The organism is Pseudomonas sp. 14P_5.3_Bac1 (assembly GCF_025466135.1).
Taxonomy (GTDB): domain Bacteria; phylum Pseudomonadota; class Gammaproteobacteria; order Pseudomonadales; family Pseudomonadaceae; genus Aquipseudomonas.
The window spans coordinates 169,392-227,062 of the sequence record NZ_JANLOF010000007.1 but is presented as its reverse complement, the minus strand read 5'-3'; the positions used below and the strand labels follow the sequence as shown (position 1 = coordinate 227,062).

Annotated in this window: 48 protein-coding genes and 1 pseudogene (2 of these 49 cut by a window edge); 20 read left to right on the top strand and 29 right to left on the bottom strand. The window is 61.6% G+C overall.

Translation table 11 applies throughout. The features are described 5' to 3' along the window. Positions 1 to 65, bottom strand: partial view of a hypothetical protein gene (locus tag NTD89_RS02110; RefSeq protein ID WP_262206297.1) — the 5' end (the start) only. It extends 523 nt beyond the left edge of the window; only the first 65 of its 588 coding nucleotides appear in the window; it begins with the start codon at positions 63 to 65; its stop codon lies off the left edge, out of view. Between the two features lie 85 nt (positions 66 to 150). Then, entirely contained in the window at positions 151 to 2,388 is a 2,238-nt protein-coding gene (locus NTD89_RS02105) for a TonB-dependent receptor (RefSeq protein WP_262206296.1), read from the bottom strand. Between the two features lie 217 nt (positions 2,389 to 2,605). Between NTD89_RS02105 and NTD89_RS02100 the strand changes: the two genes are divergently transcribed. From NTD89_RS02100 to NTD89_RS02085, 4 genes are all read left to right on the top strand, one after another. After that, a complete protein-coding gene (locus NTD89_RS02100; protein ID WP_262206295.1) occupies positions 2,606 to 4,963 on the top strand; it encodes a DNA polymerase II in 2,358 nt (785 codons plus the stop codon). A gap of 73 nt (positions 4,964 to 5,036) precedes the next feature. Continuing rightward, the gene (locus NTD89_RS02095; protein ID WP_262206293.1) at positions 5,037 to 5,615 is read left to right on the top strand and encodes a GNAT family N-acetyltransferase; all 579 of its coding nucleotides are present in this window, start codon (positions 5,037 to 5,039) and stop codon (positions 5,613 to 5,615) included. Between the two features lie 13 nt (positions 5,616 to 5,628). Continuing rightward, the gene (locus NTD89_RS02090; RefSeq protein ID WP_262206292.1) at positions 5,629 to 6,261 is read left to right on the top strand and encodes a glutathione S-transferase; all 633 of its coding nucleotides are present in this window, start codon (positions 5,629 to 5,631) and stop codon (positions 6,259 to 6,261) included. Between the two features lie 164 nt (positions 6,262 to 6,425). Then, complete coding sequence (locus NTD89_RS02085; RefSeq protein ID WP_106580031.1) at positions 6,426 to 7,004, top strand: DUF4174 domain-containing protein; 579 nt, start codon at positions 6,426 to 6,428, stop codon at positions 7,002 to 7,004. 108 nt (positions 7,005 to 7,112) lie between these two features. On the opposite strand, the gene NTD89_RS02080 is transcribed toward NTD89_RS02085, so the two are convergent. From NTD89_RS02080 to NTD89_RS02010, 15 genes are all read right to left on the bottom strand, one after another. After that, positions 7,113 to 8,168 (bottom strand): acyltransferase family protein, encoded by a 1,056-nt coding sequence (locus NTD89_RS02080; protein ID WP_262206291.1) that lies wholly within the window; start codon positions 8,166 to 8,168, stop codon positions 7,113 to 7,115. Positions 8,169 to 8,190: 22 nt separating this feature from the next. Beyond that, a complete protein-coding gene (gene murJ / locus NTD89_RS02075; RefSeq protein ID WP_145163268.1) occupies positions 8,191 to 9,600 on the bottom strand; it encodes a murein biosynthesis integral membrane protein MurJ in 1,410 nt (469 codons plus the stop codon). Between the two features lie 2 nt (positions 9,601 to 9,602). Then, a complete protein-coding gene (locus NTD89_RS02070; protein WP_145163270.1) occupies positions 9,603 to 11,036 on the bottom strand; it encodes an O-antigen ligase family protein in 1,434 nt (477 codons plus the stop codon). Further along, a complete protein-coding gene (locus NTD89_RS02065) occupies positions 11,033 to 12,136 on the bottom strand; it encodes a glycosyltransferase family 4 protein (protein WP_262206290.1) in 1,104 nt (367 codons plus the stop codon). The genes NTD89_RS02070 and NTD89_RS02065 overlap by 4 nt, the downstream gene beginning before the upstream one ends. Beyond that, positions 12,127 to 13,335 carry a glycosyltransferase family 4 protein gene (locus NTD89_RS02060; protein WP_262206289.1) on the bottom strand — a complete coding sequence of 403 codons (1,209 nt, stop codon included), beginning with the start codon at positions 13,333 to 13,335 and terminating at the stop codon, positions 12,127 to 12,129. Before NTD89_RS02060 ends, NTD89_RS02065 begins: the two co-directional genes overlap by 10 nt. Positions 13,336 to 13,343: 8 nt before the next feature. Then, positions 13,344 to 14,681 (bottom strand): GH39 family glycosyl hydrolase, encoded by a 1,338-nt coding sequence (locus NTD89_RS02055; protein WP_262206288.1) that lies wholly within the window; start codon positions 14,679 to 14,681, stop codon positions 13,344 to 13,346. Then, positions 14,671 to 15,861, bottom strand: coding sequence for a glycosyltransferase (locus tag NTD89_RS02050; RefSeq protein WP_145163277.1), 1,191 nt, complete (start codon positions 15,859 to 15,861; stop codon positions 14,671 to 14,673). The genes NTD89_RS02055 and NTD89_RS02050 overlap by 11 nt, the downstream gene beginning before the upstream one ends. Further along, positions 15,861 to 17,852 carry a GumC family protein gene (locus NTD89_RS02045; protein WP_262206287.1) on the bottom strand — a complete coding sequence of 664 codons (1,992 nt, stop codon included), beginning with the start codon at positions 17,850 to 17,852 and terminating at the stop codon, positions 15,861 to 15,863. The genes NTD89_RS02050 and NTD89_RS02045 overlap by 1 nt, the downstream gene beginning before the upstream one ends. 14 nt (positions 17,853 to 17,866) lie before the next feature. Continuing rightward, the gene (locus NTD89_RS02040; protein WP_145163281.1) at positions 17,867 to 18,643 is read right to left on the bottom strand and encodes a polysaccharide biosynthesis/export family protein; all 777 of its coding nucleotides are present in this window, start codon (positions 18,641 to 18,643) and stop codon (positions 17,867 to 17,869) included. A gap of 29 nt (positions 18,644 to 18,672) precedes the next feature. After that, entirely contained in the window at positions 18,673 to 19,584 is a 912-nt protein-coding gene (locus NTD89_RS02035; RefSeq protein ID WP_242201645.1) for a glycosyltransferase family 2 protein, read from the bottom strand. A 1-nt stretch (position 19,585) separates the two neighbouring features. Continuing rightward, positions 19,586 to 21,046, bottom strand: a complete 1,461-nt coding sequence (locus NTD89_RS02030) for a mannose-1-phosphate guanylyltransferase/mannose-6-phosphate isomerase (protein WP_242201643.1) — start codon at positions 21,044 to 21,046, stop codon at positions 19,586 to 19,588. Next, the gene (locus NTD89_RS02025; RefSeq protein WP_242201640.1) at positions 21,046 to 22,485 is read right to left on the bottom strand and encodes an undecaprenyl-phosphate glucose phosphotransferase; all 1,440 of its coding nucleotides are present in this window, start codon (positions 22,483 to 22,485) and stop codon (positions 21,046 to 21,048) included. The genes NTD89_RS02030 and NTD89_RS02025 overlap by 1 nt, the downstream gene beginning before the upstream one ends. Before the next feature lie 430 nt (positions 22,486 to 22,915). Continuing rightward, entirely contained in the window at positions 22,916 to 25,402 is a 2,487-nt protein-coding gene (locus tag NTD89_RS02020) for a TonB-dependent siderophore receptor (RefSeq protein ID WP_262206285.1), read from the bottom strand. A gap of 105 nt (positions 25,403 to 25,507) precedes the next feature. Then, positions 25,508 to 26,458, bottom strand: a complete 951-nt coding sequence (locus NTD89_RS02015) for a FecR domain-containing protein (protein ID WP_262206284.1) — start codon at positions 26,456 to 26,458, stop codon at positions 25,508 to 25,510. Continuing rightward, positions 26,445 to 26,960 carry a sigma-70 family RNA polymerase sigma factor gene (locus NTD89_RS02010; protein ID WP_242201634.1) on the bottom strand — a complete coding sequence of 172 codons (516 nt, stop codon included), beginning with the start codon at positions 26,958 to 26,960 and terminating at the stop codon, positions 26,445 to 26,447. Before NTD89_RS02010 ends, NTD89_RS02015 begins: the two co-directional genes overlap by 14 nt. Positions 26,961 to 27,131: 171 nt before the next feature. On the opposite strand from NTD89_RS02010, the gene NTD89_RS02005 reads away from it, so the two are divergent. Continuing rightward, positions 27,132 to 27,761 carry a LysE family translocator gene (locus NTD89_RS02005; RefSeq protein ID WP_262206302.1) on the top strand — a complete coding sequence of 210 codons (630 nt, stop codon included), beginning with the start codon at positions 27,132 to 27,134 and terminating at the stop codon, positions 27,759 to 27,761. Positions 27,762 to 27,770: 9 nt separating this feature from the next. On the opposite strand, the gene inhA is transcribed toward NTD89_RS02005, so the two are convergent. Next, a complete protein-coding gene (inhA, locus tag NTD89_RS02000; protein WP_145163298.1) occupies positions 27,771 to 28,451 on the bottom strand; it encodes an isonitrile hydratase in 681 nt (226 codons plus the stop codon). Positions 28,452 to 28,540: 89 nt separating this feature from the next. On the opposite strand from inhA, the gene NTD89_RS01995 reads away from it, so the two are divergent. After that, positions 28,541 to 29,509 (top strand): GlxA family transcriptional regulator, encoded by a 969-nt coding sequence (locus NTD89_RS01995; RefSeq protein ID WP_262206283.1) that lies wholly within the window; start codon positions 28,541 to 28,543, stop codon positions 29,507 to 29,509. A gap of 140 nt (positions 29,510 to 29,649) precedes the next feature. On the opposite strand, the gene NTD89_RS01990 is transcribed toward NTD89_RS01995, so the two are convergent. From NTD89_RS01990 to NTD89_RS01970, 5 genes are all read right to left on the bottom strand, one after another. Continuing rightward, positions 29,650 to 30,555 (bottom strand): alpha/beta fold hydrolase, encoded by a 906-nt coding sequence (locus NTD89_RS01990; protein WP_262206282.1) that lies wholly within the window; start codon positions 30,553 to 30,555, stop codon positions 29,650 to 29,652. A gap of 70 nt (positions 30,556 to 30,625) precedes the next feature. Beyond that, a complete protein-coding gene (locus tag NTD89_RS01985) occupies positions 30,626 to 31,207 on the bottom strand; it encodes a GNAT family N-acetyltransferase (protein WP_262206280.1) in 582 nt (193 codons plus the stop codon). Then, a complete protein-coding gene (locus NTD89_RS01980) occupies positions 31,204 to 31,683 on the bottom strand; it encodes a cysteine hydrolase family protein (RefSeq protein WP_262206279.1) in 480 nt (159 codons plus the stop codon). The genes NTD89_RS01985 and NTD89_RS01980 overlap by 4 nt, the downstream gene beginning before the upstream one ends. 244 nt (positions 31,684 to 31,927) lie before the next feature. Further along, positions 31,928 to 33,754, bottom strand: a complete 1,827-nt coding sequence (locus NTD89_RS01975; protein WP_262206278.1) for a glycoside hydrolase family 15 protein — start codon at positions 33,752 to 33,754, stop codon at positions 31,928 to 31,930. Continuing rightward, positions 33,747 to 34,547, bottom strand: a complete 801-nt coding sequence (locus NTD89_RS01970; protein WP_242201621.1) for a glucose 1-dehydrogenase — start codon at positions 34,545 to 34,547, stop codon at positions 33,747 to 33,749. Before NTD89_RS01970 ends, NTD89_RS01975 begins: the two co-directional genes overlap by 8 nt. 74 nt (positions 34,548 to 34,621) lie before the next feature. Here NTD89_RS01970 and NTD89_RS01965 point away from each other — a divergent pair, with 74 nt between their 5' ends. From NTD89_RS01965 to NTD89_RS01930, 8 genes and pseudogenes are all read left to right on the top strand, one after another. Beyond that, positions 34,622 to 36,406 carry an ATP-dependent nuclease gene (locus tag NTD89_RS01965; protein ID WP_262206276.1) on the top strand — a complete coding sequence of 595 codons (1,785 nt, stop codon included), beginning with the start codon at positions 34,622 to 34,624 and terminating at the stop codon, positions 36,404 to 36,406. Positions 36,407 to 36,546: 140 nt separating this feature from the next. After that, a complete protein-coding gene (locus tag NTD89_RS01960; protein ID WP_145163659.1) occupies positions 36,547 to 37,047 on the top strand; it encodes a sigma-70 family RNA polymerase sigma factor in 501 nt (166 codons plus the stop codon). Between the two features lie 23 nt (positions 37,048 to 37,070). After that, positions 37,071 to 38,024, top strand: a complete 954-nt coding sequence (locus NTD89_RS01955) for a FecR family protein (RefSeq protein ID WP_262206274.1) — start codon at positions 37,071 to 37,073, stop codon at positions 38,022 to 38,024. A 97-nt stretch (positions 38,025 to 38,121) separates the two neighbouring features. Continuing rightward, a pseudogene (locus NTD89_RS01950) lies at positions 38,122 to 40,528 on the top strand (TonB-dependent siderophore receptor). A gap of 194 nt (positions 40,529 to 40,722) precedes the next feature. Next, positions 40,723 to 41,631, top strand: a complete 909-nt coding sequence (locus tag NTD89_RS01945; RefSeq protein WP_262206273.1) for a hypothetical protein — start codon at positions 40,723 to 40,725, stop codon at positions 41,629 to 41,631. Between the two features lie 99 nt (positions 41,632 to 41,730). After that, positions 41,731 to 42,078 carry a type III secretion protein gene (locus tag NTD89_RS01940; RefSeq protein WP_262206272.1) on the top strand — a complete coding sequence of 116 codons (348 nt, stop codon included), beginning with the start codon at positions 41,731 to 41,733 and terminating at the stop codon, positions 42,076 to 42,078. A 204-nt stretch (positions 42,079 to 42,282) separates the two neighbouring features. After that, positions 42,283 to 42,618: a hypothetical protein gene (locus NTD89_RS01935; protein ID WP_145163326.1), complete on the top strand. Its 336-nt coding sequence runs from the start codon at positions 42,283 to 42,285 to the stop codon at positions 42,616 to 42,618. Further along, complete coding sequence (locus tag NTD89_RS01930) at positions 42,611 to 43,165, top strand: type III secretion effector protein (protein WP_262206271.1); 555 nt, start codon at positions 42,611 to 42,613, stop codon at positions 43,163 to 43,165. Before NTD89_RS01935 ends, NTD89_RS01930 begins: the two co-directional genes overlap by 8 nt. Before the next feature lie 26 nt (positions 43,166 to 43,191). On the opposite strand, the gene NTD89_RS01925 is transcribed toward NTD89_RS01930, so the two are convergent. Next, positions 43,192 to 44,343 (bottom strand): MFS transporter, encoded by a 1,152-nt coding sequence (locus tag NTD89_RS01925; protein WP_145163328.1) that lies wholly within the window; start codon positions 44,341 to 44,343, stop codon positions 43,192 to 43,194. 182 nt (positions 44,344 to 44,525) lie between these two features. Between NTD89_RS01925 and NTD89_RS01920 the strand changes: the two genes are divergently transcribed. From NTD89_RS01920 to NTD89_RS01900, 5 genes are all read left to right on the top strand, one after another. Then, positions 44,526 to 45,512 (top strand): diaminopimelate epimerase, encoded by a 987-nt coding sequence (locus NTD89_RS01920; protein ID WP_262206270.1) that lies wholly within the window; start codon positions 44,526 to 44,528, stop codon positions 45,510 to 45,512. A gap of 301 nt (positions 45,513 to 45,813) precedes the next feature. Next, on the top strand, positions 45,814 to 47,832 hold the full coding sequence (locus tag NTD89_RS01915; RefSeq protein WP_262206269.1) for a type VI secretion system tip protein VgrG: 2,019 nt from the start codon (positions 45,814 to 45,816) through the stop codon (positions 47,830 to 47,832). Beyond that, entirely contained in the window at positions 47,832 to 48,668 is an 837-nt protein-coding gene (locus NTD89_RS01910) for a DUF4123 domain-containing protein (protein ID WP_262206267.1), read from the top strand. The genes NTD89_RS01915 and NTD89_RS01910 overlap by 1 nt, the downstream gene beginning before the upstream one ends. Further along, complete coding sequence (locus NTD89_RS01905; RefSeq protein WP_262206265.1) at positions 48,661 to 49,440, top strand: hypothetical protein; 780 nt, start codon at positions 48,661 to 48,663, stop codon at positions 49,438 to 49,440. Before NTD89_RS01910 ends, NTD89_RS01905 begins: the two co-directional genes overlap by 8 nt. Before the next feature lie 14 nt (positions 49,441 to 49,454). After that, complete coding sequence (locus NTD89_RS01900) at positions 49,455 to 51,611, top strand: lipase family protein (RefSeq protein ID WP_262206264.1); 2,157 nt, start codon at positions 49,455 to 49,457, stop codon at positions 51,609 to 51,611. Positions 51,612 to 51,620: 9 nt separating this feature from the next. Here the strand turns inward: NTD89_RS01900 and codA are convergent, their stop codons facing one another. The 5 genes from codA to NTD89_RS01875 form a co-directional block, all read right to left on the bottom strand. Next, positions 51,621 to 52,856: a cytosine deaminase gene (gene codA, locus NTD89_RS01895; protein WP_145163338.1), complete on the bottom strand. Its 1,236-nt coding sequence runs from the start codon at positions 52,854 to 52,856 to the stop codon at positions 51,621 to 51,623. 27 nt (positions 52,857 to 52,883) lie between these two features. Further along, complete coding sequence (locus NTD89_RS01890; protein ID WP_262206263.1) at positions 52,884 to 54,101, bottom strand: PucR family transcriptional regulator; 1,218 nt, start codon at positions 54,099 to 54,101, stop codon at positions 52,884 to 52,886. Further along, positions 54,098 to 55,366, bottom strand: coding sequence for a cytosine permease (gene codB / locus NTD89_RS01885; RefSeq protein WP_145163342.1), 1,269 nt, complete (start codon positions 55,364 to 55,366; stop codon positions 54,098 to 54,100). Before codB ends, NTD89_RS01890 begins: the two co-directional genes overlap by 4 nt. A gap of 385 nt (positions 55,367 to 55,751) precedes the next feature. Continuing rightward, a complete protein-coding gene (gene queD / locus NTD89_RS01880; protein ID WP_003173033.1) occupies positions 55,752 to 56,108 on the bottom strand; it encodes a 6-carboxytetrahydropterin synthase QueD in 357 nt (118 codons plus the stop codon). Between the two features lie 76 nt (positions 56,109 to 56,184). After that, positions 56,185 to 57,264, bottom strand: a complete 1,080-nt coding sequence (locus tag NTD89_RS01875; protein WP_145163344.1) for a patatin-like phospholipase family protein — start codon at positions 57,262 to 57,264, stop codon at positions 56,185 to 56,187. 159 nt (positions 57,265 to 57,423) lie between these two features. Between NTD89_RS01875 and NTD89_RS01870 the strand changes: the two genes are divergently transcribed. Beyond that, positions 57,424 to 57,671, top strand: partial view of a PepSY domain-containing protein gene (locus tag NTD89_RS01870; protein WP_145163346.1) — the 5' portion only. 55 nt of this gene lie beyond the right edge of the window; the window shows 248 of its 303 coding nt (coding positions 1-248); its start codon is at positions 57,424 to 57,426; the stop codon falls past the right edge of the window.

The following is a 57,671-nucleotide window of genomic DNA, read 5'->3' as shown; positions in this document are numbered from 1 at the left end:
AGGTTGCCGGCGCACACCAGGGCGACCAGAGCAAGGGCCTGGCGCACGGAGCGGGGTACATTCATTGAAGGGACTTCCATGTGAGAGAAGCCCTTGAGTCTAGTGGCGAGTCAGCGGTGTGCAAATTCGCTGACCCTCCACGTTGTAACTTTAGAAATCCACCGTCGCCGACAACTTCGCCACCCGCGGATCACCCTGGGTCAGATAGCCACCCAGCGCAGATTCCCAATACTTGGTATTGGCCACGTTCTCCACGGTTGCGCCCAACGTCACATCACGCTGCGCCACCTTGAAGTTGTAGCGCGCACCCACATCGAAGCGATTCCAGGCCGGCAGGCTCAGGTTGTTCGCCGCATCGGCGTACTGGCCGCCGGTGCGCAGCATGCGGCCGTTGACGCTTACGCCTTGCAGGCCCGGCACATCCCAATCCACCCCGGCGTTGAGCTGGAACGACGGCACGCCAATCGCACGGTTGCCGTCATTGGCGCCGTTTGCCGTGCCGTTGACTTCGGTGTGAATAATCGTCGCGCCGCCCAGTAGACGCAGGCCGCTGACCGGTTCACCGAAGACGTTCAGCTCAACGCCCTTGTTGACTTGCTCGCCCTGGAAGACATAGGTGGCGGTGCCGTCCGCATTCAGCTGGGAGTAACCTTGAGTCGGCTGTTCAATGCGGTACACGCCCAGTGTCGCTCCGTAGGTGCCCATATCAACCTTGACGCCTGCTTCGGTCTGTTTCGAGCGGGCCGGTGCGAAGGTCTGGTTGGCGTTGGTCACGCTGGTAGCGCTGCCAAACGTGCTCGGAGCGGTCGGCCCCGAAGCCAGGCCTTCAATGTGGTTGGCATACAGCGAAACATGGTCCCAAGGCTTGAACACCAAGCCATACACCGGCGTGGTGATGCCCTTGGCGTAATTGGCAGTGCGCGTGCCGGTACCGTAGGCATAGCCTTGAACCACCAGTTCCTGGCGGCGCAGACCGGCCGTGAACAGCAGGCGGTCATCCATAAAGCCGAAGGTGTCCGATACCGCAGCGCTGCGGGCGAAGGTCTTGGCGGTAATGCCTGGGTCGTTCAGGTCACTGCCGGAGGTGAAACCGCCTTTGGCCGGTGCTGACACGTCGGCCGGAGTGTAGATATTGGTTGGCTGGCTGCCTGCGGCAAAGTCGAAGGCGTTACGGGTCTGGGTCCAGATGCCGGTCAGGCCCAGGTTCAACTTGTGGCTGACAGCGCCCGTCTGGAACTTGCCGTTCAGGCCGGCCATCAGGCTGGTGTTGTCTTCCTGGTGCGCGATGTTCGAGCCGCTGACCGTGGCATTGCCCAATGCGTCGTTCAGGGTGACCGACGAGTAGCGCCCCAGTTCGTTGGTGTGCTTGGCACCGCCGGCAATGTAGGCGGTCCAGTTGTCGTTGAGGTCGTACTCGCCGCGCAACATGCCGAACGTGTCTTCGAGGCTGGTGGTGCCCCAGTTCGGCGCGTAGTTGGTGTCGGCAGACGGGGCGTTGGGGATGTGGGTCAGCCCACTGCCGAGCAGCACCGTATTGCGCCCGCCGTTCACTTGCTGCTTCTGATACACAAAGTCCCCCGACAGACGCAACGCATCGCCGCGGTAATCGAGGCCGACCGAGAACAGTTTTGAGCGCTGGTTTTCGTCGTCAACGGCCGTATCGCCTTCACGCTGGGACAGGTTGACCCGCGCACCAAAGCGATTGTCCTCGCCAAAACGCTGGCCGATGTCGAGGTGTTCACCCACTCGGCCATCACTGCTGATGTCGGTGCTGAAACGGCGCAACGGCACATCATCGGCGCGCTTGGGCTGCAGGTTCACGCCGCCGCCAATGCCGGAGCCGCCGGGCGTTACACCGTTGATGAACGCGTTGGGCCCCTTGAACACTTCAACCCGCTCCAGGGCGTCGGTGGACATGATCTGGCGCGGCAGGATGCCGTACAAACCGTTGAAGGAAATGTCGTCGCCATTGAGCGGCAGGCCGCGAATCACAAAGGCCTGGGCCTGGTTCGCGTAGCCCGATGCCTGGCGCACCGACGAGTCGTTGAGCAGCACATCGCCGACGGTTTGCGCCTGCTGGTCGCGAATCAATTTTTCGGTGTAGGAGGACATGCTGAATGGCACGTCCATGATGTCCTGGTTGCCCAGCACACCCAGTTGCCCGCCGCGTGCAACCTGGCCACCGGCGTAAACCGGCGGTAGCGCGTTTGGCGCGGGCGCGTCGGCGTTGATGTTGGTAGCACCCAGTTCCAGTGTGTTGCCGTCCTGATGGTTATTCGCATCCTGCGGGGTGACTGGGGTTGCAGCATGGGCAGCAAGGCTCACGGAGCAGCAAAGGGCGAGCAGGGTAGGGCGAAACGGCACACAAAGTCGGGTACGGAAGGGCATGGTCGATCCTGACGGCGAACCGTCAATGTGAGGAAAAGGGCAACAACGTTGCGCGTCCTCGCTGCGCGGATACGACTCCGGTGCGAATGATAGTGATTGTTATTAATGTTCTGCAACAAATTTGTGAGATTGCGGTCTGCGTGCGCGTTAACGTGCCGCGTTTACGCGGATGCCGAGTAGAATCACGCCCTGAAAGCGATTCCTGAGGTGCGGCACGGTGGATTTACAGCAGGGTTTTGTCCTGACCCGGCATTGGCGCGACACGGCGGCGGGTACGGAGGTCAGCTTCTGGCTGGCGACCGACCAGGGCCCTCGGTGCGTGCGCCTACCCGTGCAAACCTCGGTGATGTTTATCCCCGAGGCCTATCGCAAACAGCTCGACTGGTTGCTCCAGGGCGAGCGCGATATCGAACTGCGCCCGCTGCAGCTGTGTGATTTCCATCACCGTCCGGTGTTGGGCCTCTACACGCGCCAGCACCGCCAGCTGATGGACCTGGAAAAACGTCTGCGCGCCGCCGGTGTCGATGTCTACGAAGGCGACGTCCGCCCGCCCGAGCGTTACATGATGGAGCGCTTCATCACCGCTCCCGTGTGGTTCGGCGGCACACCAGACGCCAACGACGTGCTGATCGATGCGCAGATGAAACCCGCACCCGACTACCGTCCGCCGCTGAAACTGGTGTCGCTGGACATCGAAACCACCGCCCAGGGCGATCTTTATTCCATCGCCCTCGAAGGCTGCGGCGAGCGCCAGGTGTACATGCTCGGCCCGCCGAATAAAACCGACGCGGTGGACTTCAAGCTCGACTATTGCGACACCCGCGCGCAACTGCTCGAGCGCCTCAACCAATGGCTCGCCACCCACGACCCCGATGCGATCATCGGCTGGAACGTGGTGCAGTTCGACCTGCGCGTGCTCCACGAACATGCCCAGCGCCTCAACGTGCCGCTGCTGCTTGGCCGTGGCGGCGAAGCCATGGCCTGGCGCGAACACGGCAGCCGCAATCACTATTTCGCGGCGGCAGCGGGGCGGTTGATTATCGACGGCATTGAAGCCCTGCGTTCGGCCACCTGGAGCTTTGAATCCTTCAGCCTGGAGAACGTCGCGCAAACCTTGCTCGGCGAAGGCAAGGACATTTCCACGCCGTACCAGCGCATGGACGAAATCAACCGCATGTTCGCCGAGGACAAGCCTGCGCTTGCGCGCTACAACCTCAAGGACTGCGAGCTGGTCACGCGCATTTTCGAGAAGACCGAGTTGCTCAAGTTCCTGCTGGAGCGGGCCAGCGTCACCGGGCTGCCGGCCGACCGCAACGGCGGCTCGGTCGCCGCGTTTACCCACCTGTACATGCCGTTGATGCACCGCCAGGGCTTTGTCGCGCCAAACCTGGGCGACAAGCCGCCCCAGGCCAGCCCCGGCGGTTTTGTCATGGACTCGCGTCCCGGCCTGTATGAATCGGTGTTGGTGCTCGACTACAAAAGCCTTTACCCGTCGATCATCCGCAGCTTTCTCATTGACCCGGTGGGCCTGATCGAAGGCCTCAAGCACCCCGAAGCGAGCGAGTCGGTGGAAGGCTTTCGCGGCGCGCGGTTCTCGCGAACCCGGCACTGCCTGCCTTCCATCGTCACGCGTGTTTCCGAAGGCCGTGAAGCGGCCAAACGCGAGCACAACGCGCCGCTGTCCCAGGCGCTGAAAATCATCATGAACGCCTTCTACGGTGTGCTCGGCTCCAGCGGTTGCCGCTTCTTCGACACGCGCCTGGCGTCCTCGATCACGATGCGCGGGCACCAGATCATGCGCCAGACCCGCGAACTGGTTGAGGCCAAGGGCTATGAGGTGATCTACGGCGACACCGACTCCACTTTCGTCTGGCTCGGCAGCGCGCATTCGGCGGATGATGCCAGCCGCATCGGCCGGCAACTGGTGCAGCACGTCAACGACTGGTGGCGTGCGCATTTGCACAGCGAATACGGCCTGCAAAGCGCCTTGGAACTGCAATACGAAACCCACTTCAGCCGCTTCCTCATGCCGACCATCCGCGGCGCAGAAGAGGGCAGTAAAAAGCGTTACGCCGGCCTGGTCGTGCACGCCGATGGCCGCGAAGACATGGTCTACAAAGGCCTCGAAACCGTGCGCAGCGACTGGTCACCGCTGGCCCGGCAATTTCAGCAGGAGCTCTACCAGCGCATCTTTCACCGCCAGCCCCATCAGGACTACGTGCGTGACTACGTGCGCCGCACCCTGAGCGGCGAACTCGACGACCTGCTGATCTACCGCAAACGGCTGCGCCGCCAGTTGGACGACTACGAGCGCAACGTCCCGCCGCATGTGCGCGCCGCCCGCCTGGCAGATGAATACAACGACCGCCTGGGACGCCCGCGCCAGTACCAGCGTGGCGGTTGGATCAGCTATGTGATCAGCGTCAACGGCCCGGAACCGCTGGAAGTGCGGCAGGCGCCGATCGACTACGACCACTACGTCACTCGGCAATTGCAGCCGGTGGCCGACGCGATTCTGCCGTTCGTGAACGATGATTTCGGCACCCTGGTCGGCGGGCAGATGGGCCTGTTCTAAAACGCTTGCCTGGATGCGATCAGAGCCTGCACTCTTGGCCTCTGACGACCACCCTCCAACGGCGCAGTTCTTCATGACTCAGATCACCCTGACCGGCAGCTCGGTCGAACTCCAACCCTTGCAACGTAAACATGCCGCCGCGCTGGTCCAGGCTGCCGCCGACGGTGAATTGTGGAACCTTAAAGTCACCAACGTGCCGGGTCCCGAGACCGTCGACACGTACATCAACGTCGCCCTCGCCGGGCGTGAGGCCGGCAGCATGATCCCGTTCGCGATCGTGCGTCGCGACACAGGTCAGGTAGTCGGCAGCACGCGGTTCTGGAAAGTCGACCGGGTGAATCGCAAGCTTGAAATCGGCCACACCTTCCTGGCGCAATCCACACAAAAAAGCGGCGTCAACACCGAAGCCAAGCTCCTGCTGCTGACCTACGCTTTTGAAGTGCTCGACTGCGTACGTGTGCAATTCACCACCGACGAACTCAACGAAAAATCCCGCGCCGCGATCCTGCGCCTCGGCGCCGTACAAGAAGGCATCGTGCGCCACGAGCGCATCATGCCCGACGGACGCAAGCGCAACTCGGTGCGCTTTAGCATCATCGATTCGGAGTGGCCGCAGGTGAAGGCCAACTTGCAGGCCAAATTGCTGCGCTAAGGAGCAAACGCCCATGTACACGCTTTACGGCATTGATGAATCCGGCTCCTGCATGATCGAAATCGCCCTGCAACGTTGCGCGGTGCCGTGGCGTCGCATCGACGCCAGTTCCTGGGCAGATGGCGAGGGCAGTGAAGCCCTCGCGCGCATCAACCCGCTCAAACAAATCCCCACGCTGGTCACGCCCGATGGCCAGGTGCTGACCGAAAGCGCCGCCATCCTGATCCACCTGGGCCTGGAGTTTCCCGCCTCGGATCTCCTTGCCGGTAACCGCGCCCAGATCCTGCGCGGCCTGGTGTACATCGCTGCCAATTGCTACTCGGCTATCGGCATCATTGACTACCCGCAACGCTGGCTGGGCAACGCCGATGAAGCGGCGCAGACGCAATTGACCACCGGCACGCGGCGCTATCTGCACCATGCGTGGGTGGTGTTCGCCCAGCAGTTCGCCGACCAGTTGTTCGCCCCCAATCAGGTGCCGAATGCACTGGGCATCATGGCCGCAGCCGTGTCGCGTTGGGACGCGGCGCGCGAGGTGTTGAGCAACCTGGCGCCCGGCTTTGCCCAGACGTTGGCGCAAGTGGATGCCGACCCTGTCGTGGCGCCCGTGTTTGCGCGGCATTGGCCGGAATGGGGCGTCTCTTAATGTTTCCGCAATCAGAAGAAACAATCACCGTGGCACGCGCCCAACCCCTTGCGTAGCAGGCTTCCTGACCTACGCTTCTTAACGAGGTGTAGGAATCATCCTTGAAATTGACTGTCGCAGACATGAAACTCAAGAACCCTGCATGGAATTCAAAGGAGGTGCGCATGCTCATCCGGTCGCTGACCCTGGCTACCTTGATGGCTTTTACGGGGCCGCTGTTGGCCGCGGATGATATCAACCCGCTCAAGCAGGACTTGGGCAAGTCGCGTCCGCTGGTGGTGGTGGAACTTGACTCCGGAAACGAAGCATTGGCGAACCTGAAAAAACAGCTGGATGAGCCTGCCAACAAGCAGTCCTTTGAAGAGCGCAGCATGGTGTTCTACACCGTGAAGTTCGGCAGCATCGGTGCCGAAGGCGAGAAATTTGCCAAGGACGCCAAGGACAACAAAAAGCTCACGCCGCCTGAAACCAACGCGCTGATCCGTGCCCTCAAGCTCGGCGCCGGCAGTGGCACCAAAGTGATTTTGGTCGGCAAGGACGGCGAGAAGAAACTCGAAAAAACCGTGCCGCCGGATACCCTCGACCTGAAGGAATTCTTCAGCGCCATCGACCAGATGCCCATGGCTGAAAAAGAGCTTGCCGCGCCTGCAGAGCCAGAACCCGCCGCGCCCGCCAAAGGCGCAAAAGCGGCCAAGCCCGCAAAAGCCGGCAGCAAGGCCGCCGCGCCACAACTTGATGATTGAACCTACATAACCCCTGTGGGAGCGGGGTTGCCCGCGATGACGGAATATCAGTCAAAACACCTTTGAATGACCCACCGCTATCGCGAGCAAACCCCCTCCCACAGGGGGTTAGTGGTTTTCTGAAGGTTTGACGGCTTTGCGCACCGGAAACGGAAAGTAGAAAAACCGCAGGAACGCCACCCGCTTGATCACTTCCCCGATCATCAACGGCACCACCACCGCCACCACTAGGCCCACACACGCCGCCAGAAGCGAATGCAGGCCCAGGCGTTCGAGCAGGTCGACAGTCTTGTGCTGGATCTCGCCATGGAAGATCAACAGGATCAGGGTCGACTGACCGATGTAGGTCATCGCCCGAGTGAGCAGGGCCGACACCATCAGTACCCGCGCCAGTGCCCAGCATCCGTACACGCCGATCACCGCCAGCACGCTGGTCCACAGCCAGCTGTCGTAGCGACGTTGCGCCAGGTCCATGGTGTCCCACGTGGGAATGAACACCGCAGCAAACAACAGGACCGAGACCAGGCACGTCAGCCACGATCCCGAATGTGTACGCAACCAATCGCGTGCCAGGTAGCCGACGATGAAGTAGGTGCTGCTGATCAAGGTGATATCCAGGCTGAACGGCAGCCCCGGCAGCACCCAGTGGTGACCGCCGAGCGTCACCGGCAATTGCCAGAACAACGGCAGCAGCCAAACCCCGAGAAGCAGTTGCGCCGCGATCAGCACGCCGGTCACCCACAACGACAGCTTCAGGCGCTGGATCAACCGCAGCATCACCCAACTGAACAGAATCGCCACCCAGAAGTGCGGCAGGAACCACATGGCCTGCCACGGAATGGTGTCCACCGAGGCATACAGCACGCCGCCGATATCCGGCAGCAGCGGCTGGCCGCGCAGCAGGGCGCGCACGATGACATACACCAGCATGGTGAAGAAAAACGGCTTGAGCAGCCCGTCAGCCTTGCGCACCGCCATCTCCACGAACGGTTGCTCGGGTTTGAAGAGCACGCCAGAGAGGAAAAAGAACACCGGCAAGATGAACGAAGCGAGGATCGGATACAGCAGGTCCGGCGAGGTGGCCACGAACCAACTGTGGGCAAACACGATCACCAGGATGCCGATGCCCCTGGCGATATCCATCTGAATCCAACGATGCTTCATCTGACTATTCCCGATCGGTCGTTCACGCCTTGCGCCACGGCTTCAGCCACAGCCCCATGCCCAGCAACATCACCATGCCCGCCAGGGTACTGAGCCCCAGCTGCAGCCATACGCCTTGAATTGGAAACAACACCCACGCTGCCACGCCCATCACCACCGCACTGAGCAGCCAATGCCGCGCCCACGCCAGGGCGTCGAGCAACCCCTGGCGCTGCATCAGCAGCAAGGCCGTGCAGATCACCCCGGCCAGCGCGGCCAGCGGTATACCCGCCAGGCCAAACACAAAGGGCAGGGCGCCCAGCAGCAGCACATTGACCAGGCTGCCGAGCAATTCACAACGCAGCGGCTGGCGCGTGTCGCCAGCCGCGTAGGCATAGCGTGCGAGCAGGGCGTTCCAGGCGCCGAACACCAGCGGCACGGCAAACCACGCCAGCAACAACGGCAGCGGCGAATCCGCCGATTGCTTGGGCAGCAGCAACGCCACCAGGCTTGGCGCCGCGGCCACCAGGCCGACGCCTGCCGGCAGTGTCAGCACGCTGGCGGTCTCCAAGCCGCGCTTGAGCAGGGCCAGGCGCTCATCGCCCTGGCGCCGGCTCATCATGCCCAGCAGCACCTGGTTAAGGCTCATCAGCGCGATCAACGGCAGGTTCATCAGCTTGCGGGCGAGGTTGACCCAGGTCACCGCCCCTTCGCCGAGCAGCGACGCCACCAGTCGCTCGATCAGCGCCAAGCCCTGGCTGGCGCCATTGCTCAACAGCAGGGGGCCGATGCGCTGGCCCAGTTCGCGCAGCGGCGTAAAGCTCAGCTGCCAGCGCCACGGCCGCCAGCCCTGGCGCCAGATCGAGGGCAGCAACGCCAACGGCATCAACAGGCTGCCGGCCAGGCAGGCGAGCGCCAGAGAATGAGGTTGGGTGGCCGTGCCCGCCACGGCGAGGTACGTCACCGGCGGCAGGTTGAACAGCAGCGACCCCAGCCCCGCCAGCACAAAACGTTCGCTGGCCTGCAACGGAATACTGAACAGCGCATGCAGCATCAAACCCGGCACGCACCAGGCAACGATCTGCAGATTGCTGGCCGCCAGTGCGGTGGCGCTGGCGGCCAGCCCCGGGCCGAGCAACTGCACCAGCCACGGCGCCAACAGCGTCAGCAGCAGGCTGGTGACCAACGCAATCAGCATCAAGGCCGGAAACAGCACCGCCAGCCAATTCAAACGCTCGTGGTCCTTGCGTTGCAGGTACAGCGGCAGCGCGGCGGCGCTCAATACGCCACCGGCCAACGACATGCGCAACGCCTCCGGCAAAAACAGCGCGATCAGGAACGCATCACTGCGCTCGCCCGCGCCCCAGGCGGCCACCAGCAGCCACTCGCGGGCGAACCCCAGGCACAGGCCCAGCAGGGTCGCAAGCGTCAGCCAGACGGCGGAGCCAAGCATGATTAAAGCCGTGCGCCGTCAAGGGCCGGCTTGCGGTAAGCCACTGTCTTGACCTGCGGCAGGCGCGCCGGGAACAGCCGGCGGGCCTCCAGGACATTGAGGCCGACCATCAGCCAGAACAGCGCCACCATCACCACGGCAAAGCTGAAGTAGTGGTCAAACAACCCGCTGACCAGCGCCGACAGAATCCCGGCAGTGCTGCCCAGCCACAGCGCGTTGTCTTTGGTCAGGCGGATCGGGCCTTTCTGCGGGCGTGCTTCACGCCACCAGCGCACGGTCACGGCGATAAACAACAGCATGCCGACAATGCCGGTCTTGTAGATGAAGTTCAGCCACAGGTTGGAGATGCCCAGCAAATGCGTGCCTGGCACTGGCGGGTCGACCTTGAAGCCGATGCCGAACGGGTAAGAAGCCACGGCCTGCGGGAACATGCGGTATTCGTCGAAACGTATTTCGGTACTGGCGTTGTCCGATGAAAAAATCGTCGCCAGGCGGTCCTGCAGCGGCGGATAGGCCATCACCAGCGCGACCGTCAGCGCCGCACCAATCATCAACAGCCTGCCGGTGTAGGGCACACGCCGCGTCGCCATCCAGATCAGCACCAGCGCCAGGCTGACCATCGCGCCACGGCTACTGGCCAACAGCAAGGCGGCGGCGCCCAGACACGCTACGCCCAGGCCCAGTCCGCGCTTCCAGCCTTGTTCGGTCATGCCGTAGCAGAACGCCAACGGCAGCAGCAACGCCATGATCCCGCCGATGGCATTCGGGTGCATCCACGGCGAGCCCATGCGCGATGACATCGCCTCCAGGCCGAATTTCAACATGTCGAAGTTGCCGTAGTTGAACAGCGCCAGGATCGGCGCAATGCCCGCCCCCGAACGCGTGCGCACAAACACCGCAATCGACAGCACCAGCATCGCCAGCGTACCCAGCAGCAAGGCGATCACCAGTGATTCGCGGTGTTTGTAGTCGGTCAGCAACTTGGCGCAGAGGTACACCGCCGACAGGCTCAGCAACCAGCGCAGCCAGTTGGCCACGCCGCTGGTGTCGGCGTGGATGGTGACCTGGCCGACGATAAACGGGAACACACTGAACAGCATCAGCCACAGCAGCATCTGGTCGGTGGGGCGGCGCGACAGGCTCGGCGTGTCGGGCACGCGCGACAGAAAACTGTGCCACAGCACCGCGCCCCAGGTCAGCGCCAGGATCGCCTCGCTCACCGTACTGCGAATGCCCAGGTTGATGGTCGAGTACGGCATGAAGGTCGCGACGCCGGCGAACAGCAGCAAACCCCAGAACGGGAAGCGCAGGATGGTCACGGCCGCGGCCAGGCCGATCACGGCGAGGAACGCCTTGGCCGGTGACAGCATCAGGGCCAGCGCGCCGAACAACAGGCCGAACAGGATCGCGACGAGGCTTGCCAGGGAGAGTCTCATTTCAATTCCTCGATCAGTTCAGCCAGGCGCTGGCGATAGGCCTGATGGTTGAAGCGTTGCGCCCATTGCGTGCGTTGTTCGGGTGATTCTTCAGCTGGGCGGTCCGCCAGCGCCAGCATCAATTGCACCAGCGCCGGGCCGTCGGTGGGCGAGAAGCGAGGAGCAGACGGCGGGGTGATTTCATCCAGCGAGGTGCCGCTGGCCACGGCCACTGGCGTGCCGACGCTCAGGGCTTCGATGACGGGTAGACCAAAACCTTCCGCATAGGACGGCTGCCACAGGCGCGAGGCCTGGCGGTACAGCGCGTGCAACTCGGCATCCGAGACGCCGCTCAAGGCGCGAATGCCCGGCAGGTTGCGCTGGGTTTCGGGTAAATGCTCAAGGCTGCCTACCAGCACCAAAGCAGGCACGGCGGGTGACAGGCTGCGGGCCTGCTGCCAGGCGTCGACCAGAAACGGCACGTTCTTGCGCAACTCACGCGTGCCCACCAGCAGCCAGTAATGCTCGGGCAGCTCACGCGCCGTCAGGTCTGCCGCCAGCTCGACAAAACTGTCGACTTGATTGGGCAGTACGCGAATCTTGCCCGCCGCCTTGGGAAACAGCCGCGCGGTTTCATCGGCGCTGTACTGTGACGGCGTCCACACGCGGTCGGCGCTGTGCACCGCGTACGCAATCGAAAGGCGATCGCTGGTCTTGTAGATCAGCGCTTTGAGGCGGTTGGCGTGGTAGTTGTTCAACGTGATCTGGAACAGGTCATGCAGCAGCACGACGGTGCGCAAACCTTTTGGCTTGGGTGGCAACGGCAGGCCCATATTGAACGTGCTGATGTACAGGTCGATCTGTTGTTCACGCAAGGCTGTTGGCAGAAAACCGGCCTCGAAGCGCAGCCGATTGTGCGGCTGGTGCATCGCCGCTTTCGCGCAGCCCCAGGCCGGGCAGTGCGCCTGCAAGCGGGTTTCATCACCCAGCGGCGCCACGGTAAACCGCGCCAGTTCCACACCCGGCAGCGTGCGCAGGGCATTTTCCAGGGCGTACACCTGGCGGCTGATCCCCGATTGCGGCGAGGTGCCGACGGTGCGGTAATCCAGGCCTATACGCATGCGGGCTCCTTTTGATTGAGCGTCGCGTACACCTGTTCCAGCTGGCTGGCGGCCACGCTCCAGTCATGCGCCCGGCGTACATAGGCGCGGCCCGCTTCGCCCATGGGCGCGGCGGCGTCGGGAAATTGCAGCAGGCGTACCACGGCGTCCGCCAGGCTGTCGGCGGTTTGCCCACCGAGGTAATCCAGGCCTTCAATCAGGTCCAGGCCCGACACGCCTTGTTCGGTACTCGCCAAGGGCAACCCGGCAGCCAGGGCTTCGAGCACCTTGAGCTTGGAACCGCCGCCGTGGCGCAACGGCGCCAGAAACACCGAACAGCTTGATTGCAGGTTCAGCAGGTTCGGTACAAACCCTTGCCACTCGATGCGCGGGTCCTTCCAACGCTCGCGCCAACTGCCGGGCATGCCAAACCCGCACACGCTCATGCGCGCATCCGGGCAGCGCGCCCAGACCTTGGGCAGGATTTCATCCAGGGCCCACTCGATGGCGTCCACGTTAGGCGCGTATTCATAGTTGCCCAGAAATAGCACGCGGCGCGTCGACGGGTCGGGTCGGGCGGCGGCGAAGTGATCGCAGTCCACACCGTTGACCACCACCGGCACTGGTTTGCCGGCGATTTCGGCCAGCACCTGGGCATCGCTTTCGGTCACCGCCACCACCTGCGCGGCCTGGCGCATCACGCGGTGTTCCCAGCGGCTGTAGCGCCATTGGTCGTAGCGAATGAAGGGCAGCGCCCAGCGCGGCAGGCGGTCGTAAGTGGCCGCGCCCAGCGCCGATTCAACGTTATGTTCGGTCAGCACGAACGGCTGCGATTGGCGCGCCAGGGCATCTTCATAAGGCTGGAACGTGTAGGTGTGCTCGATCTGCACCACATCCCAATGCTCTTTGAGCAATTGATTGAACGTGTCCTGCAGCGCGCCCGACAGACCGTTGACGCTGGCCAGCAGTGGGTACGGTGCAAACAGGCCGGCCACCAGGGTTTTCGCGCTGCGCAGTGGGCGGCGCGGCAGCACGATCACCTGCTCGAGGAAGGCCTCCAGCACTTGGCGATCGGTCAGCGACACCGGGTTTTTATCATGCAGCAGCAAGGTGATTCGATGTCCACGCGCGGCCAGGCTGCGCAGCAGATGAAACTGGCGCGTCTTGCCGCCGCTGGTGGCGGGCCAAGGCGAGTAGGGCAGGATCCATAAAATGCGCATGGCGGGCTTCAGTCCCATAACAGAATTTGCAGGTTCGACTTGACCGGGACGGTCAGCCCATGGGTGCCGCTTACCGGGGTTTGCGTGCCGCGCAGCGGGTCGTACAGGGTGGCGCTGGTGAGGCCAGGCAAGTGCGCGTTGCCGCCTTCGGCCGACCAGAAGAACCACAGTTTGCGGCCGTCGGCGCGGGTCCAGCCGATGCTGAACAAACCATCGGGCAATTGGTCGGCGGCGGGCGGATCGCCGGGCGTGAGCTGCGGCCCGCTCACATCGAGGAAGTTCTTCAAGGCGGTATAGACCGGCTTGGGGTTGGCGTCGATGTCGAGCAGGCCATAGAACTGGTCACGCACACTGGCGCGCTGGTCGAGGTCGCTCAAGGTGAACAGAAAGATCCGGTCGTAATCCATCGCGCTCATCAGTGCCACCCGGCGTACCACATAGTCAGCCTGGCCCTGCAGGGTGATCAGGTCCTGGGCATCTTTTGGCCCGGGGTAGTTTGACCAGCCCCACTCGGTGCTCCACAGCGTTTGCACGCCACTATTGCGCAGCGTCTGGTTGAGCGCGGTGGTTTTGGCGATGAAGTCCAGGTTGGACGGGTCGTTACCCTCGGGCAGCTGCGTATAGGGATGGTAGGAAATCACCGTGTTCAGGCTGGCCACACCCATGGCGCCAAGGGCGCCGAGGGCGTCGAGCATGGTCTGGCCATTGGGCATTTCGCTGAAAAACGCCATGCCGGCAGCCACCACCGGTTTGTTCGCATCCACCGCGCGCAAAGCGGATGCGGTGGCTGTCAACAAGGCGACGTAGCCAGCGGGGTCGGCCACCGGGCGCCAGAAGCCGAGCAAATTAGGCTCGTTCCACACCTGCCACGCGTTGACGCTGGGGTAGCGTTGCGACAACAGCGCCATGCGGTTGGCGAACACGTTCAGATCTTTGGGCGGGTATTGGTCCTGATAGGGCGCACCGGCCGGCGCGGTGGTCGCGAAGGGCGCCGAACCGACGAGGTAAAACACCGACTTGAGCTGATTGGCTTGCAGGTTGCCGACCAGTTGATCAAGGGTTGCGACCTGATACTGGCCCTGAACCGGCTCCAGCTGATCCCAGTGCAAATCCAGGCGTACCCATTCCAGGCCCAGTGCCTTGAGGCGGTCGATCTGCCGTTGATACAGCGTCGGGCTGAACCACAGGAACTGCGCGTTCACGCCCAGAAAATCCTTCCACACCACCACCTTGTTGCCCTTGAGCACATGGTTTTCGGCGTCAGCCTGGCGGCCCCACAGGAAGACCGTCAGGCCCAGTGCGGCAATCACCGCAAGGGTCGCAAGGTAGGTCCGTTTACGCGGCATAAGGGGCTCCCGCAATCGCCTGCTCAAAGAGGTGCTTGAACTTCTGCGCGGTCAACGGCCACAGGCGTTCGCGGCCAATTTCCCCGGCCCGTTCGGCCCAGTCGCGGGCCAGCGATGGCGTGCGCGCCAGGCGCAGCAGTTGTTGGCTCAACGCCGCCACATCGCCCTGGGGATAGATCGCGCCGTTGCCGCTGGCGACTTCTTCGGCAAACGCACGCGCATCCGAGGTGATCGCCCCGCGGCCGCACGCAGCGGCCCAGGACAGCGCGCCGCTGGTGCCGCGCTGGCGCCCCAGCAGGCCGAGTTTTTTTGATTCGCGATACGGCAGCACCATCACGTGATGCGCCTGGATCGTCTGTGCAATCTCGCTGGCTGGCAAGTTCAGCCGCCAGTCGATGGCGCCCACCAGGCCGAGTTCGGCGATCTGGCGGTTGAGCTGCTCAAGGTAGTTGCCGCCCGCGCCAAACGCCATTTCGGCGGCAGTGCCACCGGCCAGGGTCAGGCGCACACGGTCACGCAATTCGGGGGCTTGCTTGAAGACGTCGGCCAGCGCTTGCAGCAGGTCTTCAATGCCTTTGCCACGGTAGATAAAACCGAAGTACAGCAGGTGCAGGGTGTCCAGCGCCGGTAACGGCGCGGGAGCAATGGCCAGGTTGGCGTGGTTGATCACCGCCACTTTGCCGGCCGGCAGTTGCATGCGTTGGCTCAGGCAATCGGCGCCCAGGCGCGTGAGGGTGATCAGCCGCGTCAGGCCTTGGGCGACATGGCGTTCTTCGCGCAAGGTCAGTGGGTCGGCCAGCACCACTGCCGCTTGCGGCAATGGGCTGGGCAAACGTTCCAGCAGGTTCAGCGGGAAAGGCAGCTGCTCGCGTCGCCAGACGATACGCTCAGGGTCATGCACGGTCGCCGTCAGCGGCAATTCGGGGTAGGCCTTGCGCAGCTCGCGCAGGGCCAGAAACTCCCCCAGCCGGCCGCCGCCCAGCTCGGCGTGGACCAGCTCCACACTGCGCCAGTCGAAGGCGGCGATGGCCTGGCGGATGGCTTCGCTGTTGCCTTCCACGCCGCTCAACGGTGTCGCCACCGTCACGCCCAGCTGCTCCAGGGCCGTCTTGAAATGGTTCGCGTAGTCGGCGATCCCGTTTTTCTCCGGCGGCAAAGGGGCGAGCAGGGCGATGCGCATCAGAACGCCCCCCGGTATTTGGCGATGGTTTTAAGCACCCTGGCCGGCACTTCGAATTTGCGCCGGTTGATGATGATGCCGTCCACCTTGCCAAACGCGGTGTTGAGGATCGACAGCGCGTGCTCCACCACCGGCACTGTACTTTTCTGTGCTTCCACCACCAGGGCAATCAGGTCAGCGCGGCGCAGGTTGATAAAGGCGTCGCGGTTGTCCAGCAGTGCAGAGGCGTCCAGCAGTACCACTTCGCCCGGGGCGGCCGGTTCGACGCCGCCAACCCGCACCCTGATGCCGTTTTCCTGCAGCAAGTGGCGCAGTTGCTCCACCACAAAGGTCACCCCTTCGCCGTGGCGCGCCGAGGTCAACCCCAGGGTCAGGCCTTGCTCGGCCACGCGGTCCAGTTGCAGCAAGCCGTACAGGCGGTAAATGCTCGCATTGAACGCGTTGGTGCTCTGCGCGGTGCTGGTGTCCAGCTCCGGCAAGGTCGTCCACAGGGGCAGGCCGAACTTGCGCTCCACCAGCCCGCCATCGTGAATGCGCTGGTCCAGCAGGTAGCACAGGTAGATCACCAGCAAACCGACGACGATGGCAAACGGGATCGCCAACAGCAGCATCAGCAGGGTTTTCGGGAAGATGCGGCCAGGGTTGAGGGTGGCTTCTTCGATCACCGCAATGTTGCTGATCTGGCTGCTATCGAGCTCACGGTCGATGCGCGATTTTTCCAGGTTGTCCACGTACAGCGCGTAATTGCGCTCGGTGGCGCTCAGCTCGCGAGAAAGACGCGCCAGTTCCGGTTCAATCTCCAGGGCCTGCTTGCGCTGGGCTTCGAGGTTCACCAGCTGTTTCTGCTGTTGCACAAGCTGAGTGCGCAGGGCCAGGTTGTTGCTCGACTCGTCCAGCAGCACGCGCTGCAAGTGAATTTCCAAGGTGTTCGGCGCGCGGTTTTCCGAGGCCTGTACCGTGTTGCTTTCATTCGCGACCTGGGCCTGCATCGCCTGAATCGACGCGTCCAGGGCTTTGACGGGCGGCGCGTTGTCGGTGTAGGTGCGCATCATGTCGGCCTTTTCCAGCAGCTTCTGGTTAAGCAGGCGCCGCAAATCCTGCTGCTGCGGGTTCAGTGCGATCTGGCGCACCGTGGTGACTTCCTTGGGCTGACCCTTGAGCTGGTCGCGGGTGCTCTGGATGGCGCTGTCGGAAGACGCAATCAGGCGCGTGGTGTTGAAGGTCTCGCCGCGCAACACGTTGATGCGCTCAGACAAGTCTTCCAGGCGATCGGTGATGCTTGCCGCGCCGATCTCGTTCAAGTGCTTGAGGATTTGCTCCTTGTAGCTCTTGATCTCGGTGGCGCTGGTGTTCACCTGACCTTCATAGAAGGCGTAGAGGCTCTTGCGCCCCAGGGCCTGGGTGCGTTCGGTGATGTACGTGTCGACCCAATCCTTGACCACTTGCTGGGCGATTTGCGGGTCGCCCCAGGTAAAACTGATGTCCATCACCGTGGAGCCCACGGCATGGCTGACCTCGAAGTTTTTCTCCAGGCTCGCCGCCAGGCGTTCCACCGGCGTGGTTTTTTCGAGGATGCCGACTGTTTCCAGCACCACGCGAATACCGTCGAACACCGCGCCCACGCCTTCCTTGACGTAATACTTGCTGCGCTTCCAGAAGCCTTCCGGCGGCGGCGCATTGGCGATGACTTCCAGGTAATGCTCGGCCACCGTGCGCACGATCGGGCGACCGGTCAGCAAGCGCTCCTCGTCGACAATCGGGTCACGCTGGGTGCTGGGCATGACCAGTGCCTGACGGTTGCTGATCTCGATGGGCAAGGTCGAATCGCGTCCCGGCTTGACCAGCAGGCGCGCGGTGGATTCGTACTTGGCGGGCAGCAAAAAGGCCCCCAGCAAAATGATCACCAGCGCCGCGATGGCTGCCAGTTTGAACTCATGCCGGAAGATGAAGAACAGGCGCAGAAGATCACGAAAAGAACGGATCTCGATCATGGGATGTCGCTCCTTCAGTTATTGCCGCCGCTGGTTTTGGTGTAGTTGTAACCAACCCCAATGGATTTGGTGAACGGGATCAGTTGGTTCAAGTAGGTATCCACCCCTTGGATGCGCTCGCCGACGTTGGATTTAGGCACGAACACCACATCCCCGCGTTGCAGGTGCACCGGTTTACGCCCGTTCGGGCCGGGTTTGAGGTATTGGCTGAAGTCCAGGAAGTAGGCGTGGTAGGCGCCCTGGGCATCTTCGCGCAGCAGCGCGACCATGCTGGCATTGCCCGAAGGGTTCACCCCGCCGGCGCCGACAATCGCTTGCTCCAGGGTGTTGGCCGTGCCGAGTTGCACCGCCGTCGGGTTATTCACCGCGCCGCCGACGATCACCGAATTGCCCGGCGCCTGGTTGATATTCACCGTCACCCGCGGCTCGCGGTAGACCGGCGCGAGCTTGTTGCTCAGCTCCGCGGCCAGTTCCGATGGCTGACGGCCGGCGACCTGGATCGGCCCCAGGAACGGGTAGTTGATCTTGCCGTCGGTCTGCACCGTGTACAGCGTCAGCTCATAAATGGTGCTGACGTTGAACGCCGACAGCGTCGGCATCTCGCCGGCATCGCGCACGATCCGCAGCTGATCGCCGATACGGATGCGTTCCACGGCCGGCGGCAGCTGCGCCAACTGGTCGAGGGCGCGTTTGCCGTCCTCGACGGTCTTGTCATCCGGCGGAACAATGCGTGCCGGCGTATTGCAGGCGGCCAAGGCCATCACGGCCAGGAGGAGCACGGTTTTTTTCATAAGGGCGGACTTCCTGTTAGTCATGCTGCTCACCTCCAATAACCGGGGAACATGCTGATGCGCCGCTTGAGGGCGAGGGGGAGCCGGCGTTCCTGTTGGCCCAGCCGATAGCCGAGCAACTTGAACGCGCTGCGCACCAGTACTTCGGGTACGCGGTGCAATGCACCGGCTGCGCGCAATGCCGCGAGCTCAGCCAGTACATAGCGTTTACCTTCACCGCCGGCATCGCCAAACGCCTGGCGAATCCACGGCTCGCGACCGTAGAACACGCCAATGTCGAAGTAGCGGTGAAACTCATCCATGAGTCGGTAATCGTGGGAGTGGTACACCCGCGCCGTGGCGGCGTAGCGCACCGTGTAGCCTTCAAGCAGCATGCGCGCAGCGACGTAGGCGTCTTCGCTGCCGATCACATCGGCGGGAAAACCGCCGACCGCCTGCAGGGCGCTGCGCCGGTACACGCAAAACGAGTCGGAGCTGAAGCAGGTCTTGATCCCCAACTGCGGCGCATCGGCCAGGCGCTTGCTACGGCTGTGTGGCGGGTAGTTGAAGTGCCGCGACTGCGCGCCCAGCACACCGGCGCCGGGGTGCGGCAATTGGCGGCCGTAGGCCACGCCGTTGAGCGGATCTTGCTGCAGCTCATCTAGCAGGTTGGCGAAGGTCTCGGGGTCTGCGGGGATCGCGTCCTGGGTCATCACGATCAGCGCCTCGCCGTTCACCTGTTCACTGGCCCAGCGCCGTGTGCCGCCGTGGTTGAAATCGCGGGCGTCGATCACCTCGACCCGGGCGCCGAACTCGCGAAAGCGCGCCACGGTGTCATCGCTGGAAGCGCTGTCGACCACCAGCATTTCGTCCGGTTGCAGCGTCTGCATGTTCAGCGCAGGCAGCAGCCGCGCCAGGTGACTGGACGCGTTGCGGGTCGGGATGATCAACGAGGTGCGCATGTCACTTTTTCACTTCTGCGGGGGCACGCCCGTAGATGTCGTCAAAGCGCACGATGTCGTCTTCGCCCAGGTACTCGCCGCTCTGCACCTCGATCATCACCAGGTCGATGATGCCGGGGTTGGTCAGGCGGTGTTTGTGCCCGGCCGGAATGTACGTGGACTCGTTGGCGTTGATCAGGAATTCGCGCTCACCATTGGTGATCTGCGCCGCGCCGCTGACCACCACCCAGTGTTCGCTGCGGTGGTGGTGCATCTGCAACGACAGTGACGCCTGGGGCTTGACCACGATGCGCTTGATCTTGAAGCGGCTGCTTTCCTCCAGCACCGTGTAGGTGCCCCACGGCCGGGTGACCGTGCGGTGCAGGCTGTACGCCGGGTGATTCTGGCGCTTGAGTTCGGCGACGATGTAACGCACATCCTGGCTGCGGTTGGCGTCAGCGATCAGCAGCGCATCCGGAGTGTCGACAATGATCAGGTCGTGTACGCCAACGGCGCCAAGCACGCGCTTGGGTGAGTCGATGTAGCAGTTGTGCACGTCATGCAAAATCGCTTCGCCATTGACCTGGTTGCCGTGGGCGTCGCTGGGCGTGAGCTGGCGCAGCGCCTCCCAGGAACCGATGTCGCTCCAGCCGATGTCGCAGGGCACCACGGCGACTTTCTGGGACTTTTCCATCAGCGCCACGTCGATGGAAATGTCCGGTGCGCTGCCGAAGGCGTCCGAGTCCAGTTCACGCTGGCGCGAGGTTTTATTTTGCAGGCTCTGGCTGTGGTCCAGTGCGGCTTTGGCGGCCGTCAACACGTCGGGGGCATGGGCGGTGAGTTCCTCCACCAAGGTGCTGGCCTTGAAGCAGAACATGCCGGCGTTCCACAGGTGTTTGCCGCCGTCGAGGTAGGCTTGCGCGGTGGCCTGGTCGGGTTTTTCGACAAAGCGTTTGACCCGGTTGCCGGTGCCCAGCGCGTCGCCTTTTTCGATGTAGCCAAAGCCGGTTTCCGGGTGGTCGGGCTGGATGCCGAAGGTCACCAGATAACCGGCTTCGGCCAGGTCGCGGGCCTGGGTGACGGCTTCGGCAAACGCGACTTCATTGAGGATCAGATGGTCGGCGGGCATCACCAACAGTTGCGCCTGATCACCGAAGTGTTCCTGCACATGCAGCGCCGCCACCGCAATGGCCGCCGCCGTATTGCGCCCGAACGGCTCCAGCAACAGGTCCAGAGGCAAGTGGGCCTTGTTGACCACGCGGTAGTCATCCAGGGTGCGAAACAGCAGGTCGCGGTTGGTCACCGTGAGCACGCTTTCCACGCCGGGCAGTTTGGCGGCGCGCTGAAAGGTTTTTTGCAGCAGGCTCTGGCCGTCACGCATGCGCATGAAAGGCTTGGGCATGTTCTGGCGCGACACCGGCCACAGCCGAGTGCCCGAACCACCGGAAATAATGCAGGGAATTAATCCGTTGAGGGTATTCATCAATAGACTTCCTTGGTGGAGAGGACGGCTGGGACCGTCATGAAGACGATGTACAAGTCAAACCACACCGACCACTTGGAGATGTACTCCAGGTCGTACTCGACACGTTTCTGGATCTTGTACAGGGTGTCGGTTTCACCCCGGTAGCCGTTGATCTGTGCCCACCCGGTGATGCCCGGTTTGACCCGATGCCGCGAACTGTACTCGCTCACCGCCACTTCGAACGGAACGCCGGCAGCCTTGGTCGCGGTGGCATGCGGGCGCGGGCCCACCATCGACATGTTGCCCTGCAGCACGTTGAACAACTGCGGCAGCTCGTCGATGCTGGTCTTGCGAATGATGCGGCCCACCCGCGTGATGCGCGGGTCCTTGCGGGTGGTCTGTTGCTCGGCGGTGAAGTCGCTCTGGTCGGTGAACATCGAGCGGAACTTGAACACGCGAATCTCGTTGTCGTTGTAGCCATAACGGTTCTGGCGAAACAGCACCGGCCCCTTGGAATCGAGCTTGATCGCAATCGCCGTTGCCAGCATCACCGGCGACAGCGCCACCAGGGCCATGCTCGCCAGCAGCAAATCTTCACAGCGCTTGATCACCGGCGACCAACCGCGCAAGGGCAGCTGCGAGGTGTTGAACATCAGGATGCCGCCCACGTCTGTGATGCGACTGTGGCCGTAGCGCAGCGCGGCCATGTCGGGCACCAGCATGACGTTCACCGACAACTGGCGCAGGCGATTGACCAGCCCATGGATGCGCTGCTCGGCAGCCCAGGGCAGGCAGATCATCACTTGGTTGACCTGCTCGGCGCGGATCAGTTTTTCCAGGTCGCGGGTGTTGCCCAGCAAGGGCAGGCTGCTCAATTCCTTGGGGATGCGCTCGGTGCGGTCGTCGATAAAACCGATCAGGCCGGAGCGGATATCGCCATTGCGTTGCAGGTGATCGGCAACGTGCACGGCGGTGTCGGTGAAGCCCAGGATTACAGTGCGCTGCAGGTATTTGCCCTTGCGCATCAGGTTGCGGTACAGGCGCAGCATCACCAGGCGTTCAATGCCGAACAGCGCCAGGCTGGCGAAGTACCACGCCACCAGGTTGCGCGGCGTCAATTGCGGGAAGAACTGCAGGATCTGGTACATGAACAGCAAGATGCAGAACGCCGCCGACCAGGCGACTATCTTGGCCCGCAGGCGCAGGCGATTGCTGAACAGCTCTTCGGAATAGATGCCCAGAGCCTGGAACAGAATGATGGTCATGATCGCAAAAAACAGCAGCAGACCAAGGAAGTGGGAACGCAGCTCGGGAGCCAGTGGGTCGAGGAACAACACCAACACCAATGGCGGCAAGATGGCAGTCAGGCCATGGATCAACTTGACGAAAACAACAAAAAATTCAACAAAACCAGCGCGGGTCAGAAACAGGCTATCGACTGAAGACTTTTCTCGCATAAACATCCCTCATTGCACTCCAGACCTACTGTTCGGCTGTTTGGTCCATCGGCAGCAGGCTGCGTGAAGGAGGGCAAGTCGAACGATGGCTACTCTGGGTAAAACGCAACTATTTCATCCAAGTGAAGCCATCCAAATGAAGGAAACTTGCGGGGCTAGTGACTTAAGGAGTGTTCCTTTTCTGTTACTCAGTCAATTTTTTGACTGTGGCGCAAAGGTTGCATGCCAGACACGTTAAGCTGAGTTTTTCGTCGCATTTTATTGACTTTCCTTGCTCGAACACGCGGTGAAGAGGTGTGATTTTGAGTGTAGGAACAAATGTGAGAATTTTCCTGCCAGATGCACAAACCTTTTTCGAATAGAGGTAGGAAAAGGGGACAAGGACGCGGTGGCAGGGCGCCTAAATGCTTGCCACCGGGGACATCGGGGGTTAGAAGTTGCCTTTCACACTCAGGGTAAAATTGCGCGGTTCACCGTAAAAGTTGCCCCAGGCGGCGGTGCCCACGGTTTGATAATAGTGTTTGTCGAAAACATTGTTACCGTTGAGCGCCACGGTCCAGGTGTCGTCTACGCGATAGGCCAGGCGCGCACTCCACACCGCATAACCGGCCTGTTCGAGCTTGATGCCCTGCACGCGGTAGTTGCTGCTCTGGGCGTTGACGCCGGTGCCCACGCTCCATTTCGACAGCGCGCCATCCAGTTGGTAGTCACCCCACATGCGCAGCATATGCCGGGGCACGTAGCTGTTGGACACGCCACCTTCCACGGCGCTGTCGATGTTCTTCAGGGTTTTGGTCTGGGTATAGGTGTAGCCGCCAAACACCTGCAGGCGCTCGAGCAATTCACCACTGACTTCGGCTTCTACACCCTGGGCGCGGGTCTTGCCGGTGTCGCTGTAGCAATAACCGTCGGAGGACGTCGGGCAGACGCTGAGGTAGTCGGTTTCAGCGGTGTTTTTCTGCACGGCGCGAAACAGCGCAAGCGAGCTGTTGAGGCGCCCCTCGAACCATTCGCCCTTGATCCCCAGCTCGTAGTTGTCACCGATCTGCGGCTTGAGTGCCGCGCCGTCGACCGTGGCGTAGGAACTTTGTGGCTGGAAGATATCGGCGTAGCTGGCGTACACCGAGAGGTGTTCGTCGAGGTCATAAATCAGTGCGGCAAACGGTGTGACTTCGCCGGTTTCCCGGGTGCGCGCATCCTGCACGGCCCATTCGCCCCAGGCCAGGTTGTTGGACTGGCGGCGGTTCTCATACCAGCTCACGCGGCTGCCGACGATAAACAACAACGGTTCGGCCAGGCGTAGACGCAACGTGGCGTAGGTGCCGTATTGGGTGGCGGTTTCCTTGACCGTGCCGCCGCGGTACATGTTCGGCCAGAAGGTATCGTTGGCGGGTTCCGGCAGGTGGTGGTCGGGCTGGTAGATGTTCACGCGCGTCGGCAGGTTCTGGATTGCATACACATCATCCTGGGTGCCCCGGCTGCCGTTGGCGCCAATGATCAGTTCGTGTGCGAGGCCGAAGGCTTCGAACTTGCCGTCCAGGTAGGCGTCAAGGCCGAAGTCGCGGTGGTCGTAATCCATCAAGGCCGCGTAGGAGTTGGCCGTCGGTGCCGGGTTGCCATAAGCGATGGTGCCTTCGCTGGCGGCGTATTTGATGTCTTGCAGGTTGCGGCTGTGCACGGCCGCCACGTTGAGTTTCCAGTCATCGCTGAAGTGGTGGGTGAGGTCGGCGAAGAACGTGGCGCGCTGGCTTTGCCAGTCGTTCCAGGATTGGCCCAGGCAGGTGGAGCGGCTGAGCTTGGCGCTTTTGCCGTCGCTGTAGCGCGGCAAGCCGCCCCAGCAGGGCGAGGCGTCAACGTCTTCATAGCTGGCGCCGACGCCCAGGGTGGTGTCGGCGTCGAGGTCGAAATCCAGCGCCGCGTAGACCGCCTGGTCCTGGCGCTTGGCGATATCCATATACGACCCGCGCGTTTGCTGGCTGACGGCCGCGCGGCCGCGCACGGTGCCGCTGTCATTCAGTGCGCCGCCGGTGTCGAGGTCGGCGCGGTAGTTGTCCCAGGTGCCGGCGGACAGCGACAGGCTGGTGGTGGGTTTGGCTTGGGGCCGCTTGCGCACAAAATTCACCGCGCCGCTGGCGGTGCCGGCGCCCTTGAGCATGCCGGCTGCACCCTTGAGCACTTCCACTCGATCATAAATCGCCATGTTGGCGGTAAAGCTGTCGGCCTGTACGTAGTCCTTGCCCATGTCCAGAGGCACCCCGTCGTACTGGTACTGGCCGAGCATCTTGAAACCCCGGGAGTAGAAATACTTGCCGCCCATGGGCGACTCATAGGTGGTGATGCCCGGCGTGCGCTCCATGACGTCATCGATGGTGGTGACGTTCTGATCGTCCATCAATTGACGGGTCATCACGCTGACCGATTGCGGGGTTTCCCGCAGGCTGTGTTCGCCTTTGCCGATCGTCACCGCACCGGTGGTGTAGGCGCCGGTGCCGTCGGTTGTGGCCCCTGCACGGGCGCCGGTGACGGTGGTGGCGCTCAGGTTGAGCGCGCCGGATTCGGCCATTTGCGGCAGCAACAGCCAGGTGCTTGCACCCTGGCGCTGGGCTTGCAGGTGTTGCCCGCGCAGCAGCTGGTTCAACGCTTGCTCGCGGTCAAGGTTGCCGGTCAGGCCCTGGCTGGACTTGCCGGCGACGCTGGTGGCGTCGTACGACAGGCTGATGCCGGCCTGGCGGGCGAACTGATCCAACGCGTTGGCCAGGGCGCCTGGAGCGATGTGCCAATCGCGCGCCTGATTATCGACGGCAGGTGTGTCGGCCATCACGGCCGAGGGCAGGCCACCTCCGCTGAGGCAGGCGCCGAGCACGGCGGCCTGCACCGTGCGCTTGAGGGAAGAACGTTGGGAAGGAAACGCTTGCATGACCGCGGAATGCTCCTGAAGGAAGTGGACAGAACCGGCCTGTTGATCGGCCTTTCCTTACAGGTCGAGCGGCAATGAGCATTCACCTCATTTATTTTTCAGTACTTACACGCGAGGGGCGACGGTGACCCAGTAGCGGCTGCGGTAGTGAATGCTCACCGGCAACGATTGCGCCACCAGGCTCAACACCTGATCGGTGTCGTCCAGTTGGTACGTGCCCGACACGCGCAGGCTGGCTACCGCTTCGCTGCAACGCACCAGGCCGTTGCGGTAGCGGCTCAGTTCGGCGAGGAAGTCGTCCAGGCGCATGTTGTGGGCACTGATCACACCGTCGCTCCAGGCCCAGGGATCCAGGCCGTTGGCAATCGATGGGCGAATGCCGTGGCGGTCGAACAGTATGTGTTCACCTGCTTTGACGATGTGGCGGGCGTTGGATGAATGCTTGTCGGCATACACCGCCACGACGCCGTGCTGCACATCGAGCAAGGTACCTTGAGAGGCTTCGCGCAGCAGAAACCGCGTGTCGAGGGCGCGCAGAAAACCATCGCGAGTCTGTACCCACAACGGCCGGCTGTCGGCACTGCTATTGACCCGTATCTCGCCCTGAAGCAGCTGCACCTGGCGCCGCTCGGCAGTGAAGGCGGTGTCGATCGCGCTGGCGCTGTTGAGCTGCACCTGGCTGCCATCGCTCAATGTGACCCAGCGCCGTTCGCCGGTGGCCGTGCGGTAGTCGGCCAGCAAGGCGGGCAGGGGTGTGTAGTCGCGACCGAGCCAGGCCAGCCCGGCGGCGCCAGCCATCAGCCCCAACACTTTCAAACCTTCCCGGCGGCTGATGCGTCGGCGCGCGCCATCCAGCGCATGGTGGCCGACGCGAGCGGGAACCTGGGCAAATTCATCATGCATGCTCGCTACGCGTTGCCACACCCGCTGATGCTCGGCGCTGGTCTGCAACCACTGCTCGAACGCGGCGGTGCTGGCGTCATCGGCGACGTTGAAACGCAGCTTTATCATCCACTGGATAGCCTGGTCGAGCAGGCGCGGGTCAACGTTCGGCATACCGCAACCGGTAGCAGGCGTGCAGCGCTTTGGACAGGTCGCGCTCGACGGTGGCTTTGGACACGCCCAGGCGCAAGGCGATTTGCGCACACGTCAGGCCATCCAGTTGCGCCAGCAAAAAGGCTTCGCGTACGCGTGGCTTGAGCTGGTCGAGCAAGCGGTCGATGCGCTCCAGGCTGTCGAGGATCAAAAGCCGGGTCTCCTCCGACGGCACTTGCAGTTCCGGGAAGTGCGCGAGGCTCTCAAGGTAGGCGCGTTCCAGTTCGCGGCGCCGGTACTGGTCGATCATCAGACTGCGCGCGATGCTGCTCAGGTAAGCGCGCGGCTGCTGCAAGGTTTGCTGTTTGCGCGCGATGAGCAGGCGCATGAAGGTTTCCTGCGCCAGGTCAGCAGCGTGTTCACGGCAGCCGGTGCGCCGGCTTAACCAGCCGCGCAGCCACGAATGATGAGCCTGGTAGAGCTGGCCGAGGGTGGCAGGGTCCAGAGGGGGGTCGCTCGACATGGGCATCCTGCGCAACAGTCTCAATTGATAATGTTTCGCATTCTAGACGCTGGTTGTGGTCACGAGCAATCGCCCGGTGCCGTCATGAGCAAAGAATGTATCCAGCACAATTTTTTGTGCGCGCAAGGCTGGCCGATTAGCCTGCAGGCTTTTACGGCGCAGGGCTTGAGCATGATCGATCTTTCAACCTTGTTGGTGTTTTCAGGGGCGGTGGTGTTGCTGCTGCTATCGCCGGGGCCGAACATGGCGTTTGTTATCAGCCATGGCGTGAGTTATGGCTGGCGCGGTGGCGTGGCCTCAAGCCTGGGGATTTGCGTCGCAGACCTGCTGCTGACCGCGTTGACCGCCACCGGTGTCACGGCACTGGTCGCCAGTTGGCCGCCGTCGTTTGATGTGATTCGTTATGCCGGCGTCATTTACCTGCTGTGGTTGGTGGTCAAGACCTTGCAGAAAAGCCCGAGCCTGGACGCTGCCCAGGTGAAGCGCGTGCGCCTGGGGCGTGTGTTTGCGCAGGCCATGCTCAACAGCCTGCTCAACCCCAAGGCACTGTTGTTTTTCATGGTGTTTTTGCCTCAGTTCGTCAGGCCGCAGGCCGGTTCCATCACGCTGCAACTGCTGATGCTGGGCGGCGTTCTGACGCTGATTGCCGGTGTATTTCACGCGTTGCTGGGAATTTTTGGCGGCGCGCTAAGCCGTTTTTTTGCCGGCCGCGCACAGAGCGCCAGGCTCCAGAAATGGGGCCTGGCGACGGTGCTCATGCTGCTGGCCGCGCGGCTGGCGCTGATGTCTCGGCCAGCTTGACAGGGCACCTCAACCCAACCGAGCTGCCGCCCGTGCCACGACCTCGCCGCGCACGCGACGCGATTCGGCCGTACGCTTCCTGGCTTCTTCCAGCACGTGCGCGGGCGCGGTCTGCGGGCTGCCCGAATCGAACGGCGGGGCGGGCGCGTATTCGATCTGTAACTGCACCAGTTGCGCCGCGGCCTCGCTGTAGAGTTCGGCGGCCAGGGTCAGGGCAAAGTCGATTCCTGCCGTAATCCCGCCGCCGGTCAGCAGGTTGCCGTCACGCACCACGCGCGCTTGCACCGCAATGGCGCCGAGTGGGGCGAGCAGGTCGTGATAGGCCCAGTGCGTGGTGGCCCTGCGGCCGCGCAGCAAACCCGCCGCGCCGAGTACCAGCGAACCGGTGCACACCGAGGTCACGTAGCGTGCGGTCTGTGCCTGGGCCTTGAGGAAATCCAGGGTTTGCGGGTCTTCCATCAAGGCGCCGACGCCGGCACCGCCGGGCACGCAAATCACGTCCAGGCGCGGGCAGTCGGCGTACGTCATGGTCGGCGTAAACACCATGCCGGTGCTGGAGGTGACCGGTGCCAGGTCTTTCCACACCAGATGCAGTTGCACATCCGGCAGCGAACCCAGCACGTCGTAGGGGCCGGTGAGGTCCAATTGCTGGATACCGGGGAACAACACAAAGCCAATCTGCAAGGTCATCGATGAAGCTCCGATAAAGGGGTAGACGGCCTCACTCTAGAGGCCTAGGCTTTGGCGCATACGCCATTTAGCCCACAGATTACGCCAACATGACCCGGACCATTCACGTACTCGCCTTCAATAACGCCCAGGTGCTAGATGTGACCGGGCCATTACAGGTGTTCGCCACCACCAATGACCTGGCGCGCCAGCGCGGCCAGCCGTTGCCTTATGCGGTGTCGGTGATTGCCGCCCAGGCGGAACCGGTGATGACCTCTGCGGGCCTGGCCTTGGTGGCCAAGCCGCTGCCTGCGGCCGACGCGCCGTGCGACACGCTGGTGATCGCCGGCGGCTGGGGCGTGTATGGCGCCGCCGAAGATGCCGCATTGGTCGATTGGGTCACGCAAAAAGCCCGGCACACCCGACGCATGACCTCGGTGTGCACCGGGGCTTTCCTGCTCGCCGCCAGCGGTTTGCTCGATGGTTGCCGCGTGGCCACCCACTGGACACGCTGCGAGGAACTGGCGCGCAAATTTCCGTCGCTGACGGTGGAGGCCAATCCGATTTTCATCCAGCAAGGCTCGGTGTGGACGTCCGCCGGCGTGACGGCTGGCATCGACCTGTGCCTGGCCCTGGTGGAAGAAGACCTGGGCCGCGCCGTGGCCCTGGAAGCGGCGCGGCACTTGGTGGTGTTCCTTAAACGCCCCGGTGGGCAAGCGCAATACAGCGTGGCGTTGTCCCTGCAAAAGGGCGACAGCCGCTTTGCCGACTTGCACGCCTGGATGGCCGAAAACCTCACCCTCGATCTGAATATTCCCACCTTGGCCGCCCAGGCCGGCATGAGCGAACGCAGTTTCGTGCGGCACTACCGCGCCGAAACCGGCCAGACCCCGGCGCGCGCAGTCGAGCTGATCCGTGTAGAAACCGCGCGTCGGCAGTTGGCCGACAGCACGGCGTCGATCAAACGTATCGCGGTGCAGTGCGGTTTTGGCTGCGAGGAAACCCTGCGGCGCAGTTTCCTGCGGGCACTGGAAGTCACGCCCCAGGCTTACCGGGAGCGCTTCTGCGCACCGACTTGAACAAAAACGTACACATTTTGCAGCGGGCTGGGCCAGTACATTTCCCACAGCATCATCGAAGCGGCGGCACGATCTGGGCAGAAAGCGTGGAGGGGCAGGGCAGCGTGTTCAGTTTCAGGATCAAAGCTGCCCGGTAACGTTCAGGCCCGATCCAGCAGTTCGCAGATTGCTCTGAGTGTGGCCTGTGGCGCTTCCTGAGGAATGTTGTGGCCCACACCGGACAAGACTTCGCGTCGATAAAAACCGCTGAAATGTTCCTCGTCGTCATCCACCGCCGGGGCCGGGCCTACGCCGTCATCAGCGCCGCACAGCGAAATCGTCGGCACCGAAATCGGCGGCTGCGCGGCCAGTGCCTGCTCGATCGCCTCCAGCGCCGGGTCGCCCGGCGCGTAGGTGAAACGGTGCCGATAGGAGTGAATCACCACGTCGACAAAGTCCGGGTTGTCAAACGACGGTGCGGTGTCGCCATACAGCCCCGGCCCCTCAGCCCAGGTCGGCGACCACAGCCGCCACAACAACTCGCAGAACTCACGGCGATTGGCGCTCAGACCGTCCACGCCACGCTGGGTGTGAAAGTAAAACTGATACCACAACCGATGCTCCGTTTCCGGCGCGCTCGGTTCAAGCGACTTGGCAATGTCCTGGATGTTGTAGCCATCCCCGGTCACCAACCCGCGCACTCGGTGCGGCCATAGAGCGGCGACGATACACGCGGCGCGCCCGCCCCAGTCGTAACCGGCGAGCGTGGCCTGCGCGATGCCAAGGGCATCCATGAAATCCAGCAGGTCCTTGGCCAACGCCGCCTGTTGGCCGGAGCGCATCACCTGCGCATTGATAAACCGCGTCGGGCCATAGCCACGCAGGTAAGGCACCAACACCCGGCAACCGCGTTCGGCCAGGGCCGGCGCGATCTCATCGTAGCCCCGCGGGTCGTAGGGGAAACCATGCAGCAGGATCACCGGTTCGCCGTCTTCGGGGCCGTGGGCTTCGTAGGCGATTTCCAGCATCGGCGTACGGACATATAGCAGCGGGGCGAGCGTAGTCATGAGGGGCACTTATCGACTGGCCAAAGTAGCGGCCACTCTAGCTCAAACCCGTGACGGTACGGGGTGTAAATCAAGGCAGTCGTCTGACTTGTCCAGCCCGACCTGGCGCAACGCGATGCAATGCCTGCGTCAATAACCCCAACACCATCAGATCATGCCGCTGGCCATTCCAGAACCCGGCTTCTCGCAACGTTCCTTCGGCGATGAAGCCCAGGCGTTCCAACAACGCCAGTGACGCGGTGTTTTGCGGATGCACCAAGGCTTCAACCCGATGCAAGTGCATGTGCGCGATGCCCCAATCGAGCATCGCCCGCAACGCTTCGCTCATCAAGCCCTGGCCACGGGCGGCGGGCGCCAGTTCACAGGACAGGGCGCAGCTGTGCCAGGCGCGATTCCATTTGAACAGGCCGCAGCTGCCGATCAGTTCGCCGTCCCGTTCAATCCCCCAGCGTGTGCCGGGGTTGGGCTGGGTGCGCCACTGGGCGAAGGTGTCGATCAGCGCGTGGGCCTGGGCGAGGTCGGTCATCGGGTCGGCGCCAAACCAGCACATGTTGGCAGTGTCGCGGTGGATGGCGAACAGGGCGGGGGCGTCGGTTGCGCGCAGTTCGCGCAGGCGCAGGCGCTGGGTGGCAAGCGTCGGGAATGGGCTCATGAGGCGGTCGTCGCCATCACCTGAGCCCGATTAATTACGCATCCAAAATGGTGCCGCCACAAATCCACGCCCAGTGTTCCCGACCGGTCCAGCGACGAGCCCACGGTCAAATCGCTGATCAGCGTCGGCTGCAAGCCGGCGTCAAATAACGCGAACCCGGCCGCCAGCACGCACGTATCGGTTTGAAGGCCACACACCAGCACGCGCTCCGGCGCCAGGCTTTTCAGGTAGTCCAGGGTTTCGGGTGTCGGCGCATAGCCGTGTTTGATGAAGATGCGCTCGGCTGCGATCAGGCTGTCGTCATCCGGCGCGGGTTGCCAGCCCAGTTGGCGGGTGAAGGGGGTGATGCTTTCGTCATGGCGCTCCACGGTGGCCACCGAGGGTAGGCGCCCGAGCAGGACGTTGATGCCATCGACCAGCCACGCGGGTGGATTGAAGGAAGGTTGCACGTCGATGATCAACAATACCTGGCGCATGAGGTTCCTGAACGCAGCTCGGGGGATGCCCATTGTGCACGCTGTGGGGTTCAGCGAGGCGCCTCAGATCAAAATCAACAGCAGGAAGCTGAACCCGATCCCCTGTGGGAGCGGGCTTGCTCGCGAATGCGATGTGTCAGCCTCTGCATGCAGTCACTGACACTCCCGCTTCTCGACAAACCCGCTCGCACAGCTGGCCCTCAGTGTGTCAGGTAGATAGGCCTCTGCTGTGCGTCAAGCCTGCTCAGGGTTGCCAGGTGGTCTTTTCCCCGCTCAGCTTGCGGTCCAGAAAGGTCGCCGCGCTGATCAGCGCCAAATGGCTCAACGCCTGCGGTGTATTGCCCAGGTGATGCGCCTGGCTGTCGAACTCTTCGGCGTACAAGCCCAACGGGTTGGCGTAGCGCAGCAGTTGTTCGAATTCCAGGTGGGCCTTCTCCACTTGCCCGGCGCGCGCCAGGCATTCGACGTACCAGAACGAACACGCGGCGAATGCGCCTTCGGTGCCTTGCAACCCGTCGATCTGGCTGTCGTCGTTGCGGTAGCGGTAGACCATGCCGTCACGCACCAGGCTTTTCTGGATCGCTTCGAGCGTCGACAGCCAGCGTGGGTCGGTCGCCGCGACGAAGCGCACCAGCGGCATCAGCAGCATCGAACCATCCAGCGCAGTACTGCCGATGTGCTGCACGAAGTGCCCGCGCTCTTCATCCCAGAAGTTGCTCCAGATATCCGCGTAGATCGCCTGGCGTGTCTGGTCCCAGCGCGCAAACGGGGCGGGCAGCGAGCGCTTGGAGGCCAACCGGATTGCACGGTCCAGCGCCACCCAGCACATCAGGCGCGAATGCAGGAAGTGATGCTGCTCACCGCGCATTTCCCAGATGCCCACGTCTTGCTGGTTCCAGATTTCGCACACCTGATCTGCTACTTCCACGGTGTGTTTCCAGCCTTCATGGGAAATCGCTTCACCGTATTTGTTGACCAGATACACCGCATCCATCAGCTCGCCGTAGATATCCAGCTGGACCTGGTCAAACGCTTCATTGCCGATGCGCACCGGTTTGGCGCCGCCGTGGCCGCTGAAGTGATCAAGCGTGGCTTCCGGCAGTTCCTGGCGCCCATCAATACCGTAAAGAATATTGATTTTGGTCGCCTGACCGCAGCAGTCACTGACGCGGCCTTTCAGCCAGCGCATGTAAGCGTTGGCCTCCTCGATGAAGCCCAGACGCATGAAGGCGTAGACGGTAAACGAGGCGTCGCGGATCCACGTGTAGCGGTAGTCCCAGTTGCGTTCGCCGCCGGGGGTTTCCGGCAGGCCAAATGTCGCGGCGGCAATGATTGCGCCGTGTTTGCGCGAGGTCAGCAGCTTCAAGGCGAGTGCCGAGCGGTTGACCATTTCGCGCCAGCGCCCACGGTAATTCGACTGCGCGATCCAGCCGCGCCAGAATTTCAAGGTGTGCGCCAGCGCCAGGTCGGTGCAGCCATTGTTGACGCGGGGGTCATCCTGGCCGCCGAGCACGAACTCAGCGCCTTCTTCCTGGCCCAGGGTGAAGCTGGCCACGGCGGCATCGTCTTCGATCTGCATCGCGTGGCTGCCCGCCAGCCGCAGGCCAGGCAGGCCGTCGGCGGTAAAAGACACGATACCGTCGGCGAGGCTGGCCTGGGTTGGCGTGCGCGCATAGTCATGGCGCACGGCGCAGCGCAGCTGGATGTTTGCGCTGCCGCTGACCACGCGCACGCGCCGAATCAGCAGCGGCAGGTCGTCGATTTCTTCGCTGATGACCAGCAGGTCGGTGATTTCCACCACGGCTTCATCGCTCAGCCAGCGGGTTTGCAGCACGTTGGTATCGGGCAGGTAGATTTGCTCACGCCGTGCGTTTTTCAGTTCGGGTGAAAGTTGAAAAACACCCGCCTCAGGCGTGTCGAGCAGCGAACAGAAGATCGACGGGCTGTCGAATTCCGGCCAGCAGAAAAAATCGATGCTGCCGCGGTCATTCACCAAGGCCGCGCTGCGCATATCGCCAATAATGCCGTGGGCATCGATGGCGCTTTGGGGTTCGTTCTTGAAATCAACCATTGCCACGAAACTCCGGATAAAGGCTCATGCCACCGTCAATGAACAGGGTGCTGCCGACCACGTAATCGGACGCGTCGCTGGCCAGCCACACCACCGCGTTGGCCACGTCTTCGACGTCGCCGACGCGGCCATAGGGAATCAACTTCAACAGCTCTTTTTCTGCCGCACCCTCGGTGGCTGCGCGGTTGATCGCCGTACGAATGGCCCCCGGCGCAATGCCATTGATGCGGATGCGTTGTTCGCTGACTTCCTGGGCGAGGGTGCGCATCAGCATCTCCACGCCGCCCTTGGAGGCGGCGTAATTCACATGCCCGGCCCAGGGAATGATCTGGTGCACCGAACTCATGTGGATGATTTTGCCGGCGGCACGCGACACGCCTTCGCGCACGCCCTGGCGGTTGAAAATCCGCACGGCGGCGCGGGCACACAGGAACTGGCCGGTCAGGTTGACGCCGATCACGGTGTTCCAGTCGTCGAGGGTCATGTCGACCAGGTTGGCGTCTTTTTGCAGGCCGGAGTTGGCTACCAGAATGTCCAGGTGGCCGAAGGCATCGAGGGTCTGGGCGAATAAACGTTCTACGTCGGCTTCCTTGGACACATCGCCACCGATGGCAATTGCCTGGCCGCCGTTGGCGTTGATCTGCGCGGCAAGGGCTTCGGCCGGCGCCGCCTGCGAGTTGTAATTGAGCACCACGGCCGCACCGGCCTCGGCCAATGCCTTGGCGGCGCCTGCACCAATGCCGGAACTGGCGCCGGTGACCAGGGCCACTTGTTGCTGCAACGAGATCTGCATAGCCCACCCACCGTTTTAAGAGAGTCTTTGCAGCTGACTGGCGGCGCGGGGCGGAAGTTCACCGGTTGTCTCAAATGCGACGATGGCTGCTTATCCTGCTCAGGCGTTATCGTTGGAGATGTCGTCAGGTACAGGTTCAGGAAGTGGGGAATGCCGCCGATACGCAGGAACATCAATCAGCGTGTTTTGGGCTCATGCATATTTCGCATATTTGGTTTTCTGGCATTCGTACCCTCAATTCTCCCCAGCAGAGCGTCCCTCAAGACCTTTCAGCGCAGGCGCATTTCGACATGTTGTTCGAAACGAGCCCATTAGAAACGGGGCAGGTAAACGTGTTGCTTGGCGAGAATGGGGCCGGTAAATCGACAATCCTCGACATGCTGAGAGGCCTGCGGTACCCAGAGATCTTGGCTTCGCTCCCCCGGGAAAATCCTCCCAGGCAGAGTAATCCCTCCTACGGTGTCAAGTTCAGTAATGGCGAGCGCTGGGGTTATCTCTTTTCCTCTGGTGCGGCGGAACATCCCGAAGAAGCATTGCGTTACGCAAGTTGCATACAATTGCTCTTGCCACCGCCTCAGGCTCATGACGGTGGATGGCAATACTCCTCGGATCAAAGAAGGTTGGCGCGTCGAAAGGTGAATGTGTCGGGTCAGCTTTATAAAAATGCACCGTTCAGCCCGTTCCCACGCTTTTTCAGTTGCTCGTGCATCTGCTATCGCGCTAGTGCCCAACCTGAAGAGGCGTTCGATAAGGCATTCGTTGAGGCGTTGAATAGCATCCGCCACCATCTTCTCGGTTTGGCGGTGTTTCCTAGGGCGGAGGAGAGGGGGCAGACGCTGCTCAACGATGTTTCGTTTCATCTGAGCGAGCCCGGGATCATCGGCGTTTGGCTGGATGATGATCATCGAATGTCTAACGAGTTGCAGGGCCACTGGCTACCATCCGGCTGGAAGACGTTCGCCTGGATTGCAAGCTGGCTGAGGACGTGTCCGGAAGGCGCAGTGTGTCTGATCGAAGAACCGGAAACCCATCTGCATCCAACCCTGATGCGTTACTTGATGGAGACGCTGATCCAGATTGCCAGTGAGCGAACACAACAACTATTTATCAGCACGCATTCCGCAGCATTGATCAATGTTGCCGCTACGGAAAAATTGAAGATTTTCCAGAGCCACGGTACCTACATCGATTGCAAGCCAGACCTAAGCGAAATTCTTGACCGGATGGGGTATATGGCTTCCGATATCTTGCAGGCCAATTGCGTAATCTGGGTTGAAGGGCCTTCTGATCGTACCTATTTAAACCATTGGATCAGCGGGCTGGCGCCCTCTCTGCGTGAAGGTATTCATTATTCAATCATGTTTTACGGTGGGCGTTTGCTGAGCCATCTGACCGCAGATGATGATGGCGAGGAAGGGGATGACAACCTTGAGGATCTTATTAGCCTGATTAGATTGAATCGACATTCAGCGATCTTGCTCGACAGTGATAAGAGCGGCGTCGATAAAGCGATCAACGTCACAAAGCAACGCATTGTTAATGCTTTCAGTCACCACCCAAACCGGCATGTATGGGTGACGAAGGGACGTGAGGTGGAAAACTATCTAGATCCCCTGCGACTGGAAAAAATAATCAAAGCAGTCCATCCGTCGGCGGCACGAACAGGGGGAACCAGTATTTGGGCAAACCGTTTGCTCTACAAAAAGCAGCATGCGCAAAAGAGCAAAACAGCCAACAAGGTCAAGGTAGCATCCGCCTACGTTGCTGATCATATACCTGACTACAGCCCTCTCGATTTGCGAGTGCAAGTTGAGCTGCTGTGTCAGTTCATCAAACGTTGGAACTCAGGCATGGTGTAGCCTGATTAGGCGTTGCAAGTATGGGGTGTGCGGTGGAGCGACGCCGCATCCGGGGAATCACAATCTCGGCGACGCGAAGCAATTGCTCCACTTAATAGGAAACATTACTATTCACGCCCCGCCTCCTCAGTGCTCACTCGATGACTCCTCAGCCGCCCCGCAGAACAGGCTTTTTCGAGCACTACGAAGAGTTGATCGGAACCTGGACACGCCGCCTGAGAAACCGTCAGCAGGCCGAGGACCTGGCCCACGACACCTTCGTGCGGGTGCTTGAGTCGCGTTCCAGCGAGGTTGAGCAACCGCGCGCCTATTTGCATCAAACCGCGCGCAACATCGCCGTTGATGCCTATCGCCGCGAAGACCGGCGTGAGGCGCTGGCGCTGGAAGCCTTTGATCAGCGTTCGCCGCACAGCGGCGATCCGGAGCATTTCATGCACGCGATCCAGTTGGCGGACTCCATCGAGCGGGCCCTGGCCGAGTTGCCGCTCAACTGTCGCAAGGTATTTATCTGGCAGAAAATCGAGGGCCTGACCCAGCAGGAAATCGCCGTGCGCCTGGGCCTGTCTAAAAACATGGTGGAAAAGTATATGATCCGCACCTTGCGACATCTGCGTGACCGCCTGGATGCGATGGCCCCATGACCCGCTTTGACACAGGACCTTCCATGATGGATAGCCGCGCTCGCGACGAAGCCGCGCAATGGTTTGTACGCCTGCAAGAGGCCGACTTGAGCAGCGCAGAACGCCAGCGCTTCGACGCCTGGCGCAACGAGCGTCCCGAGCACCAGTACGAATTCGATGTGCTGCAAGGGATGTGGAGCGCCGCAGACCTGCTGCCCAAGGCGCGTTTGCAGGCGTTGTGTGAGGCGCCGGTCGAGCGGCCCCGGCGCCGCGCCGTTGTGCGTTACGCCGCCGCCGCCAGTGTGGTGGCGATTGCCCTGGCCCTCGGGCTGTTCAGCGGGCTGGATCAGCCCACACCCTACAGTGCGCAATTCAGTACGCGCGTGGGTGAGCATCGCCAAGTGGCCTTGCCGGACGGCTCGGTCATGGACCTGAACAGCCGCAGCGTGGTTGCGGTGCACTATGAAAAGGGCCGGCGCGGAGTAGAGATCAAGCAAGGCGAAGCGATGTTCAGCGTCGAGCATGACACCCGTCGCCCGTTCATCGTGGTCGCCGGGGCAGGGCAGGTGACGGTCACCGGCACACGGTTCGATGTGCGCCGTGACGACGACCAGACCCGCGTGGTGGTCGAGGCCGGCACCGTCAAGGTACAGGGGCGCTCGACGGATCAGAGGGTCACGCTCACGGCAGGCCGCGGCACGCATATCGATTCCCAGGGGCAGGTCGCAGCGGCTTACGCGGTGAATGCCGATGAACTGACCGCCTGGCGCAGCGGAAAACTGGTGTTCAACAACGCCACCCTCGGCGAAGTGGCCCGTGAAGTATCGCGCTACCGTGAGCAGCCCTTGCGGGTCAGCACGGCGGCGGTGAGCAACCTGCGCTTGACCAGTGTGTTCAACGCCCGCGACACCGACGCCTTGCTCAAAGCCTTGCCGCGCATACTGCCGGTCGCCCTGCACAGCTTGCCCGATGGCAGCCAGGAAATTATTTCCCGCTGAGATTCAGGTTTTTTCCGAGTACTTCGTCTTCTCCTGCAACTGCAACTGGTTTGCATTAACAGCCGCACACTCTTGCGATCACAGGACTGGGTTCGACGTGAAAAAACTGACCGTCTACAACAATAAAATTTCCCGCTGGGCGCCCCTGGCGCTGGCGCTCGCCGTCGGTGCCGCGCTGCCTGCGGCCTATGCTGGCGACGGCATCCACCTCCGCGCCCAGCCTTTGGGCGCAGCGTTGAGCCAGTTGGGCCAGCAGACTTCCCTGCAAGTGTTTTTCAACCCGGACATGGTCGCCGGCAAGCAAGCGCCTGCGGTGGACGGTAACCTCTCGCCCGAACAAGCCCTGCGCCAGCTGCTGCAAGGCAGCGGCCTGGATTACCAGATCGACGCCGGCTCTGTGACCCTGCGCCCGCAAAGCACCGGCACCGGTGAAGCGGGCTCGCCGCTGGAGCTGGGCGTCACTGACATCAAGGTGGTCGGCGACTGGTTGGGCGATGCGAACGCCGCCGTCGTGCAGAACCACCCTGGCGCGCGCACGGTGGTGCGCCGTGAAGCCATGGTTGAGCAGGGCGCAATGAACGTCGGTGACGTGCTGCGCCGCATCCCTGGCGTGCAGGTGCAGGAATCCAACGGTACCGGTGGCAGTGATATTTCCCTGAACGTCGGTGTTCGTGGCCTGACGTCGCGCCTGTCGCCACGCTCCACCGTGCTGATCGACGGCGTACCGGCGGCGTTCGCCCCGTATGGCCAGCCTCAACTGTCGATGGCGCCGATTTCCGCCGGCAACCTGGACAGCATCGACGTGGTGCGCGGCGCCGGTTCCGTGCGTTATGGGCCGCAGAACGTCGGCGGTGTGATCAACTTCGTCACCCGCGCCATTCCCGAGACATTCTCCGGTGAAGTCGGCACCACCTTGCAGACGGCTGAACACGGTGGCTGGAAACACGTCGACAACGCCTTTGTGGCGTGGCACCGCCGACAACGGGATTGGCGTCGCGTTGCTCTATACCGGCGTCAACGGCAACGGTTACCGCGACAGCAACAACGCCAATGACATCGACGACGTGATCCTCAAGACGCACTGGGCGCCGACCGATCAAGACGATTTCTCGCTTAATTTCCACTACTACGACGCCAGCGCCGACATGCCCGGCGGCTTGACCCAGAAGCAATTTGACGCCAATCCGTACCAGTCGGTGCGCGACTACGACAACTTCAGCGGCCGCCGCAAGGACGTGTCGTTCAAGTACATCCGGCAGATCGATGACCGTACCCAGGCCGAAGTGCTGACCTACTACACCGACAGTTTCCGTGGCAGCAACATTGCCAACCGTGACCTGAAAACCATCGGCTCCTACCCGCGCACCTACTACACCTTCGGCATCGAGCCGCGTGTGTCGCATGTGTTCGACGTGGGCCCCAGCACTCAGGAAGTCAGTCTCGGTTACCGCTACCTCAAAGAAGGCATGCATGAGCAAGCCAGCAGCTTGAACCTGGTCGACAATGTGCCGACGCCGGCTGGCCAAAACGATGGACATGTTTATCAGGACCGCACCGGCGGCACCGTCGCCAATGCGTTCTATCTCGATAACAAAATCGATATCGGCAAATGGACCGTCACCCCGGGTATCCGCTTCGAAAACATCGAAACCCGTTGGCATGATCGCCCGGTGGTCGCCCTGAACGGCGTGCGCACTGTGGAGAAAAATCGCAAGATCGAGAGCAACGAGCCCTTGCCGGCGTTGAGCGTGATGTACCACATTTCCGATGCCTGGAAACTGTTCGCCAACTACGAAACCTCGTTCGGCAGCCTGCAGTATGCGCAGATCGGGCAGGGCGGCCGGGTCAACCAGACGGCCGATGGCCTGAACCCGGAAAAAGCCAAGACCTACGAGGTCGGCACGCGCTACAACGACAGCGTGTGGGGCGGCGAAGTGACGTTGTTCTACATCGACTTCTCGGACGAGTTGCAATACGTCAGCAATGACGTGGGCTGGACCAACCTGGGCGCCACCAAGCACCAGGGCATCGAAACCTCGGCCCACTACGACCTGTCGAACCTCGACCCGCGCCTGGACGGCCTCACCGCCAGCGCCGGTTTCACCTACACCAAGGCCACCTCTGAAGGCGATGTACCGTTCAAGGGCCGCGACTTGCCGCTGTATTCGCGTGAAGTGGCAACAGCGGGCCTGCGTTACGACATCAATCACTGGACCCATAACCTGGACGTCTATGCCCAGTCCGGGCAACGAGCGCCGGGCACTGGCACCACTTACATCACCCAGGGCAGTGCCGATGGCCAGTACGGCGATATTCCTGGTTATGTGTCGGTCAACGTGCGCAGCGGCTATGACTTTGGTGCGCAACTGTCGAACCTGAAACTGGGCGTGGGCGTGAAAAACGTTTTCGACCAACAACATTACACGCGCTCGAGCGATAACAACGCCGGGTTGTACCTTGGCGAACCACGTACCTTCTTCGTACAGGCAAGCGTCGGGTTCTGACCTGCCGCTGACACGAAAAATCGCAGCCCTGGGGCTGCGATTTTTTTGCGCCTTTCCTACAGGTAGTTAAGCGACCTGCTGCCGGGTCAGGAACCTATTCCGACAGAGGCGCCACACAGGGGGAAACCTGAACGACTTCGACGTCACGCTGGAGTGGCAGGTTGGTAACCGATCCCCTTGCACTGGAGGCACTTATGTCGGTATCGGCTCTCGATACGTCTGTTTCTGTTTCATCAACCACTGACACGGCGCTGGCTGATTCCAAGCCCGAAGCCAGGGCCAACCGCTCGTTTTCTGTTGCGCCGTCCTACCACAGCCACAGTGCCGGGAACGTCAGTTATAACCTGTCGGTCAACGTTTCCGGGCCGGTGTTTGGCGCTCATCAGCAAACAGCCCAGGGTCACACTGATCATCATCATTGGGCGCCGGCGATGACTCACTCGGCCTCGCAACAGGGTTTCATGCAGCAGTTTCAACACGCAATGGGCCATTGGTTTGGTCGTCAGCGCCCCGACGCGCATGCTCATCACAACGGCGTACCGCCAACGCCTGTGCCGGTTGGGTCGGGTAAACCAGACCTCGTCTACGCCCATAAAAGTAATGACCAACTGGCGCAGTTGCTGCTGAACAACTTCGCTGCGTTCACCGGATCAAGTCACTCCAAAACCTTGAGTGCTCGCACCCTTAAAGACATGGCGGCAAAACAGCTGGGCAGTGATCCCAAACTGAATGAAAACATTCGCACAGCCAGAGAGGTATTGCGACGTACCGGCATGATGGACGCCCTTGGCAGTCGAACCGACCTGCACGCCCTGGCTAAACTCATTCGTGACGACAACCCCTTCAAATACAAGGATGACAAACAAATAGCCCAGGAAATGCTCAACCATTTCAATCAATTGAAAGATTACGTTGGGCACGAAATCAACATCAAAGACCTTCAGGCACTGGGCAAAACCCCCATGACGGGCATCCCTTCGATCGACCATTTAATCCAACTGAGTAAAGCGTTTACCGGCCGCGGCGATTCGCTGAAGAAAATGGACGCAGACGCGGATGGCCGGATCAACGTGTTTGAAATCCTGGTCGCACTGTCCCGCTGATTGAGTACGCGCGATGCAATCGGCGCGGCGAACGCTTCGTGGCGCTTGCTGCGCTGGATGGGCGCAATGGCTTGGCGCACTCGGTGGTCTTTTCAGAACATGAATCAGGGCCTGGATATGACTTCAACTTCGTTTCAACCCTGCCCAAGGGGTGGCCTCGACACCTTCGCCAAGGGCGCCGACGTTGAGCGCTCAACATCAGTGGCGGGGCAAGAGCTGCCGAATGACGGTCTGCCTGCGGCCCCGCCGAACGGGTACGCGGCAGAAGTGCAGCGCATGAAAGCGTTCGCGGGGCAGTGCAAGTTCCGGGCACCGGTCGCCGATGATTTCGCCCGCGGCATGCTTGCGCCTGGGGAGGCGAGCCGCAACGAAAGCAAATGGTCGGGCGCCTGGGCTGTGTTGATCAATGGCCTGAAAACTGTCTGGCGTGGGAGAACGTCGGGTTGACCCAACGCCTCAGGGTTTTTACATGCTGTTATTGGTATTCAGCCGCTGCCCGGAACTATCGTGCGCAACTCGCCACACATCGGTTGCTTGCTCCTACGCAATTAACCCACTGATCCGGAACACCTCGGTGTTGAATTTCAGGCAAGCGCAGATCAGCAAAAGGTCGGGAGATGACGTATGACAATTGAGGGTGCATTACCGCGCATGCTGCCAACGGCCATGGGCGGCCCGCAGGTTCGCTGGCCTTCGCCGCCGCCTGTGGCACAGCCGTTTTGCGAGGATCAGTCTGTTGCGCAAGACCTGCCGCCGCCGCGGCGGCACGGCTTGCGCGCAACCTTGCCGTCGTTGCGGCACCAGGCGCTGCAGAACGCGCCAGCGGCTCGCGCAGACACCACACTTCCGGGCCCGAGCTTCACCGACAGGCAACTGGCGCTCGAGTTGCGAAAGAACTTTGACGTGTTTGAAAACTACAGCGAGGGGGGCTGTGTGACGCCGTCTTCGCTGCGCCAATTTGCAGCCGAAAAGCGTGAGGGTGAATGACGTGCGCGACCGCATGATCCTGGTGGTCAGGGAAATTCTCAAGCGCCCGCTGCTGAGCGACGCGATCATCGATTGCGACGGCTATATCACCCGCGACAGCCTGGAAGCCGCGTGCGCATTGCGCGGCAACAGTTCACCCAACGCCTTCAGCCAGGACCCTTTCCATGGCCAGGGCAATGCCAGCGTCGTGCAGGCGCTGCAAGGTCACTTCAAACAGTTGAGGGACACGCTCAAGGACCGCACCGTGTTCTTTGAAACCTTTGAGTACGTGGATATTTCGCTGCTCAAAGTGGTGATGAATGACCCCGATGACAGCGACTCACTGGGCAGGCCGATTCTTGAACCCACCACCGGGCTGCCCAGAAAGAAATACAGTGAACACTGTGTGTACACGGCAAAAAACATCATCGAGCGCCCAGGTTTATTGCGCGCGTTGCAGCGCGCCAATACCCAGCGCTTGTTTGGCCGCTCCAGGCACGAGGGCTGGCTGTGCAACAAAAGCCTGGAGCGCTGGCTGGAACAGCACCAGATGCACAAGGCCCGGTAGCGTCCAGGCCATGTGCGGCAGGCAATTCACACCTTGAGAATTTTGCCGCTGATGGCCACGCCGGCCAGCAACATCGCGACCAGCACAAAGGCGATGCTCAAGCTGCTGCCGTGGGCGATAAAGCCGATCATGGCCGGGCCGGCAAGAATGCCGGCATAGCCCAGGGTCGTAATGGCCGGTACCGCGATGTGTTCCGGCATGACTTTTTGCTTGCCGACGGCGGTGTACAGCACCGGCACGATGTTCGAGCAACCAGCGCCCACCAATGCATACCCCAGCAGCGCGGTTTCCCAGGCCGGGAAAAGCGTGGCGAGCAGCATGCCGGCGGTGGCCAGCGAGCCGCCGATGATAATCACACGGGTAGCGCCCAGCCGCCGCACAATGGCATCGCCGGTCAAGCGTCCCGCGGTCATGGTCAAGGCAAATGCCGCATAGCCGAGGCCGGCATAAGCCTCATCCAGGCCGCGCTCGGCGCTGAGGAACACGGCACTCCAATCCAGCACCGCGCCCTCAGCCAAAAATACGATGAAACACAGGCAGCCAATAAACAGCACCACCCCGTGAGGCACTGCAAACGCCGGGCCCGAGCTTTCGCTGCCGTAGGGCAACAGATGTGGCCCGGCCTTGAGCAGCGCCACCGCCATGATCACGATCACCACCAGGGTTGCCTGCAACGGCGACAGGCCCAGGCCGAGCAACCCGGAGACCCCCGCCGCGCCGACGATGCCGCCAAGGCTGAACAAACCGTGAAAGCCCGACATCATGGTTTTGCCGCTGGCGCGCTCAACGATGACGGCTTGCAGGTTGACCGTCGAATCCACGGTGCCCAGGCCGGCGCCAAACAGAAACAGCCCGGCCATCAGCAGCGGGATCGAGCTGACCGTCGCGAGCATCGGCAGGGCCAGGCAGATCATGATCGTGCCGCCCGTCAGCACGCGTCGGCAGCCGTAACGTGAGGCCAGCGCACCGGCCACCGGCATGGCGATGATCGAACCCACTCCCAGGCACAACAGCAGCAGACCCAGCGTGCCCTCGTTGAGTTGCGCGCGTGCCTTGGCATACGGCACCAGCGGCGCCCAGGCGGCGATGCCGAAGCCGGCGATGAAAAAAGCGATACGGGTCGACATTTGTTCCAGTCGCCCGGGAACCACGGGCGCTGGAGTGGGAATGGCAGTCATGAAAAATCCTTGGTTTTGCGTTCAGCGAACGATGTCCGGCGCGACATCCTTGCATATCAGGCGCTCTCGAGCGAGCCGGGTTCCCTGCGGATGACCCGGTCGACAGTTCTGTAATACGCTGCCGCCCACTGTGCAGGCAATTGGACGGACAAGCCGATGAAGATTTTCACGCGGGTGGCAAAATGACCCAGTTCTATGACGCGCGGGGCAATATCTACGCGGTGGTCAGCCCGGCCTATCTGCGCAGCCGCGGTGTTGATGTGCCCGAGCGTGCTGACTTGGCGGCGCACACTCGCAGAGACTGGGCAACGTCGGCAATCACTTCCGAGTGCGGCTGGGGCGCGTTGCCCCGACCCGCCAATGCGAAGGCGCACCGTTGCGATGGTTTGCTGGTCGGGCCGTTTCAAACCGCGCCGCCGTTTGACCTGCTGATCGTCAATACGGACGGCTCCCTCGCCGAACGCAGCGGCAACGGTCTGACTATTTTTGCGCAGGCGTTGACCGATCAGGGCTTGATGGTTCAAGCGTGTGAATTGCGCGTGCACCATGACCAGCCGGCCACGGCGTCGCCTGTTGCCACCCGCGTGGAGCCGGCGTTGTACGAAGAGGTCGCAGGTTTCTGGCTGGCATTGGGGCTACCAATGTTCGGCCCCGACGCAGTGGCTGCTACGGGTGTTGATGCGGTTGCGGTCAGGGAGCGTGAGTTCAGTCACGTGGCCGCGCTGGCTGCAGTCAACCCGCAATGGGCCTGCAGTCAGTTTGTACGTGTGGGCAACCCTCATTGCGTGACGCTCGTCGAGCACGCCAGCGCGTTACCCGACAATCAGTCGATGCAACAGCCGGAACTCTTCGGGTTGTTGCAGGCGATTGCCTTCGCACCGCCGCTTGGGTGTGGTCAACCGTGTCGTGCCGGAATCAATCTGCAATGGGCTGCGCGGTCTTCGGACAATCACGTGATCGCGCGGGTGTTTGAGCGGGGAGAAGGGCCCACCGCGTCCTCGGGGACCAGCGCCAGTGCTGTGGCGTGCGCGGCATGGCGAGCAGGTTGGGTCACGGACGGCGTAGTGGCCGTGGTCATGCCAGGTGGCACAGCGCCCGTACGGTTGCAGAGCCAGGGTGAAACAGTGCTGAGCGTCAGTCTGTTCGGGACTGCAAGGGCTCAAACCTGATCGTGATAGAGCAGCTGATGGCTTGGGTGAGTGTCAGCTGTTTCTTTATTAGTTAGTTATGCTTGTAAAGTTGGTGTGGGAATTTTCTTGTTGTCTGTAGTTGCGTTATTAATGCGCTGTCATGTTTCGTAAAAGACACTTCCGACCCCCATGTACGAAACTTCTTTTTTGTTTTTGAGCGGCCGCATTTCGCCTGAAATCGCTAAGCTTCACTGCGTTAAGGCGCTTTTTCCCAGCCGTTCGATCAACATCCGACGGGAGAAAGCCTTTCAGTCAACGCTTTGATGATGGGTAACTACGGATGGTGAGTGCGTTAATGTCGTCACGTTTCAAATTGATACTTCCAGAGGTTGCCAGCGACTTTCAAGTGCTCGCGTTTAAAGGCAATGAAGTTATTGATCAGCCTTATTTCATTCAACTGCAGCTCGTCAGTGAAAACGCCTCGCTGGACCTTGAGGCGCTGCTCCATCAGCCTGCCTATCTTGACTTCGGCGCGGCGGACGCAGGACTGCACGGGCAAATCCACGCCATCGGCCGCGATGATCCGGGCGCGCGGCTGACCCGTTATCACCTCACCCTGGCTCCCCGGCTGGCGTGCCTGGCCCACCGGCGTGACCAGCGTATTTTCCAGCAGCGCAGCGTGCCGCAGATCATCGCTGCGGTGCTTGAGCATCACGGCATCCTTGCCGACGCCTATTGCTTCGAACTCGGCCCGGTGGTCTATCCGCCACGCACGTTCTGCGTGCAGTACGCCGAAACCGACCTGCACTTCATTCAGCGCCTGTGTGAAGAAGAGGGCATTCACTACCATTTCCGCCACAGCACCAACAATCACGTGCTGGTGTTTGGGGATGACCAGACGGTGTTTCGGCGCTTGCCTGTGCAGCGCTATTGTCCGGTGCGTGACCACGTCGACGAATCGGGGATGATCCAGGGTTTCGAGGTTCGTCTGGAAACTCGCACTCGGCATACGGCTCGTCGCGATCATGATTTCGAGCACCCGTTGTTGCGCCTGCACGACACGGCAGGCACTGCCTCGGCGCAACCTTTGGAGGATTATCGCTACCCTGGCGGCTTCCGTGACCGTGCACGGGGCAAACAATTGGCGCGTCGTAGCCTGGAACGCCATCAAAGCGACCGTCATCACGCGCTGGGCCGCAGTGATCAAGCTGCATTGAGCTGCGGCCATTTCCTCGAACTGCGCGATCACCCCGATCCGGCCTGCAACGACCTTTGGTTGATCACGTCAGTGCGTCATGAGGGTTATCAACCGCAGGTACTTGAGGAAACGCTGGTTGAGACGGACGTATTTCAGGGCTACCGCAACCGGTTCACCGCAACACCTTGGCGCGCGCCTTATCGGCCGCGTCTGAAGCACCCGAAGCCGACCATTAATGGCAGCCAGACCGCCACGGTGACAGGGCCGGCGGGCGAGGAGGTGTACTGCGATGCCTATGGCCGGGTGAAGGTACGGTTTCATTGGGATCGCCTGGAAAACACTGATGACAAAAGCAGCTGCTGGGTACGGGTAGCGTCCGGTTGGGCGGGGGATGGCTTTGGCGCAATGATGATTCCGCGCGTGGGCATGGAGGTGCTGGTGACCTTCCTGGAGGGCGACCCCGACCGGCCATTGATCAACGGCTGCCTGCCCAATGCGCTACACATGCCGACCTATCCTTTGCCGCAGCACGGCACCCGCAGTGTCTTGCGCAGCCGCAGTTCGCCAGGCGGCGGTGGAGCCAACGAACTGCACCTTGAAGATCGCCGTGGCGAGGAGCTCATCTACCTGCGCGCCCAGCGTGATCTGGAGCAGCGAGTGGGTCACGACAGCCGCTTGGAGGTCGTCGGAGAGCGCCACGAAATCATCCGGGGACTGAGCACGGCTCACCTGCAAAGCGGCGAGCGTCGTCATATCGAGGGTGATCGCAATGTCGAGCTCAAAGCGCATGATCACCTGGACGTGCAGGGCGACAGTCAGACACGGGTAGGGCGTTTGCTGGTCATTGAAGCCGGGCAACAGATCCATCTCAAGGCAGGCGCCAGCCTGGTCATCGATGCGGGCGCGCAACTGAGCCTCAGGGCCGGGGGCGAGTATGTGCTGGTTCAGGCCGGCGGTATTTTCACCAGCAAACCCATTACCGTTGGCGGCTCGCCACCTCCGAATTCATTCGCGAGCGCCTTTTCAGCAACAGCCGGGCCGAAAATGGCGGTCGCACAAGGCGTCGTCATGGGGTTGGCCCGGCAGTTGGGGGCAGATTTTTGTCCTGTGTGCGAGCAATGCCGCGAAGGCCAGTGCGACATCAAGCGGAGGGCTGCTTGATGCAGAGCATGCCTGGCCGCTGGATGGCCCAACAGCAGCAAGCGGGCCGCCGACTGTGCCTGATTCTTGACGGCAACCATGATGCACGCCAGCCGCTGCTGGCGGCCCGTCATCTGTCGCAGTATTGCAGTCTTTACGGTGAGAGCGCCGTGGCCGAACTGGCAGCGGTTGGTCCGGTGATTCTGCTATTGGAGCAGGCAAGTGAGCCCGCGCTGTTCGACCTGCTGCAGCACCCGCAGGCCGACTGGGGTTGGTTGGCAAGCCTGCCCGACGACGACCTGGCCGGTGTGGTCCGACATTGGCGCGAGCGCATGCTGGTAGGGCTTGAGGGTGGCCAGGCGTTGTATCGCTTTCACGACAATCGAACCCTGGCTCGCGTGTTGGCTCATCTGCCGAGTGAGCACTGGCCAGTGTTCCTCGGCCCGCTGGTCAGCGTGTGCTACTGGCACGAGGGCCAGTGGCACCACAGCGATAATCCGGCCCCCGGTGAGTATCCGGTGCCAGTTGCGGCACCCTGGCTCAACACCCCCAACCCCCATACGGCGGCCATCCTGCACGCCAATGTCCTGCGCTACCTGCTGACCGAGCACAGCGAAGACCTCGCCGCGCTGGTTGAATTCCAGGACCCTCGAATCTGGTTATCCCAGGTATTGGAACAGGCCCGTGCGTGGCAATGGCGTGAGCCGCAACAGCTTGAATTCCTGGTAGTGCGCAGGTTGGAAGAGGCAACGCGTACCTGCGTGATTCAGTGGCAGCCACTGCACGCAGAAACGCCTGGAGACCACTTCGAACGAGTGTCCGCGCAGTGGCGCAGGTTGGGAGGCAAGCATGAATAAGCGCCTGCGTGGTGCATTGGTCGGGCTTGGTGCGGTGTGGCTTTCGGGGTGTGCGGTGGGGCCGGTCAATCACTTTACGTTGGAGGTGGATTTGCCTGCGGAGTTTGAACTTAAAACTGCCGCTAATTACAGTCCAGCCTCGGGCGAGACCTGCACGCTGCCGACACGTCGCGGCAACCGACCAGAACGAAAGGTCTTTTTTGCTGACTTCAAACCTGTGGCCAGCCGTGTGAGTTATGAGCTGCCGCTGAGTGAAACCATCGAGGGGTGTCGTTCAGTGTTGCACAGCGTTCAGTTTGGTTTTTATGCGAAGTGGGGAAAGCGAGATTCGGACATAGGCGGTGACACCGCGAGTATCGCTATTCAAGATCGCTTACCTGCGCATTTTCCTAAGATGCCTGAGGCTGGGGTTCAGGAGTTTCAAGGGCAATGCAGGTGGTATTTCCGGACGGTGGGCCCTCTGCATGCAATCAGAAAAATTCTGCAGTGCAATTCGTTGGACAAAATGGGGCTGCCGCAGGAAACGAAGGCTGGTGGTGGTGCGCAACGCGATCAACTGGAAGGGAAAAAACTTCGATTGGTACTGATTGTTACCGATGACGAATTACCCGCTTTTGACCGCAGATGGATAGAGGTTCCAGGCGGATGGAAGCGTTGCAAAGGTAAAAGTTTTGACGATCAGATTGCCGCCTGCGACAGCAATGTCACAGATTTCAAACCTATAAAAATGCCGGATGGACGTCTATGTGATGTCTACCCAACGTGCAGTTAACAAGGAGTGGACTCATGAAACAGGAAGCATGGAAGCAGCCATTTTTCAGCGGCAACATGCCTGCTTGCGCATTGAAAGGACATTGGGCGAGCATTTGCCTGGTAGACGAAACTGGAAGTGGAAAAGCCTATGGGGGACTTCGATACAGCATTTACGACACTGCAGGGCGGCAGTACGACGGTAGGTTAAATGCAGAGGGGTTCGCAAAGTTACAAGGCTTTTACTGTGGTCCAGTGGTTCTCAGGTTTGATGATTTGTATGCTGGAGCGGAAACGCCATATCACCAATTGCGAACGCGCGTTGCGTACCAACTTCCTATAACCGAACTTCAAATCCGTGCCGAAAAGACGCGGTTTTCTACCAGCGATGGTCAACGTATTGAAGTCAATCCGGCGCAGTCCCGAGCTGACCGGTTTTATCAGGTTGAAGTACGGGACCTGGTCCGCCATGTTGCCCATCTTCCTCCGTTGACTTCCAGAACTAATCGGCCTGAACGTCATGCTTTGAAAATGATGGCCGACCTCGGGTTCGGTCCGCCCCTACCGACTTTGTCAGGTGTTGTGTTATTCCCCAATCAAAACACCGTGCTTGAAGTCAGACCTTTACGGGCCCTGCGTCCCATGCTGTCTATCGAAGACAACTTCTGTGCTTTGAACCTGTATCAGCTCGCTCTGATGTCTGCCTTGAGTTACTGCGATTTTGGCCAGCAACCACCGAATAAGCCGGTCGATGAAGTGTGTTTTCCGTTGGATCCAAGCATTGGAAATCTGTTTGCTGAAAAACTGTCGGTCTTTGAGAACGCCTGGCGAGTTGATCCCGCACAAGTACAGCGTTTCTATCCGATGTATGAAGAGGTTCCCTACTCTAGACGTTTCGAGATCATTCCGTTCGATCCTGGGCAGTATCCACAAAACCGTCTGGGGTTGGAGGGCGAGCAGGAACATCCTGAGAGCCTGCATTTTTTTAACGATGAGAAATATGGTACCGACACTCAAGCCTTCATCACACACCACGATGAGGTGGTTCTGATCTCAGTAAGAGGTACTGTCAGTGGTGCCGATATCTTGCGGGATGCAAACGCCCATCAGGTGGATTTTGCCGAAGGTGTCGGTCAGGCTCACGAAGGGTTCTACCTTGCTTATCGAGCAATGCGTAGTTTCGTGCTGCATTACCTCGACCAGTTTTACGATGGCCAACGCATCGTAATCTGCGGCCACAGCCTCGGCGGCGCCATCGCCTTGCTCCTGGCAGAAGGATTGCGACGAATCCCCGACACTCGCTACAACATTCTCCTCTACACCTATGGCGCACCCCGCGCCGCCGACGCCGAGTTCACTGAAGGCGCGTCAGCCCTGGTCCACCATCGCATCGTCAACCACAACGACCCGGTGCCCAGCGTGCCGGCCACATGGATGAACACCACCGCAAAACTCTGGGTTCCAGGCGCAGTGGCATTGTTCAGCGCACCCGGTCCGGGCGGGCTTCTGTTTGCCGCCGGCCTGGTGCGTGTGGGTGGCAATCCCTACCAGCATCACGGTGAACAGCAGCACTTCATGCCGATCAAGCTGGCCGATGGCACGCATTCTTCGGTGTTATGGAAGCCCGGTTGCGAGTCCATCCTGCAGGCCGGTTGTAACCGTGCCTTGCAGCTTCAGGGCGATATGCCCAACCGCGCCAACGTGCTGAAACAACTGTTTCAGGCCAGCCAGCACTTCATGACGGCCAGCTACATCCCTGCGGCCTGGGCCACATTGCGTCGCTGGCAACAAACCGTGGATAGCCAAGGGCCTCTGGTCACGCACAGAGAGTTTGAGTTGCTCGACCATGCGCTTGAGAGCATGACTGCGCAGTTACGCGATAAGAACCGTGAGCTTGACCGTCGCCGCCCCACAAACCAGCGTGGCTATGGGCACGAACATAGCCAGGCGTTGAACGCAGAAATTGACCGGTTGCGCACCAGTCGCCAACGGTTGGAGTCTTTGCGCTGGCGGCGCCTGGACGCGCGCGACGTGTATGGCAGTCACGCCAATCGCGCGCACCTGCAACCCAGCCTGAAGCGTTGGTTCAGCCACCGTGAAAACCGTGAGTTGGCGCAAGTTGCCTGTATTCCTGCGCCGATTCATGACGGTTCAGGCAAGGTGCATCCGCTCGACCTCGACGCCATTGTGTAGCCTCACCGTTTACAAAAACTCCACCTGCGCCGGTTGCCGTTTCATCAGCACTTTGCCATTGCGGATTGAGTACAGCGGCAGGCCCTGGCTGCGAATAACTTCGTAGTCGCTGTTTGCCGACAAGATCAGCAAGTTGGCCGGGCGCCCGGGCTCCAGGCCATAACGCTCGCCCAGGGCCATGGCCTTGGCGCTGTTATCGGTGACCAGGTCCAGGGCACTTTGCAGATTGCGGTAGCCGAGCATATGGCAAATGTGCAAACCGGCTTCCAGGACCCGCAGGATGTTGCCGTTGCCCAGGGGGTACCAGGGGTCGACGATCGAGTCCTGGCCAAAGCACACGTTCATGCCGGCTTCGAGCAGTTCGTTGACGCGGGTCACGCCGCGGCGTTTCGGGAAGCTGTCGAAGCGGCCTTGCAGGTGAATGCTTTCGGTGGGGCAGGACACGAAGCTGATGCCTGAGTGCCCCAGCAGGCGAAACAGTTTGGCGCAATACGCATTGTCATAGGAGCCCATGGCCGTGGTGTGGCTGGCGGTAACGCGTGCGCCCATGTCGCGGCTGCGGGCTTCTTCGGCCAGCACTTCGAGAAAGCGCGAGTGAGGGTCATCGGTTTCGTCGCAGTGCACGTCCACCAGGCAACCCGTGCGTTCGGCCAGGTCCATGAGGAATTTCACCGAGCTCACGCCTTGGTCGCGGGTGTATTCAAAGTGGGGAATGCCGCCGACCACGTCGGCGCCCAGGCGAATGGCTTCCTCCATCAACTCGCGGCCATTGCGGTAGGACTCGATGCCTTCCTGGGGGAAGGCGACGATTTGCAGGTCGATCAGGTGCGAGCTGTCTTCGCGTACTTCAAGCATGGCTTTGAGTGCCGTGAGCTCGGGGTCAGTGACGTCGACGTGGGTGCGGACATGCTGAATGCCGTGGGCGGCCAGGGTCTGGATGGTTTTCTTGGCGCGAGTCTTGGTGTCTTCCTGGGTGATCGTGGCTTTACGCTCGCCCCAGCACTCGATGCCTTCGAACAGCGTGCCGCTCATGTTCCAGCGCGGTTCACCAGCCGTAAGGGTGGCGTCGAGGTGAATGTGCGGTTCAACAAAAGGCGGTATGACCAGGTTGCCGGCGGCGTCCAAATCGCCGGCCCCTAAAGCAGGTGCCTCGGTTTGCGAAGTGATGCTGGCGATCCGGCCGTGTTCCAGGTGCAGATCATGCAGGCCTTCACGGTTGCGCAGGCGGGCGTTGATGATATGCATGGGCAAGTTCCTCTTGGCTAAAGACAATCAGGCAGTCAGCCGCCAGATCATCAGGGCTATTCCGATGTCCAGGCGGTCATATGAGTTGCCCAGCGTCAGCCCGCTCAGGGCTTCGATACGCTGGACGCGGTGCGTCACTGTGTTGCGATGCAGGGCCAGGCGCTGCGCGGCGGCCACAAGGTTACCATTCTCGTGAAACCAGGCTTCCAGGGTCGGCATCAGGCAGGGGCCATGGTGGCGGTCGTGGCGCAACAACGGGCCCAGGCGTTCATTGAGAAACTGGTCGAGCAGGGCGCGATCACGCACGCCACTGAGCAGTTTCAACACGCCCAGTTCGTCATACACACAAAGCCCGGCGCGGTCGCTGAAGCGCCGCGCCGCCGCCAATGCCTGGCGTGCTTCATCCTGCGCCTGAGCCAGGCGCGCGGGTGGGTGTGCCGCGGCGCTGAGGCCGATAAACAGTTTCATAGGGGCCAGCCGCAGGTTCAAGGGGTTAAGCCAGGCAGCCAATTGTTGGCGATTGGCCAACGCTTGCACGGCATCGGTGGCCGGCAGTAGCAATGTCCAGTGCCCAGCCCTGCCCACTATCGGCAACGCTGCATGATGCTGCGCCGAGAACTGGCGCAATCGACGGGCGATACCGTCGTGCTGCCGGGCCAACTGCGCTTCCGCCTGCGCAGTATCACCCTGGGCAAATAATGCCTCGCCACCCTCCAGTTGCAACTGGACAATCTGCCAATGCCCGGCCAGCGACATGCCCAGTTGCGCGGCCCGATGCAGCAACACTTCAAGGGACTGATAATCACCGGCGAGCAAGCGTTCCAGCACGTCGTGTCGCGAACGGCCCAGTTGCTCGGACTGGATCAGCGCCGAACCAATCGCTTGGGTCACCAGCACCATTTTCAGCGAGTAAGGCTGCTCGATCAGCGGCATGCCGGCCGTTTCGGCGGCGTCCAACAGGCGCTGGGGGATCGCCTGAATATAGGCCGGCCCTGTGAGAATCACCAAACCGGCAACCTGACGCTGGCACGCTTCCTCCAGCAAGCGCAGGAGGTTGGGTTCATCGCGCGGGTGATTGATGCCGGTGACGAACACCAGCTCGCCGCCCAGCACCCACTCGGCAATCCCGCTGTTTTCCGCGACATACGGCCAGCGCACCGCGTTATCCAGGCCGCTGTCACCTGCGCGCAGGCGCATCGATTCAAGGCCGGGCAGGGCCAGTACATCAGCGACGGTAAGGCTCATGCCGGGGCATCAGCCAGCGGGGCACGCACACGCAGCACGGCGGTCAGCACGATGTAGGTCAGCGACGCGGCGACAATCCCCACCAGTGGCGCCACCCACGGCGAATGGAACGCCAGCACCGTGCCCACCGCGTACGCCACCAGACCAGGCCAATTGAATGCCGGCAGGCGCGTCTCGGCCAGGCGCGGGTACTGGCCACGATAGCGGTAAAAGAAGTCTGCCATTATCACGCCGCCAATCGGTGGGATCACCGTGCCCAGCAAAATCAGGTAGGGCACCAGCATGTCGTACATGCCGAGCAGCGCCAGCAGGGTGCCGATGACCGCCCCGGCCAGGGTTACGGTCTTGCGGCGGCGGGTCCGCAGCAAGTTGCAGCCGGCGACGGCAAAGTTGTAAATGGTGTTGTCCTGAGTGCTCCAGATATTGAGCAGCAACATGGCCATGGCCGCCATGGCGAAGCCTTGCAGCAACAACACTTCCACCACGTCTGGCTGCTGATAGACGATGGCGCCATAGGCCCCGATCAGGACCATCAAACCATTGCCGATAAAAAAACCGATCAGGCTGGCCAGCACCGCGACCTTGGCCGAACGGGAAAACCGCGTCCAGTTGGTGGCCTGGGTCGCGCCGCTGACAAAGGTGCCGAACACCAGCGTGATCGCGGTGGACAAATCCAGCTCGCCCGTCGGCACGACTGCCAGCAGGCCGTCCAGCCCGCCGACTTTTACCGTGGCGACCCACATCGACAGAAACAGCAAGATGCCCATGGCCGGCACCGCGATATAGGACAGCACCTCCAGCCCGCGATATCCCACGTACGCCGTGGCGCAGAACACCATGCCGAACAGCACCATCAGGCCCAATACGCTGCCCTGGCTCAGCTCGAAATACTTGCCCAACACCACGGCGGCGGTGGCGGTGCCCCAGGCGTACCAGCCGATCTGGGTGAAGCCGAGGATCAAGTCGCTGAGCTTGCTGCCGACCTCGCCAAAGCAGAAGCGGCCCATCAACACTGAATTCAAGCCACTCTTGAACGCGATGTAACCCAGGCCCGCGGCGTAAATGCCCAGCAACAGGTTACCCAGGGCCACAACGCCGAGCATGTCGGTAAAACTGAAGGCTACGCCCAGCTTGCCGCCGGCAAACATGGTCGCGGTGAAAAACGTGAACCCCAGCAGCACCATGGCGGTGGACGCCAGGCCCTTGCGCGCATGCATCGGCACTTCGCTGAGGGGGTAATCGTTGCCTGGTTCTTGCTGAGTCATGGCCCTGCTCCCTGAATGAGTGACGCAGGCCTGTTGCACCGCGCGTGCCAAATCGGCAGAAGTGACAGGCGCACGGAAGATGCTGTGCACCGTGCACAGTATTTATAGCCACATTGGGGAGAATCGCAGGGAACAGTGGTCTTTGTGCCCAGTCAGGCACGAAAGCGGTGCAGCGGTGATACAAATTGGATCAGCATCTTGCGCCGTGGCTTGGTCGTGGACACGCGGCGCGAGCCATGCGCTATGGCGCGACGGGTTCCAAGCTCGCAAGCCCGTGTGCTCGGCCAATCGCGAACCGCGTAGCACAGCCCTCCGGCATCGGCCGGGGACGGCGGCTGGCGCAAAAAAAAACCACCGCAAGGGTGGTTTTTTTCACCGCGTCGGCTTACTCGCCGCGGTAGATGCAGCCGCTGGTGCAGGTTTCATGGATGCGAATCGCGCTGAGTTCCGGCAGCAAGGGTTTGAGCTCATTCCAGATCCATTTGGCCAGCACCTCGCTGGTTGGGTTTTCCAGGCCTGGGATGTCATTGAGGTAGTTGTGGTCGAGGCGTTCATAGAGCGGCTTGAAAATCGCCTTGATCTCCGAGAAGTCGCGAATCCAGCCGGTATGCGGATCGAGGTCGCCGCTCAGGTGGATCGCCACCTTGAACGAATGCCCATGCAGGCGCCCGCATTTATGGCCGTCCGGTACGTGGGGCAGGCGGTGGGCGGACTCGAAGGTAAACTCTTTGAAGATTTCCACAGTATTTTCAGCTCGGTCAGGTATCTGGCAGGCGGCGAGTTTAACAGCTTGATCCTTCGCCGCGCATACCGCTTGGTCATAGCGCCAGCAAGTGCTCGCCCAATGTGCCGTTATCCGCCAGGTCGAGGAACTCATCGCCTAACCGTCGGCTCTCGCTCATCGCGGTTTGCCAGTACTTGTTGCGGCTCGGGTCATCGCCCATGAAGCGCTTGAAGTCGCTGCGGTCCGGCAGTTTGCCGTGGGGCAGGCGGGCGAGGTAGTCCCTGGACGGGGCCAGCAGCAACACATCCTGCAAACCCTGTTGATTACTGCGCCGCCACGGCAGGCCCTTGTCGAACCAGCCGGGGATGACCCGGTCGGTGAAGTGCGGGTACAGCACGATGTCATCGCCGTGGTAGGGCAGGTCGAGGTGATAGTCGAGCAGGCCGCCATCGCGGTAAGTGCCGGCGCCCGCGCCGGGCAGGTCGCGTACGCCTTGCATCACCATGGGGATCGAGCCGGACGCCAGCAGCGCCTGGCGCAAGTTGCGCAGGTCCAGGTCGAGGAAACGCGACGGGAAGTCTTTCAGCGGATGCACCGGCGGCGCCTGGCGCGGGTCGTGGATGATCAGCCGTTCGAAGTGCCGCGCCAGCCGCGCACGGCCGCGCAGGTTGTCGGCAATGACCGACGACAGGCCCAGACCGAGCCGACCGCGATGGTCATCGGCGAGCAGGCCGTGGCTTTTGACCACCATGATGTTCAGGCGATAGTCGGGGTTGTCGAGCACCCGCGCGTCGCGGCCTGCGAGCAGGTCATCGAGCATGCGCTGGCAGCTGCGGCTGACCTCGGCCATGGTCACGCCCTTGGCAAAGCGTTGTTCGTTGTACAGGCGGCCGAGGTCGAGCAGGCCTTGCACCGGGTCGGGCAGGCAGGCGCTGGCAAACCGCCAGGAGCCGATGGAGGCGCCGATCAGCGCACGCTCGCGTGGCGCGCGCGGCAGCCAGTCGCCGAACAAGGCCAGGTCCAGGCCCTGAATGCCCAGTGCCTTGGGGCCGCCGGCCGCGCCGGGCAGGATACCGACATCCGCAGGTTTGAGGCCTTGTTCGCGAATGCGCGCAAAGGCGCGTTTACCGGCCTTGAGCGTCAACGCGGGAAATTTGATGTGGATGGCTGTCATACCAGTCTCTTTTCAAGCGAGCGGGGCAGTATAGGAAAACTCGCGGGTGATGGGTAAAGAGGACGATTGAAAAATGCCATGGTGGCAATTCAGTTTCAGTTAAGTTGCAGCGGGTACGTTGGCCTGCGTAGGAAAAACATCCTGAAACGGAGATTTGCCATGAAGCGCCTCACAGCGCTGGTCGCCGCCGGTATCATCGCCTGCACCTCGGCGCAGGCCCGGGCAGTGGACCCTGACAAGCCACTGACAGTGCCCGGCACTGTTACAATTGTCGCCTTTGATCAGCTGGAAGCCACGGCCCTGGCTCTGCACCCGGGGTCGACCCTGCTGGACACCGACCTGGACGAGGCCTACGGCAAGTACTTGTACCAAGTCGAACTGGAAGATGCCGACGGCATCGAGTGGGA

Coding starts and splice junctions, on each gene's coding strand:
- NTD89_RS02105 (WP_262206296.1), bottom strand. CDS start 2,388: ATGCCCTTCCGTACCCGACTTTGTGTGCCGTTTCGCCCTACCCTGCTC.
- NTD89_RS02095 (WP_262206293.1), top strand. CDS start 5,037: ATGACTCAGATCACCCTGACCGGCAGCTCGGTCGAACTCCAACCCTTG.
- NTD89_RS02090 (WP_262206292.1), top strand. CDS start 5,629: ATGTACACGCTTTACGGCATTGATGAATCCGGCTCCTGCATGATCGAA.
- NTD89_RS02085 (WP_106580031.1), top strand. CDS start 6,426: ATGCTCATCCGGTCGCTGACCCTGGCTACCTTGATGGCTTTTACGGGG.
- NTD89_RS02080 (WP_262206291.1), bottom strand. CDS start 8,168: ATGAAGCATCGTTGGATTCAGATGGATATCGCCAGGGGCATCGGCATC.
- murJ (WP_145163268.1), bottom strand. CDS start 9,600: ATGCTTGGCTCCGCCGTCTGGCTGACGCTTGCGACCCTGCTGGGCCTG.
- NTD89_RS02070 (WP_145163270.1), bottom strand. CDS start 11,036: ATGAGACTCTCCCTGGCAAGCCTCGTCGCGATCCTGTTCGGCCTGTTG.
- NTD89_RS02065 (WP_262206290.1), bottom strand. CDS start 12,136: ATGCGTATAGGCCTGGATTACCGCACCGTCGGCACCTCGCCGCAATCG.
- NTD89_RS02060 (WP_262206289.1), bottom strand. CDS start 13,335: ATGCGCATTTTATGGATCCTGCCCTACTCGCCTTGGCCCGCCACCAGC.
- NTD89_RS02055 (WP_262206288.1), bottom strand. CDS start 14,681: ATGCCGCGTAAACGGACCTACCTTGCGACCCTTGCGGTGATTGCCGCA.
- NTD89_RS02050 (WP_145163277.1), bottom strand. CDS start 15,861: ATGCGCATCGCCCTGCTCGCCCCTTTGCCGCCGGAGAAAAACGGGATC.
- NTD89_RS02045 (WP_262206287.1), bottom strand. CDS start 17,852: ATGATCGAGATCCGTTCTTTTCGTGATCTTCTGCGCCTGTTCTTCATC.
- NTD89_RS02040 (WP_145163281.1), bottom strand. CDS start 18,643: ATGAAAAAAACCGTGCTCCTCCTGGCCGTGATGGCCTTGGCCGCCTGC.
- NTD89_RS02035 (WP_242201645.1), bottom strand. CDS start 19,584: ATGCGCACCTCGTTGATCATCCCGACCCGCAACGCGTCCAGTCACCTG.
- NTD89_RS02030 (WP_242201643.1), bottom strand. CDS start 21,046: ATGAATACCCTCAACGGATTAATTCCCTGCATTATTTCCGGTGGTTCG.
- NTD89_RS02025 (WP_242201640.1), bottom strand. CDS start 22,485: ATGCGAGAAAAGTCTTCAGTCGATAGCCTGTTTCTGACCCGCGCTGGT.
- NTD89_RS02020 (WP_262206285.1), bottom strand. CDS start 25,402: ATGCAAGCGTTTCCTTCCCAACGTTCTTCCCTCAAGCGCACGGTGCAG.
- NTD89_RS02015 (WP_262206284.1), bottom strand. CDS start 26,458: ATGCCGAACGTTGACCCGCGCCTGCTCGACCAGGCTATCCAGTGGATG.
- NTD89_RS02010 (WP_242201634.1), bottom strand. CDS start 26,960: ATGTCGAGCGACCCCCCTCTGGACCCTGCCACCCTCGGCCAGCTCTAC.
- NTD89_RS02005 (WP_262206302.1), top strand. CDS start 27,132: ATGATCGATCTTTCAACCTTGTTGGTGTTTTCAGGGGCGGTGGTGTTG.
- inhA (WP_145163298.1), bottom strand. CDS start 28,451: ATGACCTTGCAGATTGGCTTTGTGTTGTTCCCCGGTATCCAGCAATTG.
- NTD89_RS01995 (WP_262206283.1), top strand. CDS start 28,541: ATGACCCGGACCATTCACGTACTCGCCTTCAATAACGCCCAGGTGCTA.
- NTD89_RS01990 (WP_262206282.1), bottom strand. CDS start 30,555: ATGACTACGCTCGCCCCGCTGCTATATGTCCGTACGCCGATGCTGGAA.
- NTD89_RS01985 (WP_262206280.1), bottom strand. CDS start 31,207: ATGAGCCCATTCCCGACGCTTGCCACCCAGCGCCTGCGCCTGCGCGAA.
- NTD89_RS01980 (WP_262206279.1), bottom strand. CDS start 31,683: ATGCGCCAGGTATTGTTGATCATCGACGTGCAACCTTCCTTCAATCCA.
- NTD89_RS01975 (WP_262206278.1), bottom strand. CDS start 33,754: ATGGTTGATTTCAAGAACGAACCCCAAAGCGCCATCGATGCCCACGGC.
- NTD89_RS01970 (WP_242201621.1), bottom strand. CDS start 34,547: ATGCAGATCTCGTTGCAGCAACAAGTGGCCCTGGTCACCGGCGCCAGT.
- NTD89_RS01965 (WP_262206276.1), top strand. CDS start 34,622: ATGCGACGATGGCTGCTTATCCTGCTCAGGCGTTATCGTTGGAGATGT.
- NTD89_RS01960 (WP_145163659.1), top strand. CDS start 36,547: ATGACTCCTCAGCCGCCCCGCAGAACAGGCTTTTTCGAGCACTACGAA.
- NTD89_RS01955 (WP_262206274.1), top strand. CDS start 37,071: ATGATGGATAGCCGCGCTCGCGACGAAGCCGCGCAATGGTTTGTACGC.
- NTD89_RS01945 (WP_262206273.1), top strand. CDS start 40,723: ATGTCGGTATCGGCTCTCGATACGTCTGTTTCTGTTTCATCAACCACT.
- NTD89_RS01940 (WP_262206272.1), top strand. CDS start 41,731: ATGAATCAGGGCCTGGATATGACTTCAACTTCGTTTCAACCCTGCCCA.
- NTD89_RS01935 (WP_145163326.1), top strand. CDS start 42,283: ATGCTGCCAACGGCCATGGGCGGCCCGCAGGTTCGCTGGCCTTCGCCG.
- NTD89_RS01925 (WP_145163328.1), bottom strand. CDS start 44,343: ATGACTGCCATTCCCACTCCAGCGCCCGTGGTTCCCGGGCGACTGGAA.
- NTD89_RS01920 (WP_262206270.1), top strand. CDS start 44,526: ATGACCCAGTTCTATGACGCGCGGGGCAATATCTACGCGGTGGTCAGC.
- NTD89_RS01915 (WP_262206269.1), top strand. CDS start 45,814: ATGGTGAGTGCGTTAATGTCGTCACGTTTCAAATTGATACTTCCAGAG.
- NTD89_RS01910 (WP_262206267.1), top strand. CDS start 47,832: ATGCAGAGCATGCCTGGCCGCTGGATGGCCCAACAGCAGCAAGCGGGC.
- NTD89_RS01905 (WP_262206265.1), top strand. CDS start 48,661: ATGAATAAGCGCCTGCGTGGTGCATTGGTCGGGCTTGGTGCGGTGTGG.
- NTD89_RS01900 (WP_262206264.1), top strand. CDS start 49,455: ATGAAACAGGAAGCATGGAAGCAGCCATTTTTCAGCGGCAACATGCCT.
- codA (WP_145163338.1), bottom strand. CDS start 52,856: ATGCATATCATCAACGCCCGCCTGCGCAACCGTGAAGGCCTGCATGAT.
- NTD89_RS01890 (WP_262206263.1), bottom strand. CDS start 54,101: ATGAGCCTTACCGTCGCTGATGTACTGGCCCTGCCCGGCCTTGAATCG.
- codB (WP_145163342.1), bottom strand. CDS start 55,366: ATGACTCAGCAAGAACCAGGCAACGATTACCCCCTCAGCGAAGTGCCG.
- NTD89_RS01875 (WP_145163344.1), bottom strand. CDS start 57,264: ATGACAGCCATCCACATCAAATTTCCCGCGTTGACGCTCAAGGCCGGT.